Origin of the sequence: Streptomyces sp. A1277 (assembly GCF_004795015.1) — a bacterium.
Lineage (GTDB): Bacteria > Actinomycetota > Actinomycetes > Streptomycetales > Streptomycetaceae > Streptomyces.
Window position 1 is genome coordinate 1 of record NZ_SSBI01000024.1, and the last position, 55,909, is coordinate 55,909.

The 55,909-nt window shown below is 71.5% G+C and carries 55 protein-coding genes (1 of these 55 cut by a window edge); 25 read left to right on the forward strand and 30 right to left on the reverse strand.

Annotation, left to right across the window (positions count from 1 at the left end):
* A partial coding sequence (locus E6R18_RS17635; protein WP_240799771.1) for a tetratricopeptide repeat protein occupies positions 1–2,420 on the forward strand: 2,420 nt, incomplete at its 5' end.
* A 60-nt stretch (positions 2,421–2,480) separates the two neighbouring features.
* On the opposite strand, the gene E6R18_RS17640 is transcribed toward E6R18_RS17635, so the two are convergent.
* On the reverse strand, positions 2,481–4,304 hold the full coding sequence (locus E6R18_RS17640) for an NHL domain-containing thioredoxin family protein (RefSeq protein ID WP_136317856.1): 1,824 nt from the start codon (positions 4,302–4,304) through the stop codon (positions 2,481–2,483).
* 64 nt (positions 4,305–4,368) lie between these two features.
* On the opposite strand from E6R18_RS17640, the gene E6R18_RS17645 reads away from it, so the two are divergent.
* A complete protein-coding gene (locus tag E6R18_RS17645) occupies positions 4,369–4,860 on the forward strand; it encodes an LURP-one-related family protein (protein ID WP_136317857.1) in 492 nt (163 codons plus the stop codon).
* 68 nt (positions 4,861–4,928) lie between these two features.
* Here E6R18_RS17645 and E6R18_RS17650 read toward each other — a convergent pair whose 3' ends face one another.
* Positions 4,929–5,723 (reverse strand): carbon-nitrogen family hydrolase, encoded by a 795-nt coding sequence (locus E6R18_RS17650; RefSeq protein WP_136317858.1) that lies wholly within the window; start codon positions 5,721–5,723, stop codon positions 4,929–4,931.
* A 184-nt stretch (positions 5,724–5,907) separates the two neighbouring features.
* Here E6R18_RS17650 and E6R18_RS17655 point away from each other — a divergent pair, with 184 nt between their 5' ends.
* Positions 5,908–6,732 carry a maleylpyruvate isomerase family mycothiol-dependent enzyme gene (locus E6R18_RS17655; protein WP_136317859.1) on the forward strand — a complete coding sequence of 275 codons (825 nt, stop codon included), beginning with the start codon at positions 5,908–5,910 and terminating at the stop codon, positions 6,730–6,732.
* 84 nt (positions 6,733–6,816) lie between these two features.
* Here the strand turns inward: E6R18_RS17655 and E6R18_RS17660 are convergent, their stop codons facing one another.
* The 3 genes from E6R18_RS17660 to E6R18_RS17670 all read right to left on the reverse strand — a co-directional run bounded on the left by E6R18_RS17660 (position 6,817) and on the right by E6R18_RS17670 (position 9,551).
* Positions 6,817–8,127, reverse strand: a complete 1,311-nt coding sequence (locus E6R18_RS17660) for an MFS transporter (RefSeq protein WP_136317860.1) — start codon at positions 8,125–8,127, stop codon at positions 6,817–6,819.
* A complete protein-coding gene (locus E6R18_RS17665) occupies positions 8,124–8,810 on the reverse strand; it encodes a GntR family transcriptional regulator (protein WP_136317861.1) in 687 nt (228 codons plus the stop codon). Before E6R18_RS17665 ends, E6R18_RS17660 begins: the two co-directional genes overlap by 4 nt.
* A gap of 99 nt (positions 8,811–8,909) precedes the next feature.
* Positions 8,910–9,551, reverse strand: coding sequence for an MBL fold metallo-hydrolase (locus tag E6R18_RS17670; protein WP_168712387.1), 642 nt, complete (start codon positions 9,549–9,551; stop codon positions 8,910–8,912).
* 129 nt (positions 9,552–9,680) lie between these two features.
* Here E6R18_RS17670 and E6R18_RS17675 point away from each other — a divergent pair, with 129 nt between their 5' ends.
* Positions 9,681–10,157, forward strand: a complete 477-nt coding sequence (locus tag E6R18_RS17675) for a helix-turn-helix domain-containing protein (protein WP_136317863.1) — start codon at positions 9,681–9,683, stop codon at positions 10,155–10,157.
* 98 nt (positions 10,158–10,255) lie between these two features.
* On the opposite strand, the gene E6R18_RS17680 is transcribed toward E6R18_RS17675, so the two are convergent.
* Positions 10,256–10,576: a hypothetical protein gene (locus E6R18_RS17680; RefSeq protein ID WP_136317864.1), complete on the reverse strand. Its 321-nt coding sequence runs from the start codon at positions 10,574–10,576 to the stop codon at positions 10,256–10,258.
* 291 nt (positions 10,577–10,867) lie between these two features.
* Here E6R18_RS17680 and E6R18_RS17685 point away from each other — a divergent pair, with 291 nt between their 5' ends.
* Together E6R18_RS17685 and E6R18_RS17690 are read left to right on the forward strand one after the other, a co-directional pair.
* On the forward strand, positions 10,868–11,767 hold the full coding sequence (locus tag E6R18_RS17685; protein WP_206308311.1) for a D-alanyl-D-alanine carboxypeptidase: 900 nt from the start codon (positions 10,868–10,870) through the stop codon (positions 11,765–11,767).
* Between the two features lie 384 nt (positions 11,768–12,151).
* Complete coding sequence (locus E6R18_RS17690) at positions 12,152–12,700, forward strand: DUF1062 domain-containing protein (RefSeq protein WP_136317866.1); 549 nt, start codon at positions 12,152–12,154, stop codon at positions 12,698–12,700.
* A 70-nt stretch (positions 12,701–12,770) separates the two neighbouring features.
* Here the strand turns inward: E6R18_RS17690 and E6R18_RS17695 are convergent, their stop codons facing one another.
* Positions 12,771–13,193, reverse strand: a complete 423-nt coding sequence (locus E6R18_RS17695) for a MarR family transcriptional regulator (protein ID WP_136317867.1) — start codon at positions 13,191–13,193, stop codon at positions 12,771–12,773.
* Positions 13,194–13,390: 197 nt separating this feature from the next.
* On the opposite strand from E6R18_RS17695, the gene eno reads away from it, so the two are divergent.
* Both eno and E6R18_RS17710 read left to right on the forward strand, forming a co-directional pair.
* A complete protein-coding gene (eno, locus tag E6R18_RS17700; RefSeq protein ID WP_136317868.1) occupies positions 13,391–14,671 on the forward strand; it encodes a phosphopyruvate hydratase in 1,281 nt (426 codons plus the stop codon).
* A gap of 357 nt (positions 14,672–15,028) precedes the next feature.
* Entirely contained in the window at positions 15,029–15,919 is an 891-nt protein-coding gene (locus E6R18_RS17710; RefSeq protein ID WP_136317869.1) for a helix-turn-helix domain-containing GNAT family N-acetyltransferase, read from the forward strand.
* Positions 15,920–15,978: 59 nt separating this feature from the next.
* On the opposite strand, the gene E6R18_RS17715 is transcribed toward E6R18_RS17710, so the two are convergent.
* Complete coding sequence (locus tag E6R18_RS17715) at positions 15,979–16,434, reverse strand: VOC family protein (protein ID WP_136317870.1); 456 nt, start codon at positions 16,432–16,434, stop codon at positions 15,979–15,981.
* 153 nt (positions 16,435–16,587) lie between these two features.
* On the reverse strand, positions 16,588–16,983 hold the full coding sequence (locus tag E6R18_RS35390) for a hypothetical protein (protein WP_346764991.1): 396 nt from the start codon (positions 16,981–16,983) through the stop codon (positions 16,588–16,590).
* Between E6R18_RS35390 and E6R18_RS17725 the strand changes: the two genes are divergently transcribed.
* The gene (locus E6R18_RS17725) at positions 16,869–18,599 is read left to right on the forward strand and encodes a hypothetical protein (RefSeq protein ID WP_136317872.1); all 1,731 of its coding nucleotides are present in this window, start codon (positions 16,869–16,871) and stop codon (positions 18,597–18,599) included. The genes E6R18_RS35390 and E6R18_RS17725 overlap by 115 nt on opposite strands.
* Positions 18,600–18,792: 193 nt before the next feature.
* Here E6R18_RS17725 and E6R18_RS17735 read toward each other — a convergent pair whose 3' ends face one another.
* Positions 18,793–19,341 (reverse strand): GNAT family N-acetyltransferase, encoded by a 549-nt coding sequence (locus E6R18_RS17735; RefSeq protein ID WP_136317874.1) that lies wholly within the window; start codon positions 19,339–19,341, stop codon positions 18,793–18,795.
* Positions 19,342–19,396: 55 nt separating this feature from the next.
* On the opposite strand from E6R18_RS17735, the gene E6R18_RS17740 reads away from it, so the two are divergent.
* Complete coding sequence (locus tag E6R18_RS17740; protein ID WP_136317875.1) at positions 19,397–19,945, forward strand: putative immunity protein; 549 nt, start codon at positions 19,397–19,399, stop codon at positions 19,943–19,945.
* A 26-nt stretch (positions 19,946–19,971) separates the two neighbouring features.
* Here E6R18_RS17740 and E6R18_RS17745 read toward each other — a convergent pair whose 3' ends face one another.
* The 4 genes from E6R18_RS17745 to E6R18_RS17760 are packed head-to-tail and all read right to left on the reverse strand — an operon-like array spanning position 19,972 to position 21,445.
* A complete protein-coding gene (locus E6R18_RS17745; protein ID WP_136317876.1) occupies positions 19,972–20,151 on the reverse strand; it encodes a DUF397 domain-containing protein in 180 nt (59 codons plus the stop codon).
* A 10-nt stretch (positions 20,152–20,161) separates the two neighbouring features.
* Complete coding sequence (locus E6R18_RS17750; RefSeq protein ID WP_136317877.1) at positions 20,162–20,362, reverse strand: DUF397 domain-containing protein; 201 nt, start codon at positions 20,360–20,362, stop codon at positions 20,162–20,164.
* A gap of 4 nt (positions 20,363–20,366) precedes the next feature.
* The gene (locus E6R18_RS17755) at positions 20,367–20,558 is read right to left on the reverse strand and encodes a DUF397 domain-containing protein (RefSeq protein WP_136317878.1); all 192 of its coding nucleotides are present in this window, start codon (positions 20,556–20,558) and stop codon (positions 20,367–20,369) included.
* Positions 20,555–21,445 (reverse strand): helix-turn-helix transcriptional regulator, encoded by an 891-nt coding sequence (locus tag E6R18_RS17760; RefSeq protein WP_136317879.1) that lies wholly within the window; start codon positions 21,443–21,445, stop codon positions 20,555–20,557. Before E6R18_RS17760 ends, E6R18_RS17755 begins: the two co-directional genes overlap by 4 nt.
* A gap of 263 nt (positions 21,446–21,708) precedes the next feature.
* Here E6R18_RS17760 and E6R18_RS17765 point away from each other — a divergent pair, with 263 nt between their 5' ends.
* Positions 21,709–22,176 (forward strand): ATP-binding protein, encoded by a 468-nt coding sequence (locus E6R18_RS17765; RefSeq protein WP_136317880.1) that lies wholly within the window; start codon positions 21,709–21,711, stop codon positions 22,174–22,176.
* Positions 22,177–22,184: 8 nt separating this feature from the next.
* On the opposite strand, the gene E6R18_RS17770 is transcribed toward E6R18_RS17765, so the two are convergent.
* The 4 genes from E6R18_RS17770 to pdhA (E6R18_RS17785) all read right to left on the reverse strand — a co-directional run bounded on the left by E6R18_RS17770 (position 22,185) and on the right by pdhA (E6R18_RS17785) (position 26,449).
* Positions 22,185–22,727 (reverse strand): hypothetical protein, encoded by a 543-nt coding sequence (locus E6R18_RS17770; RefSeq protein ID WP_136317881.1) that lies wholly within the window; start codon positions 22,725–22,727, stop codon positions 22,185–22,187.
* Between the two features lie 179 nt (positions 22,728–22,906).
* Positions 22,907–24,301 carry a dihydrolipoamide acetyltransferase family protein gene (locus E6R18_RS17775; protein WP_136317882.1) on the reverse strand — a complete coding sequence of 465 codons (1,395 nt, stop codon included), beginning with the start codon at positions 24,299–24,301 and terminating at the stop codon, positions 22,907–22,909.
* A 10-nt stretch (positions 24,302–24,311) separates the two neighbouring features.
* Positions 24,312–25,292, reverse strand: coding sequence for an alpha-ketoacid dehydrogenase subunit beta (locus E6R18_RS17780; protein ID WP_136202270.1), 981 nt, complete (start codon positions 25,290–25,292; stop codon positions 24,312–24,314).
* Positions 25,293–25,294: 2 nt separating this feature from the next.
* Positions 25,295–26,449 carry a pyruvate dehydrogenase (acetyl-transferring) E1 component subunit alpha gene (pdhA, locus tag E6R18_RS17785; RefSeq protein WP_136317883.1) on the reverse strand — a complete coding sequence of 385 codons (1,155 nt, stop codon included), beginning with the start codon at positions 26,447–26,449 and terminating at the stop codon, positions 25,295–25,297.
* 339 nt (positions 26,450–26,788) lie between these two features.
* On the opposite strand from pdhA (E6R18_RS17785), the gene E6R18_RS17790 reads away from it, so the two are divergent.
* The 3 genes from E6R18_RS17790 to E6R18_RS17800 all read left to right on the forward strand — a co-directional run bounded on the left by E6R18_RS17790 (position 26,789) and on the right by E6R18_RS17800 (position 29,032).
* On the forward strand, positions 26,789–27,448 hold the full coding sequence (locus E6R18_RS17790) for a response regulator transcription factor (RefSeq protein ID WP_136317884.1): 660 nt from the start codon (positions 26,789–26,791) through the stop codon (positions 27,446–27,448).
* Between the two features lie 84 nt (positions 27,449–27,532).
* Positions 27,533–27,961, forward strand: coding sequence for a pyridoxamine 5'-phosphate oxidase family protein (locus tag E6R18_RS17795; RefSeq protein ID WP_136317885.1), 429 nt, complete (start codon positions 27,533–27,535; stop codon positions 27,959–27,961).
* A 63-nt stretch (positions 27,962–28,024) separates the two neighbouring features.
* The gene (locus tag E6R18_RS17800; protein WP_136317942.1) at positions 28,025–29,032 is read left to right on the forward strand and encodes a phosphotransferase; all 1,008 of its coding nucleotides are present in this window, start codon (positions 28,025–28,027) and stop codon (positions 29,030–29,032) included.
* 16 nt (positions 29,033–29,048) lie between these two features.
* On the opposite strand, the gene E6R18_RS17805 is transcribed toward E6R18_RS17800, so the two are convergent.
* The gene (locus tag E6R18_RS17805; protein ID WP_136317886.1) at positions 29,049–30,737 is read right to left on the reverse strand and encodes a protein kinase; all 1,689 of its coding nucleotides are present in this window, start codon (positions 30,735–30,737) and stop codon (positions 29,049–29,051) included.
* A 351-nt stretch (positions 30,738–31,088) separates the two neighbouring features.
* Here E6R18_RS17805 and E6R18_RS17810 point away from each other — a divergent pair, with 351 nt between their 5' ends.
* The 6 genes from E6R18_RS17810 (at position 31,089) to E6R18_RS17835 (ending at position 38,447) form a co-directional block, all read left to right on the forward strand.
* Positions 31,089–32,747, forward strand: coding sequence for a protein kinase (locus E6R18_RS17810; RefSeq protein WP_136317887.1), 1,659 nt, complete (start codon positions 31,089–31,091; stop codon positions 32,745–32,747).
* A 390-nt stretch (positions 32,748–33,137) separates the two neighbouring features.
* Positions 33,138–33,455, forward strand: coding sequence for a hypothetical protein (locus E6R18_RS17815; RefSeq protein ID WP_240799772.1), 318 nt, complete (start codon positions 33,138–33,140; stop codon positions 33,453–33,455).
* 73 nt (positions 33,456–33,528) lie between these two features.
* Positions 33,529–34,146 carry a PadR family transcriptional regulator gene (locus E6R18_RS17820; RefSeq protein ID WP_136317888.1) on the forward strand — a complete coding sequence of 206 codons (618 nt, stop codon included), beginning with the start codon at positions 33,529–33,531 and terminating at the stop codon, positions 34,144–34,146.
* A 41-nt stretch (positions 34,147–34,187) separates the two neighbouring features.
* Positions 34,188–34,955, forward strand: coding sequence for an ABC transporter ATP-binding protein (locus tag E6R18_RS17825; RefSeq protein ID WP_136317889.1), 768 nt, complete (start codon positions 34,188–34,190; stop codon positions 34,953–34,955).
* Positions 34,952–37,804 carry an FtsX-like permease family protein gene (locus E6R18_RS17830; protein ID WP_136317890.1) on the forward strand — a complete coding sequence of 951 codons (2,853 nt, stop codon included), beginning with the start codon at positions 34,952–34,954 and terminating at the stop codon, positions 37,802–37,804. Before E6R18_RS17825 ends, E6R18_RS17830 begins: the two co-directional genes overlap by 4 nt.
* A 94-nt stretch (positions 37,805–37,898) precedes the next feature.
* Positions 37,899–38,447, forward strand: a complete 549-nt coding sequence (locus E6R18_RS17835; protein ID WP_136317891.1) for a bacterial proteasome activator family protein — start codon at positions 37,899–37,901, stop codon at positions 38,445–38,447.
* A gap of 250 nt (positions 38,448–38,697) precedes the next feature.
* On the opposite strand, the gene E6R18_RS17840 is transcribed toward E6R18_RS17835, so the two are convergent.
* From E6R18_RS17840 to pdhA (E6R18_RS17870), 7 genes are all read right to left on the reverse strand, one after another.
* Positions 38,698–39,687: an NAD(P)H-quinone oxidoreductase gene (locus E6R18_RS17840; protein WP_136317892.1), complete on the reverse strand. Its 990-nt coding sequence runs from the start codon at positions 39,685–39,687 to the stop codon at positions 38,698–38,700.
* Between the two features lie 120 nt (positions 39,688–39,807).
* Positions 39,808–40,881 (reverse strand): potassium channel family protein, encoded by a 1,074-nt coding sequence (locus tag E6R18_RS17845; RefSeq protein WP_136317944.1) that lies wholly within the window; start codon positions 40,879–40,881, stop codon positions 39,808–39,810.
* Between the two features lie 20 nt (positions 40,882–40,901).
* Positions 40,902–42,542 (reverse strand): molybdopterin molybdotransferase MoeA, encoded by a 1,641-nt coding sequence (locus tag E6R18_RS17850; RefSeq protein WP_240799777.1) that lies wholly within the window; start codon positions 42,540–42,542, stop codon positions 40,902–40,904.
* A 617-nt stretch (positions 42,543–43,159) separates the two neighbouring features.
* Complete coding sequence (locus E6R18_RS17855) at positions 43,160–44,011, reverse strand: NTP transferase domain-containing protein (protein WP_136317893.1); 852 nt, start codon at positions 44,009–44,011, stop codon at positions 43,160–43,162.
* Between the two features lie 89 nt (positions 44,012–44,100).
* Positions 44,101–45,525: a dihydrolipoamide acetyltransferase family protein gene (locus E6R18_RS17860; protein WP_136317894.1), complete on the reverse strand. Its 1,425-nt coding sequence runs from the start codon at positions 45,523–45,525 to the stop codon at positions 44,101–44,103.
* A complete protein-coding gene (locus E6R18_RS17865; protein ID WP_136317895.1) occupies positions 45,525–46,556 on the reverse strand; it encodes an alpha-ketoacid dehydrogenase subunit beta in 1,032 nt (343 codons plus the stop codon). Before E6R18_RS17865 ends, E6R18_RS17860 begins: the two co-directional genes overlap by 1 nt.
* On the reverse strand, positions 46,553–47,713 hold the full coding sequence (gene pdhA, locus E6R18_RS17870) for a pyruvate dehydrogenase (acetyl-transferring) E1 component subunit alpha (protein ID WP_136317896.1): 1,161 nt from the start codon (positions 47,711–47,713) through the stop codon (positions 46,553–46,555). Before pdhA (E6R18_RS17870) ends, E6R18_RS17865 begins: the two co-directional genes overlap by 4 nt.
* Positions 47,714–47,930: 217 nt before the next feature.
* On the opposite strand from pdhA (E6R18_RS17870), the gene E6R18_RS17875 reads away from it, so the two are divergent.
* A complete protein-coding gene (locus tag E6R18_RS17875; protein ID WP_136317946.1) occupies positions 47,931–48,437 on the forward strand; it encodes an Lrp/AsnC family transcriptional regulator in 507 nt (168 codons plus the stop codon).
* Positions 48,438–48,467: 30 nt separating this feature from the next.
* On the opposite strand, the gene E6R18_RS17880 is transcribed toward E6R18_RS17875, so the two are convergent.
* Positions 48,468–49,070, reverse strand: a complete 603-nt coding sequence (locus tag E6R18_RS17880; RefSeq protein WP_136317897.1) for a TetR/AcrR family transcriptional regulator — start codon at positions 49,068–49,070, stop codon at positions 48,468–48,470.
* A 123-nt stretch (positions 49,071–49,193) separates the two neighbouring features.
* Between E6R18_RS17880 and paaN the strand changes: the two genes are divergently transcribed.
* Positions 49,194–50,894, forward strand: a complete 1,701-nt coding sequence (paaN, locus tag E6R18_RS17885) for a phenylacetic acid degradation protein PaaN (protein ID WP_136317898.1) — start codon at positions 49,194–49,196, stop codon at positions 50,892–50,894.
* Positions 50,895–51,265: 371 nt separating this feature from the next.
* On the opposite strand, the gene E6R18_RS17890 is transcribed toward paaN, so the two are convergent.
* Genes E6R18_RS17890 through E6R18_RS17900 form a run of 3 tightly spaced genes read right to left on the reverse strand, consistent with a single transcriptional unit; the run spans position 51,266 to position 54,089 of the window.
* Positions 51,266–51,964, reverse strand: a complete 699-nt coding sequence (locus tag E6R18_RS17890) for an RNA methyltransferase (RefSeq protein ID WP_136317899.1) — start codon at positions 51,962–51,964, stop codon at positions 51,266–51,268.
* Complete coding sequence (locus E6R18_RS17895) at positions 51,961–53,229, reverse strand: HTTM domain-containing protein (RefSeq protein WP_136317900.1); 1,269 nt, start codon at positions 53,227–53,229, stop codon at positions 51,961–51,963. Before E6R18_RS17895 ends, E6R18_RS17890 begins: the two co-directional genes overlap by 4 nt.
* On the reverse strand, positions 53,226–54,089 hold the full coding sequence (locus E6R18_RS17900; protein WP_136317901.1) for a DUF5819 family protein: 864 nt from the start codon (positions 54,087–54,089) through the stop codon (positions 53,226–53,228). Before E6R18_RS17900 ends, E6R18_RS17895 begins: the two co-directional genes overlap by 4 nt.
* 118 nt (positions 54,090–54,207) lie before the next feature.
* On the opposite strand from E6R18_RS17900, the gene paaA reads away from it, so the two are divergent.
* The 3 genes in view from paaA to paaC are tightly spaced (each overlapping or abutting the next) and all read left to right on the forward strand, a layout consistent with a single transcriptional unit that may run on beyond the window.
* Positions 54,208–55,299, forward strand: a complete 1,092-nt coding sequence (paaA, locus tag E6R18_RS17905; RefSeq protein WP_136317902.1) for a 1,2-phenylacetyl-CoA epoxidase subunit PaaA — start codon at positions 54,208–54,210, stop codon at positions 55,297–55,299.
* Positions 55,296–55,586 (forward strand): 1,2-phenylacetyl-CoA epoxidase subunit PaaB, encoded by a 291-nt coding sequence (gene paaB, locus E6R18_RS17910; RefSeq protein WP_073966613.1) that lies wholly within the window; start codon positions 55,296–55,298, stop codon positions 55,584–55,586. Before paaA ends, paaB begins: the two co-directional genes overlap by 4 nt.
* A protein-coding gene (gene paaC, locus E6R18_RS17915; protein WP_136317903.1) for a 1,2-phenylacetyl-CoA epoxidase subunit PaaC crosses the window boundary here: on the forward strand, positions 55,583–55,909 show its start. It continues 375 nt past the right edge of the window; 327 of the gene's 702 nt are visible here — the first part of the coding sequence; its start codon is at positions 55,583–55,585; its stop codon lies beyond the right edge, outside the window. The genes paaB and paaC overlap by 4 nt, the downstream gene beginning before the upstream one ends.

Here is a 55,909-nt window from a genome sequence, read left to right on the forward strand (position 1 = left end):
GATCTCTGCCCGGCACGGTGGCCGACGCGCCCGGCGCCCCCGCCCCCGGCCGGCCGCGGCCGTCCGCCGACCCCGGCGCACCATCGGCCGACGCCTCCGCAAGGCCGCAGGCCACCGGGACACAGGCCACCGGGCCGCAGATCGCCGGGATGCAGGCCACCGGGCCGCAGATCACCGGGACACAGGCCACCGGGCCGCAGATCACCGGGACACAGGCCACCGGGCCGCAGGCCACCGGGCCGCAGATCACCGGGACACAGGCCACCGGGCCGCAGGCCACCGGGCCGCAGATCACCGGGACACAGGCCACCGGGCCGCAGGCCACCGGGCCGCAGATCGCCGGGACGCAGGCCGCCGGGCCGCAGGCCACCGGGACACAGGCCACCGGGACACAGGCCGTCGCCGCCCCGGCCCGCATCGGCCCTGCCGAGGCGGCGGGCACGCCGCCGCCCGCGCACCGGCCCCCGCACACCCCGCTCTCCGCCTGCCCCGCCGGCGCACCGCACCCCGCCGACCTGCTGCCCCGCGCCCCGCGCGGGTTCCACGGGCGCGGGGCCGAGCTGACCGCGCTCTCCCGGGCGGCGGCCGGTGAGGCCCCCGTCTGCCTGGTCACGGGTCCGGCCGGGGTGGGCAAGACCGCGCTGGCCCTGCACTGGGCGCGCCGGTCCCCCGCGGCCTTCCCGGACGGGCGGCTCTTCGCCGATCTGCGCGGGTTCGGCGACACCGCCGAGCCGACCCCGCTCGAAGTGCTGCGCGAGTTCCTGCTCGCGCTCGGCGTCGCGCCCCGCCGGGTGCCGGAGACCGTGGCCGGGGCGGCCGCCCTGTTCCGCTCGCTGACCGACCGGCTGAGCCTCCTCGTCATCCTCGACAACGCCCGCGACTCCGCCCAGGTCAGGCCGCTGCTGCCGGGCGGCGCGGACTGCGTCACGCTGATCACCAGCAGGCACCGGCTCGGAGGGCTCATCGCATCGGACGCCGCCGTCCCGGTCCCGGTGGACATACTGGAACCGCCGGACGGCACCGCGCTGCTGGCCGGGGTGCTCGGCGAGGAACGGGTCCTCGCCGAACCGGTGGCGGCCCGGCGGCTCGCCGAGCTCTGCGGCGGACTGCCGCTCGCCCTGCGGGTCACGGCGGCCCGGCTCGCGGGCCGCCCGCAGTGGACGCTGGCCGGGATGGCCGGCGAACTCGCCGACGAGCGCAGCCGGCTCTCCTACCTGGACGTGGAGGACACCGGGGTATCCGCCGCCCTGCGGCTCACCGTGCAGCAGCTCCCGCCGGACGCCGTCCACCACTTCACCCGGCTCGGCCATCACCCGGGCAGCCACTTCGACCCGTACACCGCCGCCGCGCTCGCCGGCAGCGACCCGGTCACCGCGGGGGCCGCGCTGGAACGGCTCGCCGCCGCCCACCTGGTCACGGAGACGGGCCCCGGGCGCTGGGTGCTGCACGACCTGGTGCGGCTGTACGCGCGCGGGCTGGACCCGGCGGCCGGGCCGGACGCGCTCCTCGGCGTGCTCGACCACTACATCGCCACCGCGCTCGCCGCCGCCGACACGGCCGAACCGGGCGGCGAGCCCTGCTTTGTACTGCCCGAGGACTACCGGAAACCGGCCGCGACGCGGGACTTCACCGACCGGGCCGCGGCCATGAGCTGGCTGGCGGCCGAGCGCGAGGACCTGGCCCTGGCCGCCGCGGCCGCCCGCGCCGCCGGTTTCGACGACCGGGCGTGGCGGATCATCCTGCTCCAGTGGCCGCACGTGGTGTGGCGGGCGCGGGACGGCTGGGCGCCGATGCTGGAACTGGCCCTCGCGGCGGCCGTCGCCCGCGAGGACCCGTACGCCGAGTCCCGGGTCCGCAACCTGCTGGGCTGGGTGCTGTCGGAGGAGGGCCGGACCAACGAGGCCATCGCCCTGCTGGAGCCGTCGCCCGGGCTCGCCCGGCAGGCGGGGGACCGGCTCGGCGAGGCGACCGCGCTGATCAACCTGGCCATCGTGCACGCCGAGCAGGGCGGCCTCGACCTGGCGATGGAGGGCTGCGCACAGGCCCTGGACCTGGCCCGCGAGGAGGCCGACGCCCACACCGAGATGCTCGCCCTCCAGCACCTGGCCCGGATGCAGCTCGCGGCCGGCCGCCCGCAGGACGCCCTGGACTCCGCCCGCACCGCCTTCGACCTCGGCCCCGAGCACGAGGAGGCGGCGCGCCGGGTGCTGCTGCTGACGGTCAGCGGCGAGGCCCGCCTCGCCCTCGGCGCGGAGGACGAGGGCATACGGCTCCTGGACCGGGCGGCCACCGAGGCGGAGCAGGCCGGATACGACGAGGGCGCGGTGCGGGCCCTGGAGGCACTGCTGCGGGTGACGGCGGCCACGGACTACGTACGGCGCCGCGAGGCGGCGGTCCGCCGCCTCGCCGACGACGGCTGAGGCGGGCGGGGCGGGGGCGGGAAGCCCGCCGGCCGCTCTTCGCCCGCGCCTGGCGGCCTCTCAGCCCTGCGTGTCCGCGTCCTCGTCCATGCCTGCGAGGACCAGCGGCAGCCGGGTGGCCCCGCCGGGTGCGACGCGGACGGGGACGCCCCAGTCCTGCTGGTGGACGTGGCAGGCCGGGTACTCGTTGGCCGGGTCGTCGTCGCAGGACGCGGCCATCGCGGAGACGTGCAGGACGCCCTCGGTGACGCCGTCGGCGAGGACCAGGTCGCGGAAGAGGTCGGTGCCCGCCCCTTCGCCCTCGGCCAGCAGCTCGGGCGGGGTCGAGGAGACCAGCAGCCGGGTCGAGGGCCCGTAGCGGGTGTCCAGCTTCTGACCGGCCGGTGCCTGGAAGACGACGTCGAGCCGGAGGGCGCCGGGCGCGACCTCGGTGGCCGCCCGCTGGGTGCGGTGGGCCTGCTCGGCGACGCGCACCGCCTCCTCGGGCAGCCGCAGCCGGGTCAGCCGGTGCCGTGCGGACTCCACGACCACGAGGTCGCCGTCCACCAGCACGGCGTCGCTGGGCTCGCGCAGGTCCGTGGCCAGGGTGCTGACCTCGCCGCTCGCGGGGTCGTAGCGGCGCAGGGCGTGGTTGTAGGTGTCGCAGACGGCGACCGACCCGTCGGGCAGCGCGGTGACGCCCAGCGGGTGCTGGAGCAGGGCCTGCGCGGCGGCCCCGTCGCGGTGGCCGAAGTCGAAGAGCCCGCTGCCGACGGCGGTGTGCACGGCGCCCTCGCGGTCGACATAGCGCAGGGCGGACGTCTCCGAGTCGGCGACCCACAGCCGCTCATCGGTCGCCGCCAGCCCGGACGGCTGGGCGAACCACGCCTCCGCGCCCGGCCCGTCGACCAGGCCCTCGTTGGTGGTCCCGGCCGCGACCCGGACGGTGCCGTCCTCGGGGTCGTACGTCCACAGCTGGTGGACGCCGGCCATGGCGATCCAGAGCCGGCCGTCGAACCAGGCGACGTCCCACGGCGAGGAGAGGTCCACCTCACGGGCCGGGCCGCTGGCGGGTGCCCCCTGCCACCACTGGCGGCCGGTGCCGGCGAGGGTGGTGGTCGCCCCGGTCGTCAGGTCGAGCGCGCGGATGGCGTGGTTGACGGTGTCGGCGACGGCGATCCGCCCGTCGGGCAGCGGCGCGAGCCCCTGCGGTTCGCTGAACGCGGCCTCGTCGGGCCCGCCGTCCGCGAACCCGCGCTCGCCGGTTCCGAAGTGCCGGCGCACGCTCTCGCCGTCCGCGTCCAGCTCGACCAGCCGGTGCCGGGTGGTGTCGGAGACCAGGAAGCCGCCGTCCGCGAGGAGCAGGGCCTTGCCGGGGAACCGCAGATGCGTGGCCACCGGCTCCGGCGCCACGTACGGCCCGTCCCCGCGCCGCAGGGTGCCCTTGCCCGCGTGCTCCGCCTCCAGCTCCTCGACCAGCTTCTCGATGGCGTGGGCGTGCCCCTCACCGGCGTGCTGGGCGACGACATAGCCCTCGGGGTCGATGACGACGAGCGTGGGCCAGGCGCGTACGGCGTACTGCTTCCAGGTGGCGAGCTCCGGGTCGTCGAGCACCGGGTGGTGGACCCCGTACCGCTCGACGGCGTCCACGACGGCCTGGTGCTCCGCCTCGTGGACGAACTTCGGCGAGTGCACGCCGATGATCACGACGGTGTCGCGGTGCTTCTCCTCCAGCTCGCGCAGCTCGTCCAGGACATGCAGGCAGTTCACACAGCAGAAGGTCCAGAAGTCCAGGATCACGATGCGGCCTCGCAGGTCAGCGAGGGTGTACTGCCGGTCGCCTGTATTGAGCCAGCCGCCCTTGCCGATGAGTTCGGGGGCCCTGACGCGCGCACGTGTTGCCATGGGAACAGTCAACATCACCGTGGCGTCCCCGCATTCCACAGGTCCCTCGGGGAACCTGTGGGACATGAGACTTCTCGTGCGTGAGCGGATTTTCGGCATCGGCGACGACTACTGGATCGAGGACGCGGACGGCCGCAAGGTCTTCCTGGTCGACGGCAAGGCCATGCGGGTGCGCGACACCTTCGAGCTGAAGGACGCACAGGGCCGGGTCGTCGTGGAGATCCGGCAGAAGCTGATCAGCCTGCGCGACACGATGCTGATCGAGCGGGACGGTGAGCAGCTCGCCAAGGTCAAGCGGAAGCGGCTGTCGCTGCTGCGCAACCACTACCGAGTGACCCTGGCGGACGGCACCGAGCTGGACGTCAGCGGCAAGATCCTGGACCGCGAGTTCGCGGTGGACTACGAGGGGGAGCTGCTGGCGCAGATCTCCCGCCGCTGGCTGACCGTCCGCGACACCTACGGGATCGACATCGTGCGGGAGGACGCCGATCCGTCGCTCCTGATCGCGGTGGCGGTGTGCGTGATCGTGCTGGCGGAGAAGGAGCACGAGGACTGAGCGCGCGGGGCACGCCCGAAGGGTCTCTGTTTCACGTGAAACAGAGACCCTTCGCGTCGAGGTCCTTCTCAGATCTTCGGCGCGGCCAGCCCCAGCCGCCGGTCCTTGAGGGCCGGGAACTGCTCCCGGGTCGCGGCGGCCTTGGCCGGGTCGAACTCCACGGTCAGCACCTCCTCGTCCGCGCCCGCCTCGGCGAGCACCTCGCCCCAGGGGTCCACGACGACGCTGTGCCCGGCCTGTTGCATACCGGCGTGGGTGCCGGCGGAGCCGACGGCCAGGACGTACGCCTGGTTCTCGACGGCCCGGGCGCGGGCGAGCAGGCTCCAGTGGGCGCGCCGGCGCTCCGGCCAGCCGGCCGCGACGACCAGCGTCTCGGCCCCCGCGTCGACCAGGCCCCGGAACAGCTCAGGGAAGCGGAGGTCGTAGCAGGTGGCGAGGCCGAGGGTGGTCTGCGGGAGGGTGACGGTCACCAGTTCCTCACCGGCACCCATCATGACCGCCTCGCCCCGGTCGAAGCCGAAGCGGTGGATCTTCCGGTAGGCGGCGGCCCGTTCGCCCTCGGGCGTGAAGACGAGCGTGGTGTTGTAGAGGGTGCCGTCACCGGCCCGTTCCACGAAGGAGCCGGCGTGCAGCCAGACTCCGGCATCGGCGGCGGCCTCGGCCATGACCGCGTGCGTCGGGCCCGTCAGGGGTTCGGCCTCGTCCTCGAACGACTTGTACGCGAAGGCGCCGACCGGCCACAGCTCGGGGAGCACCACCAGATCCGCGCCCCGCTGCGCCACGACCAGGGAAGCGGCGCGTTCCCTGCGGGAATCGACGGGTTCGTCCGGGTCTACTGCGATCTGGATGAGGGAGGCGCGCACACTACCACCGTCCTGGCATTCAAGCCGTCAACACGGGCCTACGATCGTCACACGAAAGCACTGCCGGGGTGCCTGCTCGCAGCGTAACTTAGCCATCGAAGCCCATCGCCGCTCACAGCCCGCAGCCCGACCGTCCGCGCCCAGTTCTCCAGCCCATGCACCGCAGAACCGCACGAGGGGTCCCGTGACCGTCCATCCCAGCCTCCAGACCTACGCCGATGCCTGGACCCACTCCATCGAGTCGATAGCCGAGCTGGTGAGCCCGCTCACCGAGGGCGAGTGGAACGGCCGTACACCCTGCCCCAACTGGTCGGTGCGCGACATCGTCTCGCACATCATCGGCATGGAGTGCGAACAGCTCGGCGACCCGCGCCCGATCCACACGCTGCCGCGCGATCTCTTCCATGTGCAGAGCGACTTCGCCCGCTACATGGAGATGCAGGTCGACGTCAGGCGCCACCACACCGGACCGGAGATGACCTCCGAGCTGGAGTACACGATCATCCGCAGGTCCCGTCAGCTGCGCAACGAGACGCGTGACCCGGAGACCATGACGCGGGCCCCGCTGGGTGCCGAACAGACCCTGGAGACGGCGCTGCGGTTGCGCGCATTCGACGTCTGGGTCCACGAGCAGGACCTGCGTACGGCGCTGGGCAAGCCCGGCAACCTGGACTCCCCCGGCGCCGTGGTCGCCCGGGACAGCCTGCTGCTGGGGCTGCCGAAGGTGGTGGCCAAGAGTGCGGGCGCCCCGCCCAACTCGGCGGTGGTGGTGGATGTGCACGGCCCGGTGGAGTTCCTGCGCACGGTACGGGTGGACGCCGAGGGCCGCGGTTCGGTGGACGGCTCTCCGTCGCTCGGCCCGGCCGCGACGCTGTCGATGGACTGGGAGACGTACGTCCGGCTGGCCTGCGGGCGGGTGCGGCCGGGTGCGGTCGCGGACCGGGTCAAGACCGAGGGCGACCAGGACCTGGCGGCCGCCATCCTCCAGCACTTCGCGGTCACCCCGTAGAACGGAGCCGTACGCGGCAACAGCGGCGCCCGCCCCCGCGGAGGGGGACGGGCGCGCCGCCGTTTCGGGGGTGATCCGGGCGGGTCAGGCAGGGACGTGCACGGCCTCCACGCGGCTGATCACGTGGTGTTCCCGCTCCCGGTGCGCGGCCTTCGCGCGCAGCCGCAGGATCTGGGCGACCCCCAGCGCCTCCAGGACGAAGACGGAGGCGAACGCGACGCGGTAGTTGTCGCCGGTCGCGTCCAGCAGCACACCGACGGCCAGCAGCGTGGTCATCGAGGCGATGAAGCCGCCCATGTTGACGATGCCGGACGCGGTGCCCTGGCGCTCGGGCGGGTTGGCCGGGCGGGAGAAGTCGAAGCCGATCATCGAGGCGGGCCCGCAGGCGCCGAGCACCACGCACAGGACGATCAGCAGCCACATCGGCGCGTGGTCCCCGGGGTGGAAGATGGCCGACGCCCACAGCGCGGCCGTCATGCCGACCGTGCCCAGTGCGAGGGGGACGCGGGCCGCGTGGTGGCGGGCGATGACCTGCCCGTAGACGAGCCCGACCGCCATGTTGGAGAGCACCACCAGGGTCAGCAACTCTCCGGCGGTGCCCCGGCTCAGCCCTTGGTCCTCGACCAGGAACGGCATGCCCCACAGCAGCAGGAACACCATGGCCGGGAACTGCGTCGTGAAGTGCACCCACATCCCGAGCCGGGTGCCGGGCTCCCGCCAGGCGGCCGCGATCTGCTTGCGTACGTACGCCCCGCCGGCGTGCTGGGCGGGCGGCGGCTCGTGGCCCTCGGGGTGGTCCTTCAGGAAGAGCAGGAGCAGCACCAGCACCACGACCCCGGCCAGCGAGCTGCCGACGAACGTGGTGGTCCAGCCGAAGCCGTGCAGGGCGCGGGCGATGACCAGCGTCGAGACGAGGTTGCCCGCCATGCCGAAGAGGGCGGCGACCTGCCCGATGAGCGGGCCGCGCCGGGCGGGGAACCAGCGCGTGCCCAGCCGCAGCACGCTGATGAACGTCATCGCGTCGCCGCAGCCCAGCAGCGCGCGGGAGGCGAGCGCGGTGCCGTACGAGGGGGAGAGCGCGAAGCCGAGCTGGCCGAGGGTGAACAGGACGGCCCCGAGGGCGAGGACCTTCTTGGTGCCGAGCCGGTCGACCATCAGGCCGACGGGTATCTGCATGCCCGCGTAGACCAGGAGCTGGAGGATGGAGAAGGTGGAGAGCGCCGAGGCGTTGACGTCGAACCGGTCGGCGGCGTCGAGTCCGGCGACGCCGAGGCTGGTGCGGAAGATGATGGCGACGAAGTAGACGGCGACGCCGATGCCCCAGACCCGGGCGGCACGCCGGCCGCCGGGCGGGTCACCGGGCAGGGGCAGGGTGGGTGCGGCGGCGGAACTCACCGGTCCTCACCCCGGACCAGCACCTTGACCCGGCTGACGTGGCGGCGCACGACCTGCGCGGCGCCTTCCGCGTCACCGGCTCTGATCGCCTCCAGCAGCTCGCTGTGCTCCGCGATGTTGGCGGCGATCCTGCCGGGGTGCGCCTCCATGACGGCGACCCCCATCCGCAACTGGCGGTCGCGCAGCTGGTCGTAGAGCCGGGACAGGATCTCGTTGCCCGCGTGGCGGACGATCTCGGCGTGGAAGCAGCGGTCCTTCACGGAGACGGCGGCCAGATCGCCCGCCTCGGAGCACTGCCGCTGCTCCTCCAGGAGCCCTTCGAGACGGCTGATGAGCTGCGGGGAGGCGGGCACGGCCTTGCGCGCGGCGAACTCCTCGACCAGCAGCCGGGTCTCCACCACGTCCGCGATCTCCTGGGCGGAGACGGCGAGGACCAGGGCGCCCTTCTTGGGGTAGAGCTTGATCAGCCCTTCGACCTCAAGCCGCAGCAGCGCCTCGCGCACCGGCGTGCGCGAGACCCCCACGGCCTCCGCGAGGCCGCCTTCGGTCAGCAGCGTGCCGCCTTCGTAACGGCGGTCGAGGACCGCGTCCTTGACGTGGGCGTAGACGCGCTCGGCGGCCGGGGGCCGCTTCACGGGCGGGTGTGCGGGGGCGGGGGACGCGGAGGGAGCGGGGGCAGGCATGCACACAGCATAGATACAACATGCACGCAAGCGTCCACCCGTCCACGATGTGGGCCGGTACGGGGCCGCCCGAGCCTTCGTCGGGGCGGAGTCCGGCCCTCAGCCGATCCGGACGCTCGCGCCCGGGGTCAGCCGGTGATAGCGGGCCGGGACGCCGGGACCCCGCTCGCCGAGGAAGCCTTCGACCATCGTGGCGCCGATGTCGTTGAGGGCGCCGTCGTGCACGGCGTAGGCATCCCGCGGGGCGACCTCGCGCACATAGTCGATCAGATCGCCGACGGTGGACCACGGGGCGTGCACGGGCAGCAGCAACGTGTCGACGGGACCGTCGGGGACGGTCAGGGCGTCGCCGGGGTGGAAGAGGGCGTCGTCCACCAGGAAACCGATGTTGGGTATGCGCGGAACATCGGGGTGGATGACCGCATGCCAGGCGCCGTGCACGCGAACGTCGAAGCCGGCGACGGTGAAGGCATCCCCGTCCCCCGTAGCGGTGACCTGCGTGCCAAGGCCGTCCAGTCGCTTGGCGACCGCGGGGTTGGTCCAGATGCGCAGCCCCGGGCGCGCCGCGGCCGCCCGGCGCAGCGTCTCCTCCGAGAAATGGTCGAAGTGCTCGTGCGTGACGAGCACCGCGTCGGCGCCTTCCAGCGCCGCCGGGTCACTCAGACCACCCGGGTCGATGACCAGGCGGCGCCCGTCCTTCTCAAGCCGCACACACGCATGACCGAACTTGGTGAGCTCCACGACCGGCACGTCCTTCCGTCTCCGCTGACACTCATTTGTTTAGCCGAACTGTACAACCAAACTGTACAATCCAAACTGTATAATCCAAACTGTACAACTAGATTTTGCGACTCCGGATAAGATGCCCCCATGGACGAAGACGCGCTGGCCGAGGAGCTGCGGCAGTCGCTCGGTGAGCTGGTCCGGGCGGTACGAGCCGTGGACGCCATGCCTCCCGGCGAGGCCGCCATCCTCGGTTACCTCGACCGCGACGGCCCGTTGACCACGGCCGACCTCGCTCGCCTGCGCCGCGTCACACACCAGTCGGCCGCCAAGTCGGTCAAAGATCTCTCCGCGGCCGGCCTGGTCCGCGGCGAGCGGCACCCCGACGACGGCCGCAAGCTCCTGCTGCACCTCACCGGCGCCGGCCTCTCCCGCCTCCGGCGTGAACGCACGCGCCGTACCGGCGCCCTGGGCGCCGCCGTCCGCGAGACCTTCACCCCCGAGGAACAGCTGCGACTGAGCGAGTCCGTCGCCCTGCTGTCCCGCCTGACGGCCCACCTCACCGGAGACCGCCCGCCCCGCGGAGCACCGTCGCCGATCGAGCCCCAGCCGCGGAAGAGGTGACGCCGCGGGCGCGGTGACAGGCCGGCGAACCGGTCCCGGTCAGTACGCCTGGAGCGAGTCCCGCCCGACCGAGTCAACAACCCTGCGGGTCAATACACCTACGCCGGCGAGGTGTCGTCCCCCACCAGCCGCAGCACGGGGCGCTGGGGTGCGAACTCGCCCAGGCCGAGCGCGGCCTCGCGCCAGTGCGCGGCCAGTTCGAGCAGGCGCTCGTCGTCCTGCCGGTAGGCGGGCGGCGGCACGTCCGGCACGGTCCGCCACAGGATCGTCGCGGCGAACCTGACCGCGTGCAGGGCTGCCGTCGTATGCGCCTCGACCCCGTCCTCGCCCAACTGCCGCAGCACCTCCAGGCGCTCGGCGAGGGCGAGAAGCTCGCCGTACGCCCTGACGGACTCCTGCGCACGCACGACATCGTCCACGGTTACCTCCGGCCTCTGGGGCGCTCGGCGCACCTGTCGCTGCGGTACGTCGGGCCGGCTCGCCGATCCCCGTGCCGGACCTCCCGCACAGGGCCTCGGATGTGACGCCGATGGTAGCCCCTGGCCACCGCGCCCGATCGCCGCGCGCACGCCGCGACCCCGCCCCCGGCGCCCGGATGTCGTAAAAAATCACCCCCTCGTGGACCACAACCAACGGGCGGGGTCATGCGTCTTATCAGCGCAGCGGCACCCTCATGTGGCCGCATTCCAGGGGCATTTGGAGCGTTTAAGTTGAAACTCGGCATTAAGGGCATAAGGCGCGCTTCCGCAACCGCCACGGTGGCCCTCACGACGGGCGCCCTCCTCGCGGGTGGCGCGTTCGCCTCCACGGCGCAGGCCGCCGCGCCGAAGGCGCCCTCGATCGTCGCCAAGGGCGGCTTCGTGATGAACAACGGCACCGGAAAGACGCTGTTCACCAAGGCCGCGGACACCCGCCGCTCCACCGGTTCCACCACGAAGATCATGACCGCCCGGGTGGTGCTGGCCCAGAAGGGTCTGAACCTGGACTCCAAGGTCACGATCCAGAAGGCGTACAGCGACTACATCGTCTCCAAGGGCGCTTCCTCGGCCCGCCTGATCGTCGGTGACAAGGTCACCGTCCGGCAGCTCCTGTACGGCCTGATGCTGCCCTCGGGCTGCGACGCCGCGTACGCGCTGGCCGACAAGTTCGGCTCCGGCTCGACGCGCGCGGCGCGGGTGAAGTCGTTCATCGGCAAGATGAACAGCACCGCCAAGACGCTCGGCCTGAAGAACACGCACTTCGACTCGTTCGACGGCATAGGGAACGGGTCCAACTACTCGACCCCGCGCGACCTGACGAAGCTCGCGAGCAGCGCGATGAAGTACTCCACGTTCCGCACGGTCGTGAAGGCGAAGTCGACGAAGCAGAAGGTCACGACGAAGACCGGCGGCTACCGCTACATGTCGTGGACCAACACCAACAAGCTGCTCGGCACGTACAGCGGCGCGATCGGTGTGAAGACGGGCTCCGGCCCGGCGGCCAAGTACTGCCTGGTCTTCGCCGCGACCCGCAAGGGCAAGACGGTGATCGGTACGGTCCTGACGTCCACCTCGGAGGCGACCCGCACGGCGGACGCCAAGAAGCTGATGGACTACGGCTTCAAGAAGTAACCCGTCGGCCGGTCCGGTTGTACGAAGAGGGGGCCCCGCACGCCACGGCGTGCGGGGCCCCCTCTGCTCTGGGAACCTGCCCTTCCGACCCATCGTTCCGCTCCCCCTGACCCCAGCCCTCTTCGCAGTCTTTGCGATCACAACGACCTCATCGGCTGGGCTCCTTGAGGGGCAGAGAAAACCGGTGGAACCGCACCACGCCCCCGGCTACCTTGCTGCCGGGCCATGCCGTCCGTGCACGCCCGCCGCCTCTGCCGTCCGGGAAAGGGCGTTCCGTTGTACATCGCGTGAGACCTCCCCACTGCTGATCTGTCGCGCGTCGCGCCCGCTGTGCGCCGCGCTGCTTCCTGCTGCGGATTTCTCACACGAAACCGGTGTACTTCAGTGCTCTTCCATTGGGCCGTCATGCCCACACGCCTGCCCGTCGTCCTTCGCCGCTGCCACACGTGCGCGTCCGGAAGCTTCCGTGCGAACGGCAAATTCCGGGTCAACGCGAACCACAAGCTGCTCGACGCCTGGCTCCTCGCGCTCTGCACGGGGTGCGGCGACACCACCCGGCTCACGATCCTGGAGCGGGTGCACGTGCGCTCCGTACGACCTGAGCTGCTGGACCGCATGCACGACAACGACTCCGTCCTGGCGGCGGAGTTGCTCCAGGACGGAGTCGTGCAGCGGCGCAACCGCGTCGCCCTCGACTGGACCGGCGCCTGGCGCCTGGACACCGGCGGCCAGGACCATCTGGGCCGCGAGGTGGTCGACGTATCGGTCACCTTCGGGGCCCGGATTCCGGTACGGCCGCTGCACCTGATCGCGGACGGCTGCGGACTGTCGCGGGCCGAGACAAAACGCCTGCTGTCGGAGGGCAAACTCGTCTCCCCCGCCCGCCTGACCGGCAGACTCACGGGCGACTTCGGCTTCCTGCTGAAGCGCTGAGGAGGGGCCGGGGGCCGGGGGCCGGGGTACGAAAAGCGCGCCCCGGCCTCCCGGCCGGCTCACACGTCATTCAGTGCGCGGCGACCCGCTCGACGAGCCCGATCGCGGCCGCCAGCAACTCCCGTTCGCCGTCGCTCAGTTCCGCGTCGATGGCCCGGGCGAGCCAGTCCGCCCGGCGCTCCCGCTCCTCCTCCAGGAGCGCGCGCCCGGCGTCCGACAGTTCGACCAGGCTCTTGCGGCCGTCGGTCGGGTGAGCACGGCGGGTGATGAGCCCCTGTTCCATGAGCAGCCCGACGGCCCGCGCCATGGACTGCGGACGCACCCGCTGACCGGTGGCGAGCTCGCTGGTGGTCATGGCGCCGTTGCGGTCCAGCTCACCGAGGACGGCGACCTGGCCGAGCGGCATCTGGTCCTCTAGCTTCACGCGCCGGGTGAGCTTTCCCATCGCTGTGCGCAGCTCGGCGGCGATGGCGGCGGATTCCGGGAGGGGCATACCGAACTTTAACGCGGGAGCACAATGCCCAGCTGACCTGCACAGCAAGCCTGCTCAGCGCACCTGCACAGCGCACCTGCACAGCTAAGCTAAACAGCACAGCTGCACAGCATTGCTGTAGGGTGTGGCTCGCCCGGTCCAGCGCCACCGTCGTCGCAGCCGGACCGCGGCACGCGACAACGGGAAGGACCACTCCCATGACCGCCATCACCACCGTCACCGGCCGCCGCGTCCTGGACAGCCGGGGCAACCCCACCGTCGAGGTGGACGTGGAACTGTCGGACGGCTCGCTCGGCCGGGCCGCGGTCCCCTCCGGCGCCTCCACCGGCGCCCGCGAGGCCGTCGAACTGCGCGACGGTGACCCGGCCCGCTGGCACGGCAAGGGCGTCGACCAGGCCGTGCGCCACGTCAACACGGAGCTCACCGAGGCCGTCGTCGGCCGGGACGCGGAGGACCAGGCCGGGCTGGACGCGGCGCTCGTCGCGGCGGACGGCACCGCCACCAAGGCCCGGCTCGGCGCCAACGCGATCCTGGGCGTCTCCCTGGCGACCGCCAAGGCCGCGGCGGCCGCGCACCGCCTGCCGCTGTACCGGTACCTGGGCGGGTCGGACGCCCGGCTGCTGCCCGTACCGATGATGAACATCGTCAACGGGGGCGCCCACGCGGACAATCCGTTGGACTTCCAGGAGTTCATGATCGCCCCGACCGGCGCAGGGACGTTCGCCGAGGCCGTCCGGATGGGCTCGGAGATCTTCCACACCCTGCGCCGCGACCTGCTCGCCGCCGGCCACTCCACCGGCGTCGGCGACGAGGGCGGCTTCGCGCCCTCCCTGCGTACCGCCGAGGAAGCCCTCGACTTCGTCGTGGCGGCCATCGAACGCACGGGGTACCGGCCGGGCAGGGACATCGGCCTGGTCATGGACCCCGCGACGTCGGAGTTCTTCCGCGACGGCGTGTACGACTACGCCGGCGAAGGGGTACGCCGCACCCCGGCCGAGCACGCCGACTACCTGGTCAAGCTGATCGACGCCTACCCGGTCGTGTCGATCGAGGACGCGATGGCCGAAGACGACCTCGACGGCTGGCGCGAGCTCACGGCCCGGGTCGGCGACCGCTGCCAGCTCACCGGGGACGACGTGTTCTGCACGAACGACACCCTGCTGCGCGAGGGCATCGCCTCCGGGGTCGCCAACTCCGTTCTCGTGAAGGTCAACCAGATCGGCACCCTGACGGAGGCCCTGACCACGGTCGGCACCGCACACCGGGCGGGCTACACCGTCGTCATGTCCCACCGCTCGGGCGAGACGGAGGACACCACGATCGCGGACCTGGCGGTGGCCACGGGCTGCGGCCAGATCAAGACGGGCTCCCTCTCCCGCTCCGACCGCACGGCCAAGTACAACCAGCTGATCCGCATCGAGGAGGAGTTGGGCGCCGGCGCCCGGTACGCGGGGGCCCAGGCACTGCGTCGCCGGTAGCCCTCGCCCGGCCCACTGAGCGCCTGCACCGCCTCGCGCTCGGCGGGCGCGAGACCGCAAAGGACGGCACCGGCGTCAGCGAGATCCGCCGCGCTGCCCGCCGTCCCGGCACGGAGGCCGTGGCCGGTACGTACGCAGGTGGCCGCTGTCGATGGCCTCCCCGCACTCGGCGGGGAGGCCCCGGTACAGGTTCCGGGTCGGCTCGAACGGCTTGACCCGGCCGCCGGGGAACGGGAACCCCATGGCCTTGCTGTCCCGGCAGATGAGGGACAACCCGGCTGCTACAGGGCGGGGGCAAGCGGCTCATCCCGTCGCGAAGCGTTGCCTCCGCCATAATTACCTGACTAAGGTCAGAGAATGGCAGCGGACCAGATCAAGCAAGTGCGACGCTTCAACCGGACGGTCGCGGAGCGCGTAGGCGTACTACAGGATCACTACCTGGACGGCACGCGCCCCTACGGGCAGGCGCGGCTGCTCTGGCAGATCGGGGACGGCGAGACGCATGACGTCCGGAGCGTACGGGCCCGGCTCGGGCTCGACTCCGGCTACGCGAGCCGGCTCCTGCGCGCCCTGGAACGCGACGGCCTCGTCACCGTAGAGACCCACGCCGAGGACCGGCGCGCACGTACGGTGCGGCTGACCGAGGCCGGATGGCGGGAGCGGGCCCAGCTCGACGCCCGTAGCGACGCGCTCGCCGCGTCCCTGCTGGACCCGCTCGACGCCAAGCAGCGGGACAGGCTCCTCGCGGCGATGGAGGAGGTCGAGCGGCTGCTGACCGCCTCCACGGTCTCCCTGGACATCCTCGACCCGGACCACCCGGACGCGGTCCACTGCCTGCGCGGCTTCGCCGACGAACTGGGCGCCCTCTTCGGCTTCGACCCCGCGAACAGCCTGCTCCCCGACCCGGGCGAACTCCGCACGCCACGCGGCCTCTTCCTCGTTGCCCGCCTGCACGGCGAACCGGTCGGCGCCGCGGGGCTCAAGCTGCCGACCGACGCCCCGGCGGAGATCAAGCGCCTGTGGGTCTCGCCCCGCGCCCGGGGTCTCGGCCTGGCCAAGCGGATCCTGACCACCCTCGAACAGCAGGCCGTCAGCCACGGCCGGGACCTGGTCCGGCTCGACACCAACAAGGCCCTGGCAGCCGCCATCCACCTCTACCGCACCAACGGCTACACCGAGATCCCGGCCTTCAACGACGAGCCGTACGCCCACCACTGGTTCGAGAAACGGCTGACCGACGCGGCGTAAGGGGCAACGCCCCCGAGGCGGCGGGCGCGACCGCCAGTACGGCACCGCCTCGACGCCCCTCACACGACGTCGAACTCGTTGCCCTCGGGGTCCTGCATGGCGGCGGCGTAGAGCCCCGTGGCCGGCTCGTCCTTGATGCGCAGCACGGTCGCACCCGCCGTCACCAGCCGTTCCACCGCACCGTCGACCCGCTGCGTGCGGACGTCCAGCGGAACGTCACGGCCCCCGCCGACCTTCAGGTCGAAGTGCCACCGGTTCTTAGCGGCCTTCTGCTCCGGAACCTGCTGGAACCACACCTTCGGCCCACGCCCCGCCGGATCGATGATCGATTCCGGTACGTCCCCGGCCCCGGCCGGCAACTCCTCGTCGGGCACCCCCATCGCCGCCCAGTAGGCCCGCCACGTGGCATACCCGTCCGGCGCGGGCTCGGGCACATAGCCCAGGGCCTTGGCCCAGAAGGCCACCATCCGCTGCGGGTCGGCGCAGTCGATCGTCAGCTGCACAGTCATCTCCATGCGTGGAGCATTTCAGCCGAATCTGACACATGCGCCCTCCGCGGCAGGGCCCTGGGCGGGTCGCTGACTCGGGGCGCTCCGGCGCGGCGGAAGTGTCCCGGTAAAGATGACATTGCTGGCCACGGAATGCGCGATGCGCCCGACGTCCTGCCACTACGAGTGGATCTCACGCGTCGCCGGGTCGGTGAAGACCATGCGTACATAGTTGCGCTCGGCCGGGGGCACGGCTCCGAAGGCGAACAGCAGCGTCGCCGCCGGCGGGCTCCACGCCAAGTGTCGGCCCAGCGCCTCCACCCATACCCATGCCGGGGGGAACGGGCAACCCCGGTCAAGCTGACGGGTTTCGGACGGATCCAACACACGCTGACCATAGAATTCAGCGGCGGGCGCCACCGTTGCCTGGTCGTTTGCGCACCTCTCGCGGAGGAGATCACATGCAGGACGCATCGGATTCGTTGAAGATCTCCGACTCTGAAGGGAACCGACGGAACAATGCCGCCGACTCACCTGTTGCGTGCGCACCGATACCCGATTCGGACAGCGGGTCATCCCCGCCGTCGACCGTCCTGGCGGAGGTACTCCCAGGGATTGCCGTCGTCTACGGTGAGGTACCAGGGGAACTGAAGCCTGGTCTGCTGGACTTCGGGCTGGTGTCGGCCACCGATCGCAGGCAGATCTCCGCAGCCCTCGCCTCGATCGGCAACGCGGCGACCGTGGCCGGAAACCTCGGAGCCGCGCTCTTTAACGCTCAGGGGCTCTACAGAATCAGCAGCGCGACACAGTCACTGCTGAATGCCGGTGGAACGCTCGCCATCAAGGATGGCGCGAACCTCGGAGCAGTGATGTATCGGGGCCGCGTCCTTGCTCAGTCCCGCTTCATTCCCGTTAACGCGGTGAGCGCCGCACAAACCGCCGCCTCGATCGGGCCGGCACTGGCCATGGTTGCCCTGCAGATGCAGCTGAGCGAGGTGACCAGCCTTGTCAGGACCGGCATCGCGCTGACAAGCCAGGTGCTGGCGTCCATTCGCAAGGAGCAACGGGCCGAGCTCACGGCCTTGGTCGCCACGGTGGACCGCGCGATCGGGCAGGCACGAGAGGTCGAATCGGTGCCAACCTCTCTATGGCTCAGCCTCGCGGGGAGTGAAACGGCGCTGCGTAAGCAGCTTGAGCTGTACCGGCAGAACGTCAACGACCACGTTCGCCAGATCAACCGGCCCGAAGCGCAGAGTCACCGCGAGTACCTTCAGACGAACGCCGAGTCCATCGTCTTCGACGCCTTCGCACTTCTGGACTCGCTCAAGGCTTGGGTCGGATACAAGACTCTCCAGGCGGGTAGGGCCAGAGACGCAGGCCGTGAAGACGCGGGTGAGACGAAGTTCGTTGACGTCATCGTGCGCGACACCCGGACCGAGTTCGTCTCCGCCCTCGCCGAGACGACGAGACTCGTCGGCTCGTTGACTCGTGAACTGCGCATCATCGCAGAGCTCCCTGGGCGGGACACGTTGGCGCTGCCGGGGAGGCGCAGGGATGCAAGGGCGGCCCGGGAGATCTCTTCCCGGCTTCTCGAAGCGGTGGAGCCGCTTTCCGACGCCCTCCGTCCGCCGCCCCCCGCACTTGAGGCTCCGGACGTCGTCTGCGCCCCCAAGCCGCTGGACCTCGCGCCCTACCTCAACATCCTGCGCTGGTTCCTGGAGGACGGCGAGATCCTGCGGGTTCTCGGGTTTCCTGAGCAGCTCGACGCCCTCGGCCCGATCTCTACGATCCTGGGCGGAGCAAAGGACAAGGTCGCCGCAGCGCGGGACAGAACCGCAGTGAAGACGATGGTCCTTGTCACGGATCGCCGCATCATCACGGCCAAGGCGAGCTCGTTCCTTGAGCAGGCTGAGATTCGCCAGGATATCCCGACCGACCACGTGCGGTACGTCCGATCAACCATCACCCCCGACAAGAACGCGCGCATGGCGATCGACCTCATCACACGCGACGAGAACAACCGATGGCTTTTCCACGCCGATATCGACAGCGCTCAAGTGGGTGCCCTCGCCGCGGTGCTCAGCGAATCGATGTCGATCCCGGACGTGGAACGAAATGAGCTTCAACGTCGACGGCCGACCTCCATCGAAGGGGGCACCCAGGCTGTATCCTCCGGATCTAATTCGGAATAGTCCATACACCTCCTGGACGCGCGTATATCGTGCTCAAAGATCGCGGGCCAGGCAGCACGCCAGACATCTGCGACGGCTTCAGGAGCGTCAGCAGCGCCAAGGGGATTGAGCACTAGCCTTCGAATCACCTGATCGTTCGTCGGGCGTGTGGTTGGCTGGCGCCCGGTGGGCACGCATCGGGCCGAGAACGTCTTCACCATCCTGAAGGAGCACCCTGGCGCGGTGTCCGAAGCACCCGCTGGTAGCGGAGCTCCGTGAGCGTGGTCCCGTCGTAGTCGTCGTCCTGAACGGCACCGTCAGGCTGATAGCCGGCCCGCTCGTAGAAGCGCTGAGCGCGTTGGTTGTCACCCAGGACCCACAGGGCTGATACCCCGAAGCCCTGGCCTTTCATCCGAGCGTGAGCCTCACCCAGGAGGGCCCGACCGATACCGCGGCCGATCAGGTCCGGCGAGACGTACAGGGCGTAGACCTCACCGACCCGTCCCGTATCGGGCACGTCGCTTCGACACGGCCCGAAGCAGATCCACCCCACCGGGCCACGGTCACCGAGTGCCACGAGGTCCCGTGCCTGTCGTCCGGGCTGAGAGAACCACTGCCTCCGTTGCTCGGCATCCCCCTCCACCGTCATGGCGTCCAGATACGTCTGCGGAACGATGCCGTCGTACGCCGCTTGCCAGCCTCGGACCCGAATCGCGGAAACCGCCTCGATGTCGCCCGCGTCCATCTCTCGTACGTGCACCATCGCACCACCGTAAGGGCCCAGGCACCCAGGACGCAGCGCCATGGAAAATGAAACGATGACGGGTGAAGCGAGCGCGATCGTTCTGAGCAAGCAGGACCTACGCGAGGTCACCGCGTTCGCCGCGATGTGCGCCGAAGCGGCGCTGGGGACGTTCGAGGCGGATCAGCCGGACGATTCACGGCCTCGCGACGCCGTCGAAGCCGCGTGGGCGTTCGCCCGGGGCGGCGAACGAGGAAAGGCCCTGCGCGATACGGCGTCGGCGGCCCTCAAGGCGGCGAAGGGTACGAACACCACGGCTGCCCGTGAGGCGGCTTGGGCGGCGATGTCGGCGGCAGCCGCCGCGTACCTGCACCCGTTGGCCAAGGCCACCCAGGTCAAGCACATCCTCGGAGCCGGCGCGCATGCGGCCCGAGCGGCGGAACTCGTCGCCGACGACGATCGAAGCGTGGGCTCCCGGCACCTTGAGCACGTGGTGCGACGCGCGACGCCGACCGCCGTCGACGTACTCAAGCGCTTCCCGGCGGCGCCGACCGGCGGCGGGCGCGTCGGCGAGCTGGTCCGCGCACTGGACACGGACCTGCGTGCGCTGACCTTTACGAGGTGACCCGTGCAGGGGGGCGGTAACCGCCCCTACGGCTGGAGCAGGATCACCTGGAACGCGTCCCACGCGCTGGGGGCGAGGACGATGACGGGCCCGCCCGCCTGCTTGGAGTCGCGGACGGCTACGGCCCCGGGGACGTTACGGGAGACCTCTACGCAGTCCTTCTCCAGGGTGCTGTAACTGGACTTGATGAACTGGAACTCACTCATACAACCCCCCTCAGCCGTCGGCTCCTACGCCGGACGGCCTACTCAGCTCACGCTGAAAAGCGTCCCACGAGGCAGGGGCGACCACCAGTACACCACCGGTTGCCCGCTTGGAGTCCCGCACGGCGATCGCTCCGGGGACGTTGCGCGCAACTTCGACGCACTCCCCGTTTCCACTGCTGTAGCTGGACTTCTGGAAGCAAAGGCTCTTCATGCGCTCAGCCTTGAATCCTGGTGCCTGCGAGAGCGCTTTGAAACGCCGCCCACGCGGTGGGGGCGAGGACGATGACAGGGCCGTCCATCTGCTTGGAGTCGCGGACGGCGACGGCGTCAGGGACGTTACAGGCGACCTCGACGCACTCGCGTTCTGGGGTGCTGTAGCTGGACTTGGCAAACTGGAACACTGTCATTCCTTCACTTCCTTGGCGACGTCTTGCATGAACAGGGCCGAGTCGTGGGGCGACAAGCTCACCTTGACCAGGTGATTGAACACCGTAGCGAACTCAGCGCTCTCCTCCGCGTTCTCGACCCAGATCGTCGACCGAGGGGCGTCCATGTGCACGACGTCCACCGCCTCATCCTCCCCAAAGGACAGGACGGTGAAAGGGCCACCGATCCCTGCGTTCGCGCCCACCCGGAAGGGCAGGACCTGGATGTGGACATTGGGCCGCTCGGCCAAGTGGCACAGATGCGCCAACTGACGCGCTATGACTCCGGGACCGCCGACCATTTGGCGCAGTGCGGCCTCCCAGATCACCGCGTGGATACGCAGAGGCGTGTCGTCGTAGAGCCGCTGTTGGCGCTTGGCACGCCCCGTAACTACGTCTTCGATCCAGTCGAGATCCTCGCCTGCCAGGCTGGCGATGCCCAGTGCCCGCGTGTACTCAGGAGTCTGGAACAGACCGGGGACGAGGGCGACTTGCCACTGCCTGATCCTGACCGCAGCATCTTCCATGGCGATGTACTCCACCTGCGTGGCAAGCGTCGGGGTGTCGTTCCACCAACCCTTCACCCTGCGCCGTTCACGATCCGTTTTGGCAAGTGCCAGCAGGCCCGCCAGGGCTTTGTCGTCCGCCACGCCGTACAAGTCACACAAGGCTCGAATATCCGGGTCGCGCATGGGAACCCATCCGCTCTCCATCTTCACGACCTTCGTCTGGGTGGCACTCAGGACCCCGGCCGCTTCGCGCTGCGTCTTGCCTGCCGCTACCCGCAGGCGCTGGAGCTCTCCGCCCAGGCGCCGACCGAGCACGGTCGAGACCCGGTTGCCGTTCGCTCTCCTGCCAGATTCCTGCATACAGACCTCCCAGTGAACGACACCAGTGTTGCAGCTAGTTGGCCCTCGCTCACACACATGTAACCCGTACGGGGAATATATGTCCCGCACTCTTGAGTCCTCGGCGTCCGAGCCGCTACGTTCAGCATCGCCCCGGTCACCCACCGGCACCGCCCGGCGGAAGCGCACCGCCCTGCCCAACCGCAACCGCAACCGCGCGCAGGCCCGGCACTGCCACCGCCGCCCACCACCCACCGCACCCGACCCCAGAAAGGCGCGCGACCATGACCGCAGCCCCCGAAGAGACGCCCGTCCCCGAGCCCCCGCTCCACGAGGACCGCCTCGACTACACGCCCACCGCCCGCAGCGTCTCCCTCGCCCGCCGGCGCGCCGCGCGACTCGTCACCGCCTGGGGGCACCCACAGCGCGCCGGAGAAGTAGCCCTCCTGGTCAGCGAGTTGGCCACCAACGCCCTGCTGCACGGCAGCCTCCGCGGCCGTCTCTTCCGGGTGCATCTCACCCTCACCGCCGACGCGCTCCGTGTCGAGGTCACCGACCCCCGGGGCGAGCGTCTGCCCGGCATTCGCTCGGCCGACAGCGACGAGTGCTACGGGCGCGGGCTCCTCATCGTGGACGCGATCGCCGACCGGTGGGGGGTTGAACCGCTCACCGTCGGGAAGACCGTGTTCGCCGAACTCGCTCTTCGTCACCCGGCCCTGCTGATGGTGCGCTCCACACCGCACGCGGGGTGAGGTCCGCGTCAGTCCTCGTCCGCGTCCGCACGGTTCAGGGCATCGGCGATCATGCGGACGGCGAACTCACGGTCGTCGGCGATGCGGTTGATCTGCTCCGCGAGCAGGAACGCGGTGGCCTCCAGAGGCGTCATCTCCGCGATCGTCCAGTCTCCGTACTGCTTGCGCCACAGGTTGGGGCTCAGACCGGTGCCCGCGGCGACGACCAGGGCGGTCATGGTGGGAATGACCTCCCGGGGAACGCTCCTCGGCATCCTGCGCATCGAGGTCACGAAGCCGGGCACCACGTACTCGATGACGTCCTTGTCGTGCTCTTCGTGAGCCTTCCGCAGCCAGGTCATGAACATGTAGATGATCGTGCACGTGCCGTCGAGTACGTCATCGATTCCGCCGGGGCCCAGGGAAGCGGTGAACTGCTCGATCAGCACCTTGTGTTCGGGATCGGACGCGGTGCCGCCCTCGTAGACGCTCTTGAGCCGGGAGTCGATCATCAGGAGCGCCGCGTCCACGTCGCCGGCGGGAGCGTGCTTGGGGTCGCAAGTCGAAGTCACGGCATTTCTCCCTCGGTTGACTGCGTTCAGTAGCGCGCCGCGTCCTTACAGTAGTCGTCGTACGAGGCGGCGGTGCGGGTCCGCGAAAGTTGTATCCGGACCACCTCACACGCCCCGGGCATGGCAGAGGGCCCGCGCAGACTTCACGCGGGCCCCTCACACACGTACCGCGAAGGCGCCTACGCCCAGGTGATCAGCCGCTTCGGCTGCTCCAGGATCGCGGCGATGTCCGCCAGGAACTTGGAGCCCAGCTCGCCGTCGATCAGACGGTGGTCGAACGACAGGGCCAGCGTCGTCACCTGACGCGGCTTCACCTTGCCCTTGTGGACCCAGGGCTGGAGCTTGATCGCGCCGACCGCGAGGATCGCGGACTCGCCCGGGTTGAGGATCGGCGTACCGGTGTCGACGCCGAAGACGCCCACGTTGGTGATGGTCACCGTGCCGCCCGCCATCGCGGCCGGAGACGTCTTGCCTTCGCGGGCCGTGGCGACCAGCTCGCCCAGGGACGCGGCCAGCTGCGGGAGCGTCCGGTCGTGGGCGTCCTTGATGTTCGGGACGATCAGGCCGCGCGGAGTGGCGGCGGCGATGCCCAGGTTCACGTAGTGCTTCTGGACGATCTCCTGGTTCGCCTCGTCCCAGACCGCGTTGACCCCGGGGTTCCGCTTGATCGCGACCAGGAGGGCCTTGGCGATGATGAGGAGCGGGTTGACCCGCACCCCCGCCATGTCCTTGTCCTCCTTCAGCTCCGCCACCAGTTTCATCGTGCGCGTCACATCGACGGTCACGAACTCGGTGACGTGCGGAGCCGTGAACGCGCTGCCGACCATCGCCTGCGCGATCGCCTTGCGCACGCCCTTGACCGGGATACGGGTCTCCCGGGCGCCGGCCGGGACAGGAGCCTCGACGGGCACCGTGGGCTCGACGGACGGCTCCGGAACCGAAGGCGCCACCGGCGTCGCCGCCGCGTGCACGTCCTCGCGGGTGATGACGCCGCCCGCGCCGGTCGGGGTGACCGTCGCCAGGTCGATGCCCAGGTCCTTCGCGAGCTTGCGCACCGGCGGCTTGGCCAGCGGGCGGGCCTCCGGGATCGCGGCGGTGCCCTGGCCGTTCAGCTCGGCCTGGACCGCGGCGGGCGCGGCAGCCGGGGGTGCGGTCTCGGCGCCCTTGCGGGCCCGCCGCTTCGTGGAGGACTCGGCCACGCCGTAACCCACCAGGACCGGCTGGCGGCCCTTCGGCGCCTCTTCGGCCTCGGGAGCCGCAGGCGCAACAGGCTCAGCAGCCGGCTCCGCGTCACCCGAACCCGGCGCCACGTCCACCGCGATGATCACCTGGCCGACGTCGACGGTGGTGCCCTCGGGGAAGCGCAGTTCGTGGACGACCCCGTCGAACGGGATCGGGAGCTCCACGGCGGCCTTCGCCGTCTCGACCTCGCAGACGACCTGGCCGTCGGTGACGGTGTCGCCGGGCTGGACGAACCACTTGAGGATCTCGGCCTCGGTCAGTCCCTCGCCCACGTCGGGCATCTTGAACTCACGGAAGCGAGCAGCGTTGGAAGTGTCGGTCATCGTAGTCACGCCCCTGTCCTCAGTACGCCAGCGAGCGGTCGACGGCGTCGAGCACGCGGTCGAGGCCCGGCAGGTACTCGTCCTCCAGCCGCGCCGGCGGGTACGGGACGTGGTAGCCGCCGACCCTCAGCACGGGCGCCTCCAGGTGGTAGAAGCACCGCTCCGTGATGCGGGCGGCGATCTCGGCCCCGGAGCCGTAGAAGACCGGCGCCTCGTGGACCACGACCAGGCGGCGGGTCTTCTCGACGGATGCCTGGATGGTGTCGAAGTCGATCGGGGACATCGAGCGCAGGTCCACGACCTCGATCGACTTGCCCTCCTCCTGGGCGGCCGCGGCGGCCTCCAGGCAGACCTTCACCATCGGGCCGTACGCGGCGAGCGTGAGGTCCGTGCCGGTGCGGGCGACGGACGCGGCGTGCAGCGCGCCGGGGATGGAGTCGGTGTCGACCTCGCCCTTGTCCCAGTAGCGGCGCTTCGGCTCGAAGAAGATGACCGGGTCGTCGCTCTGGACGGCCTGCTGCATCATCCAGTACGCGTCCGACGCGTTGGACGGGGAGACCACCTTCAGGCCCGCGACGTGCGCGAACAGCGCCTCGGGCGACTCGCTGTGGTGCTCGACGGCTCCGATGCCGCCGCCGTAGGGAATCCGCACGACGACCGGGAGCTTGATCTTGCCGAGCGCGCGGGCGTGCATCTTCGCGAGCTGCGTGACGATCTGGTCGTACGCGGGGAAGACGAAGCCGTCGAACTGGATCTCCACGACGGGCCGGTAGCCGCGCAGGGCCAGGCCGATCGCCGTACCGACGATGCCGGACTCGGCGAGCGGGGTGTCGATGACCCGGTCCTCGCCGAAGTCCTTCTGGAGGCCGTCGGTGATCCGGAAGACCCCGCCCAGCTTGCCGACGTCCTCGCCCATGATGAGGACCTTGGGGTCGGTGTCGAGGGCCTTGCGCAGCGACTCGTTGAGCGCCTTCGCGATGGACATCTTTTCCACGGCCATGGCTACTTGCCCTCCTCGGCGAACGATGCCTGGTAGGCGGCGAACTCGGCGCGCTCCTCGTCCACGAGGGGGCTGCCGTCGGCGTAGGCGTGGTCGAACAGCGCCATCCGGTCCGGGTCGGGCATGGCCCGTACCGCCTCGCGGACCCGCTTGCCCAGGGTCTCGCTCTCCTCTTCGAGGGCGGTGAAGAACGCCTCGTCGGCCGCGCCCTGCTTCTCCAGGTACGCGCGCAGGCGCAGGATCGGGTCCTTCGCCTCCCAGGAGGCGCGCTCCTCGTCGGCCCGGTACTTCGTCGGGTCGTCGGAGGTGGTGTGCGCGCCCATGCGGTACGTGAACGCCTCGACCAGGGTCGGGCCCTCGCCGCGCCGGGCCCGCTCCAGGGCGGAACGGGTGACGGCCAGGCAGGCCAGGACGTCGTTGCCGTCGACCCGGACGCCGGGGAAGCCGAAGCCCTGGGCGCGCTGGTAGAGCGGGACGCGGGTCTGCTTCTCGGTGGGCTCGGAGATCGCCCACTGGTTGTTCTGGCAGAAGAAGACGACCGGGGCGTTGTACACCGCGGAGAAGGTGAACGCCTCCGCGACGTCGCCCTGGCTGGAGGCGCCGTCACCGAAGTACGCGATCACGGCCGAGTCCGCGCCGTCCTTGGCCACGCCCATGGCGTAACCGGTGGCGTGCAGGGTCTGCGAGCCGATGACGATCGTGTACAGGTGGAAGTTGTTGGTGTTCGGGTCCCAGCCGCCGTGGTTCACACCGCGGAACATCCCGAGCAGGTTGGTCGGGTCGACGCCCCGGCACCAGGCCACACCGTGCTCGCGGTAGGTCGGGAAGACGTAGTCGTCGTCGCGCAGGGCCCGGCCGGAGCCGATCTGGGCGGCCTCCTGGCCCAGCAGGGAGGCCCACAGGCCCAGCTCGCCCTGACGCTGGAGGGCGGTGGCCTCGGCGTCGAAGCGGCGGGTGAGGACCATGTCCCGGTACAGGCCGCGCAGCTCTTCCGCGGTCAGGTCGATCGAGTAGTCCGGGTGCTCGACGCGCTCGCCCTCGGGCGTCAGCAACTGGACGAGTTCGGGTGCGGAACCCTTCGCGGGCGTTTTCGCGGCGCTGGTCCGCTTGCTGCTGCGTCGCGGTTTGCGCGCGGCAGCAGTGCTCTCCACGGTCACGTGCGTGCTCCTCCGTCGGTCCGGCCCCCGGGGTCTGCCGGGAGACCAGTGCGGCTCGCCTGTGTCCGTACCCGTGCACGGGGTGGGTGCCGCTCGGTCCGGGAACAGGCGTGACAGGTGCCCCGGCGAGCGCCCTGTCCAAGGCACGTTACCCAGTGGGTCCCGTAACTGCGAAACCCTTCCTGACCTGCGATTTTGCTTGGATATCCAAGTAAATCGAGGAATTCGGGAAGGCTCGCTGGTCACAGCACTGATCACAGCCTCGCAGGCCGCCGGAACAACGGCACGTTATCCCGCCCGGCACCGGCAGGGAAGGGGGGAGTGTGTGAGACTGCGATTGTGAGCGAAGAAGGAAAAATCACCGTTTTTCTGCTCGACGACCACGAAGTGGTCCGCCGCGGAGTCCATGAGCTGCTCTCGATGGAGGACGACATCGAGGTGGTCGGTGAGGCCGGTACGGCGGCCGACGCGCTGGTGCGGATTCCGGCGGTCCGCCCCGATGTGGCCGTGCTCGACGTACGGCTGCCGGACGGCAGCGGGGTGGAGGTCTGCCGCGAGATCCGCTCCCAGGACGACTCCGTCAACTGCCTGATGCTCACCTCGTTCGCCGACGACGAGGCACTGTTCGACGCGATCATGGCGGGCGCCTCCGGTTACGTGCTCAAGGCGATCCGCGGCAACGAGCTGCTGACGGCCGTACGGGACGTGGCGGCCGGGAAGTCGCTGCTGGACCCGGTCGCCACCGCGCGCGTCCTGGAGCGGCTGCGCGACGGCAAGAAGGGGCAGGGCGACGAGAAGCTCGCGACCCTCACCGAGCAGGAGCGCAAGATCCTCGACCTGATCGGCGAGGGCCTGACCAACCGGGTGATCGGCGAGCGGCTGCACCTCGCCGAGAAGACGATCAAGAACTACGTCTCCAGCCTGCTGTCCAAGCTGGGCATGGAGCGCCGCTCGCAGGCCGCCGCGTACGTCGCACGGCTCCAGGCCGAGAAGCGCTGAGGACGGACCGAGGGACTTTGGTCCCGGCGGACCCGGGGCCCCGGCCTCTTATCGCGCCCACACGCAGGGCCGACAGTGGAGGGCATGTCCCTTGAGGAACTCCACGCGATCGACCTGCTCGGCCGGGTCCCCTACGGCCGGCTGGCGACCAGCATGCGGGCCCTCCCGTTCCTGACGGTGGCCCGGCACATCGTCATCGACGGCCGCGTCGTGCTGCGCCTGCACAGCGGCCTCGGCTGCCACGACGCCTGCGACGGCACGGTCGTGGCCTACGGCGCGGACAACTTCAACGCGGCCGCGTCCGCCGGCGGCGACGACCTGTGGTCCGTGCAGTTCACCGGCCCCGCGCGCATCATCGAGCCCACCTGCGCGCAGCGCGAGCGCTTCGGCCCCCTCCCCGTCGAGGTCAACGGCGAGCCGTTCGTACCGTCGTATCTGCGGCTCGAACCGCACTTCGTCACCGTGCACACTCTGGGCTTCGACGCAAGTCAGCAGATCCGCAACGCAGCGTGATCTAACATCTGACGCGTGTCGCGCTCATCTGTCGCCCTGCCGCCTGTTCCCCCGGTCGGTGAGGTGCTTCGCCGTTACCCGCACGCCGGTGAGCCGCTCACCTGCACCCCGCTCTCCCAGGGCCTGCTCAACCACGGTTACCGGGTGTCCACCACCCGGGGCTCGTACTTCCTCAAGCACCACCTGGACGACGCCACCCGCGACCGCGCCACCATCATCCGCCAGCACCGTGCCACCCGGCGCCTCCAGTCACTCGGAGTGCCCGTCGCCCCGCCCATCGAGGCCGGCGACGGCGAGACGGTCACCGAGATCGCCGGCCGCTGCTACGCCCTGCATCCCTGGGTCGACGGCCTGCACCGGGGCGGCGCCGAGCTCACCCTCGCCCAGTCGACGCGTCTCGGGACGCTCCTCGGAGCCGTACACACGGGTCTTGAGCAGGTGATGGGGGGCGAAAGGAGTACGGATACGGGTGGGGCCGGCGGGAATCCGGCCGGGTACGCGAGTCCGGAGGCGGCCGACACCTTCGCGCTGATCGGCGACCTGCTGGCCGCCGCACGCGGGCGCGGGACCCGGGACTCCTTCGACGAGCTGGCCGAGCACCGGCTGCGGGAGCGGCGCGTCCTGCTGGAACGGCACGCGGACCGCCGCCCGCCCGACCCCGGGGTTCCGGCGACCGGCTGGGTGCACGGCGACTTCCACCCACTGAACGTCCTGTACCGGGGCGCCGATCCGGTGGCGATCCTCGACTGGGACCGGCTCGCGGTCCAGCCGCGCGCGGAGGAGGCGGTCCGGGCGGCGGCGATCTTCTTCGTCCAGCCGGCCGGCGCCCTGGACCTGGCGAAGGTACGGGTCTACGCCCGGGCCTACCGGCGGGCCGCCGGGGCCGACGCCGCCGAACTGGCCGCGGCGGTGCACCGGGTGTGGTGGGAGCGGCTCAACGACTTCTGGATACTGCGCTGGCGCTACTGCCTGAACGACCGGAGGGCCGACCCGCAGTTCCCCGCGGTGTCGGCCCTGGCGGTCTGGTGGACCCGTGAGTACGAGGCGGTGCGCGCGGCCTTCACGGGGTGACGGCCGCGCGGCGCGCTCAGTTGCCCGTGGCCGAACCGGCGGCTCCGGCCGGGGTCCCGGCGGAGGCACCTGTCGCGGCGCCGCCGGGGGCGCCTTCCGAACCCTCGGACGCGCCTTCGCTGGTGTCGGAGCCCCCGTCGCTGGTACCGGTGTCGCCGCCGTCGGTCCCCGTACTGCCGTTGCCGGAACCGTTGCCGCTGCTGCTGCCGGTCCCGTTGCTGCCGTTGCTGGAACCGCCGCTGCCGCCGTTCGTCGCCGAACCGCCGCTGCTGGTGTCCGTGCCGCCGTCCTCCGTGCCGCCCGTGTCCGGCTCGGCCGGGGGCGACGAGGGCGGGTCGGCCGTCTCGCTCGGCGTGTACGAGGGCCGGCGCGTGTTGTCCCACGTGTTGCCGGTGCTGGTACCCGGCAGCTCGGTGTCCTCGGTCTGTTCCGGGGTCGGCGTGGGGGACTCCTCCGTCGGGCTCGGCGAACTGGAGGTCTTGGTGGGCTTCTTCTCGTGCTTGTCGCCGCCGCTGTTCGCCGCGTTCAGCGCGATGGCCACGCCCGCGCCGATCGCGATCAGGGCGAGCACGACGAACAGCAGCACCTTGCCGCGCCCGCCGCCGCCCTGCCGGGTGCTGCCGCCGTCGTAACCGCCGTCGTCCGGGTTCATCGGCGGCAGGATCGGGGCCTGCGAGGTGTCCCCGTGCTGCGGGTAGCCGCCCATGGGGCGGGTGGCGCCGGTCATGCCGCGGGGCGGGGTGCCCGCGCCCTCGTTGAGGGCGACCGGGCCGGTGTTCCACGTGCCGGTGTGGCCGCCCTGCACCTGGAGCATCTGCAGGCCGTACTGGACGAGTCCGCGCATCTCCTCGGCGCTCTGGAACCGGTCGTCCGGGTCCTTCGCCAGCGAGCGCATCACGAGCCCGTCGAGCTCCGGCGGCACCACGTCGGAGATCTGCGACGGCGGGACCGGGGTGTCCTGGACGTGCTGGTACACCACGGAGAGCGGCGTCTCACCCGTGAACGGGGGCCGCAGCGCGAGCAGTTCGTACAGCAGACAACCGGTGGCGTACAGGTCGGAGCGGTGGTCGACGGCCTTGCCGAGCGCCTGCTCGGGGGAGAGGTACTGCGGCGTGCCCATGACCATGCCGGTCTGCGTCATCGTGGACTGCGCGCCGTGCAGCGCGCGGGCGATGCCGAAGTCCATCACCTTGACCGCGCCGGAGTGAGTGATGATCACGTTGGCCGGCTTGATGTCGCGGTGCACGATCCCGTGCTGGTGCGAGTAGGCGAGCGCCTCCAGCACCCCGGAGACGATGATCAGCGCCTGCTCCGGAGGCGGGGCCTCGGCGTTGAGCAGCAGATCGCGGATCGTGCGGCCCTCGACCAGCTCCATCACGATGTACGGGACGGTCTGGCCGTTGACCGTGTCCTCGCCGGAGTCGTACACCGCCACGACCGCATGGTGGTTGAGCCCGGCGACCGACTGCGCCTCGCGCGTGAACCGCGCCTTGGAGACCGGGTCCTCGGCGAGGTCGGAGCGCAGCAGCTTCACCGCGACCGTACGTCCGAGCCGGACGTCCTCCGCCGCGAACACCTCGGCCATGCCGCCCCGGCCGAGCCGGTGGGTCAGCCGGTAGCGCCCGTCGCCGACGACCCCTCCGATGCCCCAGGATTCGGTGCCATCCGGAACTCCGCCGCCGTTTGCTTCGGGTTCGGGTGCCATCAGTCCTCGCCGTCGTATCTGTCCGCGTCCGTCCGCGCGTCCGCGGGGTCTCACGGTGCCTTGCTGCGTTGCCGGCTGCGCTGCCGGCCGCATTGCCCCGTCACGCTACAGCCTCCGTCGGACACGCCGATTCCGAGCCGGACCGGCCATCCAATCGGCTGGCGCGCCGCCGACGCAAATTCCATGCGGTTCCTGTAACGCTTCCGAGACGCTTCTTGTGCGTACGGTCACGGAACGGGCACCCGGCTTGACGTGTCGTACCCCTCGGGCAGACTTGGCCAGTAATACGGATCATCGCGTGAGTCGCGCGCCGAGTTCGCGTCAGTCGCGCGCCGAGGGGGAAGTCAAGTCATGAGCCAGGACGGCGCACACGGTTCGCAGGGTCGCTACGCGGGCGGTTCGGTGGCCGGCGGTCGCTACCAGCTCCGCGATCTGCTCGGCGAAGGCGGAATGGCGTCCGTATACCTGGCGTACGACTCCGCGCTCGACCGGCAGGTCGCGATCAAGACCCTCCACACGGAACTGGGCCGCGAGCAGTCCTTCCGTGAGCGCTTCCGCCGCGAGGCCCAGGCCGTCGCCAAGCTCCAGCACACCAACATCGTCTCGGTGTTCGACACCGGCGAGGACGAGCTCGGCGGCGCGCTGATGCCGTACATCGTCATGGAGTACGTCGAGGGCCGGCCGCTCGGCTCGGTCCTGGCGGAGGACATCCGCGCCCAGGGCGCGATGCCGGCCGACAAGGCGCTCAAGGTCACCTCGGACGTGCTGGCGGCGCTGGACACCAGCCACGAAATGGGCCTGGTCCACCGCGACATCAAGCCGGGCAACGTGATGGTGACCAAGCGCGGTGTCGTGAAGGTCATGGACTTCGGCATCGCCCGCGCCATGCAGTCGGGCGTCACGTCGATGACGCAGACCGGCATGGTCGTCGGCACCCCGCAGTACCTCTCCCCCGAACAGGCCCTGGGCCGCGGGGTGGACGCCCGCTCCGACCTCTACTCGGTCGGCATCATGCTCTTCCAGCTGCTGACCGGCCGCCTCCCCTTCGACGCGGACTCCCCGCTCGCCATCGCGTACGCGCATGTGCAGGAGGTGCCCGTCGCCCCGTCCTCGGTCAACCGCTCGCTGACCCCGGCGATGGACGCCCTCGTCGCCCGCGCGCTCAAGAAGAACCCGAACGAGCGCTTCCCTAGCGCGGCGGCCATGCAGGACGAGATCGCGCGTGTGCTGGGCGCGGGCGTGCAGACCACCGCCCCGGTGATCGTCGGGGACGGCAGCGTCCCGGCGAACAGCGGCTCGGGCGTCGGCTCGGCGGTCTTCCCGCCGGTCGACCAGTCCGCGCCCGCCCCGCAGAGCGTCCAGACGCCGTACCAGCCGGGCCCGTACCAGTCCCAGCAGCAGCCCGGCCCGTACGGTCCCGCGACGCCGGCCCCCGCCACGAACCCGTCGTACGGCTACCCGCAGACGGCGGCGCCCGCCTACCAGGGCGCGCCCATGGCGCCGATGCAGCACCACCAGACGCCCCCGCCGTACACGATCTCCCCGCAGACGACGGCCACCGGCGCGGCCGGCGGCGGCTCCAGGCGGAACATGCCGGTGATCGTCGGCTCGATCGTCGTCGCGCTGGTCGCCATCGGCGGCCTGATCACCGTCATCGCCCTCAACGGCGACGACGACAAGGGCACCACCTCGGCATCGGCGAGCGAGTCCCCGTCCGGCGAGCACCGCGATCCGGAACGCAACCGGACGATCAAGACCGAGAAGTGCACGGCAGCCTTGGAGGACACGGACGACCCGAACAAGGTCGACGCGCCGAGCTTCCTCTACAAGGACATCCTCTCGGTGCGTGCCTGCGCGGACGCGGCGGGCTGGACGATCAAGCAGATCAAGGTCCCGGGCAACGCGTACGCGGAGGACCAGGTCATCGACCAGTTCCCGACGCCCGGGACGGCGGTGTCGGAGACGGGCGCCCACTTCGAGCTGCGCATAGCCACGGGCGACCCGGCGTAGGGCCTCTCGGGCGGATCGGGCCCGGGGGTCATCCGTACGTATCACCTGGGGTGCCGGTCGTGGCGGCGCGTGTGACGGTCATCCGTACGTATCACCTGGGGTGCCGGTCGTGGCGGCGCGTGTGACGGTGGCCGCATGGCTTCGGGACAGCTCTCCGCGCGCTCCTCGCGGGGCGTGGCCTGCCTGGCGTTGACGGCGGCCGCGACCCTGGGGGGCGTGACGCCGTCTTCTGCGTCTTCTCCCTCGCCTTCCCCCTCTTCCTCGGCTTCGCCTTCGCCTTCCCCCTCCTCCTCGGCTTCGCCTTCACTCCCTTCCTCGGCTTCGCCTTCCCCCTCTTCCTCGGCTTCGCCTTCACCCTCGCCCAGCGCCCGGCCGGCGCGCCCCGACGAGATGCAGTCGCCGCTCGCCGGGTGGCCGGCCGGGGCGGGGCGGCAGCGGCCCGGGCGGTCGCCCGCCGAGCTGGCCCGGCAGGACGCGCTCGACGATCAGCGGGCCGAGCGCGACGAGCAGTCCGCGGCGACGCCACCCTCCGCCGTGCCGGCCTTCACACCGGACCCGCGCGACTTCCCCGACGACGAACCGGCGGGGCGCAGGGCCCTCGACGGGACGACCGTCCATCACGTGCGGCAGGTGTCGCTCGGGGCGGGAATCGCCCTGGTGGGGCTGGGTATCGGCTTCCTCGCCCTCCGTATGCGCCGCACCCGCTGAGGGCCGGAGCGTCCCCTGCCGGCGCCACCGGAGAGACTTGCGTTGGTCAACATACTCGGTATACATACTCAGTATGTCGATCCGTCACGGGCTTCTCGCCCTCCTGGAGCGGGGGCCGCGCTACGGCTCCCAGCTCCGCACCGAGTTCGAATCGCGCACCGGCTCCACCTGGCCGCTCAACGTCGGGCAGGTGTACACGACGCTGAGCCGGCTGGAGCGCGACGGCCTGGTCGTCCAGGACGGCGAGGACGACCAGGGCCACGCCCTCTACTCGATCAGCGACGCCGGGCGCACCGAGCTGCGCTCCTGGTTCGAGACGCCGGTCGACCGCAGCAGCCCGCCCCGTGACGAGCTGGCCATCAAGCTCGCCATGGCGGTCGGCGCGCCCGGCGTCGACATCAGGGCCGTCATCCAGGCCCAGCGCCACCACACGGTGAAGGCCATGCAGGACTACACCCGCCTCAAGGCGCAGTCCCTCGCCCAGGCCCCCACCAACCGCGACGAGGTCGCCTGGCTGCTCGTCGTGGAACAGCTGATCTTCCAGGCCGAGGCCGAGGCCCGCTGGCTGGACCACTGCGAGGCCCGGCTCGTCCGCCTCGCCGAGGCCGCCGCCACGGAGCCGGAGCAGAACCCGGCCCCTGCCTCCCGCCCCACCGCCCGGCCCGCCGGCCGGACCCGCGCGCGCCGCTGAGCCCGCCGCACACAGACCCGTTCCAAGGGGGAACCACCCGCATGTCCCTGCACGTTCCGTCGCCCGCCACACCACCCCTGACGGTGGACACACCGGTGCTCGAACTCCGCGCCCTCACCCGCACGCACGGCACCGGCATCGCCGAGGTGCACGCGCTGCGCGGCATCAGCCTGTCGGTGCACGCCGGTGAACTCGTCGCCGTGATGGGCCCGTCCGGCTCCGGCAAGTCCACCCTGCTGACCCTCGCCGGCGGTCTCGACACCGCGAGCGCCGGCCAGGTGATCATCGAGGGCCAGGACATATCCACGCTCGGCCGCAAGGGCATCGCGGCCCTGCGCCGCCGCAGCGTCGGCTACGTCTTCCAGGACTACAACCTGATCCCCGCCCTGACCGCCGCCGAGAACATCGCCCTGCCGCGCGAACTCGACGGGGTCTCCGTGCGCAAGGCCCGCAAGGAGGCCCGCGCCGCGCTGGAGGAGATGAACCTCCTGGAGATCGCGGACCGCTTCCCGGACGAGATGTCCGGCGGCCAGCAGCAGCGCGTCGCCATCGCCCGCGCGCTGGTGGGGGACCGGCGCCTGGTCCTCGCCGACGAGCCGACCGGCGCCCTCGACTCCGAGACCGGCGAGACCGTCCTCGCCCTCCTGCGCAACCGCTGCGACCAGGGCGCGGCCGGTGTGATGGTCACGCACGAACCGCGCTACGCGGCCTGGGCCGACCGGGTCGTCTTCCTCCGGGACGGTTCGATCGTCGACCAGACGCTGACGGCCGGGGCCGACTCGCTGCTGGCCGCCGGGGGAGCCGAGTGAGCGTCTTCACGGGGTGGCGCGCCGCCCTCCGGATAGCCCGCCGCGACGCCCTGCGGGCCAAGGGCCGCAGCGCCCTGGTGGTCGCGATGATCGCGCTGCCGGTCCTCGGGGTGACGGCCGCCGACATCACGTACCGCAGTGCGGAGCTGACCCCGGCCGAGCAGCTGACGGCGCAGATCGGCTCGGCCGACGCGCTGTACAGCGACGCGGGCATGGGGCCGATCCAGCAGATGCCCGACGGCGACATGTACCGCAGCGAGAACGAGGGCGAGATCGAGGAGGACGTGCCGCCGATCGACATGCACGCCGTGTTCCCCAAGGGCGCTCGGGCGATCAGCGAGCAGTCCGTGCCCGGGAGCGTCAGGACCGCGTACGGGCTGGCCAGCACCGAGATCGTTGAGTTGAAGACCTCGGACCCGATGGTCCGGGGGAGGATCGACCTCGTCGAGGGCGCGTTCCCGCGCGGCTCGGGCGAGATGGCGGCCACCGAGCCGTTTTTGAAGTCGGCGGGGCTGCACGTCGGCTCCGAGATCACGGTGACGACCTCCGGCAAGAAGTACACGATCACCGGCGCGGTCGAACTGCCCACCGATCTCGAGGCGCGGCAGCTGTACGCCGACCCGGGCGCGGTGATCGCCCCCTGGCAGGCCATGGCCGACCGCGACAAGAAGGTTCCGGCGCCCCATCCGGGTTCCACGCAGTGGATGGTCGAAGGGGCGGGGCAGGCCGGGATCGTCTGGAAAAACGTGCTGGCGGCCAACAAGGCCGGTGCTGTCGTCACCTCGCGCCAGGTCTTCGAGAACCCGCCGCCGGACTCCGAGATCCCGCTGCTGCGGTCGTACCCGGACTACAACTCCGGCAACGCCGGCTCCGGCGAGACCAGCGCCGCCCTCATCACCGTCGTCGCGATGGCGATCCTGGAGATCGTGCTGCTGGCCGGACCTGCGTTCGCCGTCGGCGCGCGCCGCTCCCGGCGCCAGCTCGGCCTGCTCGGCACCTGCGGCGGCGACCGCAGCCAGGTCCGTGCGGTCGTCCTCGGCGGCGGTCTCGTCCTCGGCGGTGTCGGAGCGGTCGCCGGTGTCGCGGTCGGGCTGGTGCTGACGGTGGCGTTCCGGCCGGTGATCGAGAACTGGGCCGGGCACCGCTTCGGCTCCCTGTCGATGCGGCCCACCGATCTCCTGGTCATCGCCGTGCTCGGCCTGGTGACCGGCCTGCTGGCGGCGTTCGCCCCGGCGATCGTGGCCGGCCGGCAGTCCGTACTGGAATCGCTCACCGGCCGGCGCGGGGTGCGCCGCAGCTCGCGCGTGCTGCCGATCACGGGCGCCTGCGTGCTCGCGCTCGGCATCGTCATCGCCGTCTACGGGGGCACCAGCGGCAGCTCCGCCCTGGTCGCCGGCGGCTCGGTCGTCGCCGAACTGGGCCTGCTGGCCTGCATCCCGGTGATCGTCGGCCTGCTGGGCCGGCTCGGCCGCAGGCTGCCGCTCTCGCCCCGGATGGCGATGCGCGACGCGGCCCGCAACCGCGGCCGCACCGCTCCGGCGGTCGCCGCAGTGATGGCGGCCGTCGCGGGCTCGGTGGCCATCGCCACCTACATGTCCAGCACCCTGGCCGAGTCCGACTACGACTACATGCCCATGCTGACCGAGGGCACGATCGTCCTCTCGTCCTACGACGACGAGTCCGCCGCACGGCTGCCCGTCGCCCGGGCCGCCGTCGAGCAGAACATGGCGGTGACCGGTGGCCGCGCCGACATCTCCCGGGTCTGGGCGGGCAGCGACTGCAACGTCTACTACGACGACGACGGGGCCGGCTGCGGCACCATGCAACTGGTCAAGCCCACCGGCGAGGGTCACACCTGCCCGCTCAACACCAAGGGCGCCAAAAAGCTCGCCGCACGGCTCTCCGCCGAGGAGCACCGCACGATGATGCGGTCCCCCGCCTGCGTGGACGAGCACATCTCCACGGGATCCTTCAGCTCGGACTCCAACAACATCATCGTGGGCGACGCGGCCCTGCTCGCCACGTACGTGAAGCTCGACGACCCGGCCGCCGCCGCTGCCCTGAAGGCCGGCACGCCCGTCCTGCTCAACCAGGCGTACGCGCAGAACGGCGAGGTCACCCTCAAGGCCGTCCACACCTACAACGACAAGGACAAGAAGAACCGCAAGCTGCACCCGGGCCCGGCCCGAAAAACCACGGACCGGCTGAAGGTGTACGTGGCGAAGGCCGAGTACGCCGCCACCCCCGGCATCCGCATGATCCTCCCGCAGCCGACCGCCGAACGCCTCGGCCTGCACACCCAGCCGCAGGGCAGTGTCTACGCCGTCAGCCACCAACCCACGGACGTCGAGGACCAGCGGGTCTCGGCCGCCATCGACCAGGCCGGCGGCGGAGTCTGGGTGCAGACCAACTCCGGTCCCAACGACCGGGACAGCACCATCCTGCTGATCCTCACCCTGTTCGCCGGGGTGGTGACCGTGGGCGCGGCCGCGATCACGACCGGCCTGGCCAAGGCCGACGCGGAGGCCGACCTCACCACGCTCAGCGCGGTGGGCGCGCCCCCTCGGGTGCGCCGGACCCTCTCCGGCTTCCAGTGCCTGGTGGTGGCGCTGACCGGGGTCCTGCTCGGGACGGCCGCGGGGCTGGTGCCTGCCGTGGCGCTGCGCCTGGTCGACCTGCGCCGGGCAATGGAGCAGATGCGGCTCCAGCCCATGGAGTCGGCCTACACGCCGATCGTGCTGCCCTGGGCGACCATCGGGCTGCTGGCCGTGGCGGTCCCGCTGCTGGCGGGCATCCTCGCGGCGGTGTTCACCCGCTCGCGGCTGACCCTGGCGCGGCGGGCCGGCTGAGCCACTGGGCTGTTCGGTGCCCCCGGGAGCGGTGGATCATCCGTTCCCGGGGGCACCACAGTGGTGAACGCCGTGTGTGCGCGACAATGGCGGTATGGAGATGCCGAGGAATGAACGGTCGCAGGAACACCCCCAGGTCCTCGTGGTGGGCCAGGACGGCATGGCGATCGGCGGCGGTGGCACTGACGACGAGTCGCGGGAGGTCCCGGTGACGGAGATGGTCGAGCAGCCCGCGAAGGTCATGCGCATCGGCAGCATGATCAAGCAGCTCCTGGAGGAGGTCAGGGCGGCTCCTCTCGACGAGGCGAGCCGGGTGCGCCTCAAGGAGATCCACGCCGGCTCGGTCAAGGAGCTGGAGGACGGCCTCGCGCCGGAACTGGTGGAGGAGCTGGAACGGCTCTCCCTGCCGTTCACCGAGGACTCGGTCCCCTCCGAGGCGGAGCTGCGGATCGCGCAGGCCCAGCTGGTGGGCTGGCTGGAGGGCCTGTTCCACGGCATCCAGACCGCCCTGTTCGCCCAGCAGATGGCGGCCCGCGCCCAGCTGGAGCAGATGCGCCGCGCTCTGCCGCCGGGCAGCGGGAACGACGACGAGGACGGCGGGACCGACCCGCACGGCCCGGTCCGCTCGGGGCCGTACCTGTAGCCCGGACTGCCCGATCGACTACGCCCGAGGGGCCCGGCACACAACGGTGTGCCGGGCCCCTCTGTACGTCGGGGTGGACTGCGCTCAGGCGGTCTGTCCGCCCGGGGGTGTGCTGGCTCAGGCGGCCTGTCCGGCCGGGCTGTCCTGGCTCAGGCGGCGGTGGGCGGCCGGGGGTGCGCTGGCTCAGGCGGCGGTGGGCGGCCGGGGGTGTGCTGGCTCAGGCGGCGGTGGGCGGCCGGGATGTCCTCGCTCAGGCGGCGGTGGGCGGCTGGAGCAGCACCTTGCCGATGTGGGCGCTGGACTCCATGACCCGGTGCCCCTCCGCCGCGTCCCGCATCGGCACCGTACGGTCGACCACCGGCTTCACGACGCCGTCCGCGATGAGCGGCCAGACGTGCTCGCGCACGGCCGCGACGATCGCCGCCTTCTCGGCGAGCGGGCGCCCGCGCAGCGAGGTCGCCGTGACGGCCGCCCGCTTGGTCAGCAGCGTGCCGAGGTTCAGTTCGCCCTTGGCGCCGCCCTGGAGCCCGATGATCGCCAGCCTGCCGTTGTCGGCGAGCGCCTGCACGTTCCGGTCGAGGTACTTCGCGCCGATGATGTCGAGGATGACGTCCGCGCCCGCCCCGTCCGTGGCCTTGCGGATCTCCTCGACGAAGTCCTGCTCGCGGTAGTCGATCAGGATGTCCGCGCCGAGCTCCGCGCAGCGCGCCAGCTTGTCGGGCCCGCCGGCCGTCACCGCGACCCGTGCGCCGACGGCCTTGGCGAGCTGGATCGCCATCGTGCCGATGCCGCTGGAGCCGCCGTGCACCAACAGGGTCTCGCCGGGCCGCAGATGGGCCACCATGAACACGTTGGACCAGACCGTCGCCGTCACCTCGGGCAGCGCCGCCGCCGCGGTGAGGTCCAGCCCCGCCGGTACGGGGAGCAGCTGCCCGGCAGGGACGGCGACCTTCTCCGCGTAACCGCCCCCCGCCAGGAGCGCGCACACCTCGTCACCGACGGCCCAGCCGGTGACGCCGGGCCCGAGGGCAGAGACGCGCCCGGAGCACTCCAGGCCCGGGTAGGGGGACGCCCCGGGCGGCGGGTTGTAGAAGCCCTGCCGCTGGAGCACGTCCGCCCGGTTCACCGCGCTGGACACGACATCGACGAGGACTTCGCCCTCACCGGGAACGGGATCGGGCACCTCGGCCCACACGAGCGCCTCGGGGCCACCGGGTTCAGGGATCGTGATCGCATGCATGGCCGCGAGGCTACTCCGTGGGGCGCCGCGCACGACGGTGCGCGCGCGCCCGGGGTGGCGCGACGGGCTTAGGGCGTGCGTGCCAGACACCGCCCGGCAGGCGGGCCTTCGCAACACGCCCTAAGGCCGGGGGACGCTCTGGGGCACCGGGCTGGGGGGCGGCTCGTTCGACGCGCGGACGATGGTGATCAGCCGGTCCGTCAACTGCAGCGGACTGGCCGCCGGATCGTCGTAACCGAGCAGCCGGTGCCCCCGCAGCACGTTGACCACGAGGTCGTCGGTCTCCCGCACGTTCTTGCCGACCTCGGACTTTATGACCGGGCGCTCCACGAGGTCGAGCCCGCTGCCCTGCTGGATGAGGTCCTCCATCACCGTGCCCGCACTGGGGCTGAGCACCGAGAGACCGAGCAGCCGTCCGGCCGCACTGGCACTGGTGATCACGGCGTCCGCACCGGACTGCCTCAGCAGCGGCGCGTTCTCCTCCTCGCGCACCGCGGCCACGATCTTCGCGCCGCGGTTGAGCTGGCGGGCGGTCAGCGCGACCAGGACGGCGGTGTCGTCGCGCTGGGTGGCGATGATGATCTGACGGGCCTTCTGCAGCTCGGCGCGCCGCAGCACATCGCTGCGCGTGGCGTCCCCGAGGACGCCGGTGAACCCCTCGGCGTTGGCGATCTCTATCACCTTGGACGCCGGGTCGACGATGACGATCTGTTCCTTGCTCAGCCCGGTGGCGCACAGGGTCTGGATGGCCGAGCGGCCCTTCGTGCCGAAGCCGACGACGACGGTGTGGTCACGCAAGTTGGTTCTCCAACGCTTCAGCCGGAAGTCTTCCCGGGTCCGCTCCGTGAGGACCTCAAGGGTGGTGCCGACCAGGATGATGAGGAAGAGCACGCGCAGCGGTGTCACGAGCACCACATTGGTGAGCCGGGCACCGTCGCTGTACGGGGTGATGTCGCCGTACCCGGTGGTGGAGAGGGTGACCGTGGCGTAGTACACCGCGTCCAGCAGATCGACCTTGCCGTCGGCGGCGTCGTGGTAGCCGCCGCGGTCGACCCAGACGATGAAGACGGTGACGGCGAGCACCACCAGAGCCATCATCAGCCGCTTGGCTACCTGGCGCGCCGGCCCGTCCACGACCCGGCGCGGCAGCATCACCCGGGTGGGGACGACTTGTTCGTCGGCCCGCCTGGCCATCGCGTCATGGCCGGGAAGTTTCACGTGAAACACCCTTCAGTCCACGGCGTCGCCGAGGCCCACGGTAGATCGAGGATCTCCACCTCGGTGCCGGACCGTACCCCGCCCGGCTCCACGACGGCCAACCCGTCCGCAGCGGCGATCCCGCGCAGCATGGCGGGACCGTTGTAATGCAGTGGTACGACGTACTCCCGCCCGCCTGCGGTTCCGGGTTCTCCGGCCGCCCGATGGCACACGGGCACCAGCCGCGTGTCGTGCGGATGCCCGTGCACATCGTCGCGCACGGCCACCCGGTAGGGCTCGTCGGGGGTGCGGCCGGCCAGTCCGGTGAGGAGCGGCCCGGCGAGCGTGAGCAGCCCGGAGACGGCGGCCAGGGGGTTGCCGGGCAACCCGACGAGGCAGGGCCCGCCGGCGGCGAGCCGGGCCAGCAGCATGGGGTGGCCGGGGCGCACGGCGACCCCGTCGACCAGCAGCTCGGCACCGATCCGCGCGAGGACGCGGTGGACGTGGTCGACGGGCCCGGCAGCGGTGCCGCCGGTGGTGATGATCAGGTCCGCGTCGGAGCCGGTGAGCGCCTGCCACAGGGCCTCCGCGTCGTCGCCGAGGCGGCGCGGTGCGGAGACCTCGGCCCCCAGCGCGCGCACCCAGGGGCCGATCATGGGCCCGAGCGCATCACGGATGAGCCCGTCATGGGGGAGCCCTTCGCCCAGCAGTTCATCGCCGAGCACGAGGACGTCGACGCGCGGCCGGGGGTGGACGGGCAGCTCGTCGTACCCGGCGGCCGCGGCCAGCCCGAGGACGGCCGGGGTCACCACCGTCCCGGCGGGCAGCAGGTGCTCCCCCGACCGGCACTCCTGGCCGCGCGGCCGGATGTCCTGTCCTTGGCTCACGGCACGCTGCGCGTACAGCAGCCCCTTTGCCTCGTCGGCGTGCGCGTGCTCGCTGCGGACGACGGCGGTCACCTCCGCCGGGATACGCGCACCCGTGGCGATGCGCACGGCGTCACCGTCCGGCAGCGGTGCGGGCGCGGCGTGCCCGGCGAGGATGCCGTCCTCCTCCCGGATGTTCCACGGCCCCGGCCCGGCGACGGCCCACCCGTCCATGGCCGAGGTATCGAACGACGGCAAATCGGTGAGCGCCACCAGCGGCTCGGCAAGCACATGCCCGAGAGCCCGATCGAGAACCAGCCGCCCCACGCGCGGCCGGACCCCCCGCCCGACCCGCCCCGCAACACCCCGCGCCTCATCCCAGGAGACCTCCTGGGGGCGGGGGGTGGCGCGCGGAGCGTGCTGGGGGGAGTGACTGTCGGAGATGACGTCCCGCGCGGAGGCAACGGGCCGACGGCTCGACCGGCCGGTGGACGAGTCGACGTGCTGGGCGGTGAAGGAGTCGACGGGCCGGCCGGTGGACGACTCGGCCGGCCGGCCGGTGGGCTGGGCAGTGGACGACTCGTCCGACCGGCCGGTGGGCCGGTTGGTGGCCGGCTCGTCCGACCGGCCGGTGGGCCGGTTGGTGGCCGGCTCGTCCGACCGGCCGGTGGGCCCGTCGCCGGAACGACTGCCGGGCGGGTCGGAGAGCGGGTCGGTAGGCCCGTCAGCAGACCGGCTGCTGGGGCGCCCGGAGGACGCGCCGGTCGGCCGATCGATCGGCCGGTCGCTCATCGAGGCGGCAGCCCCGTCGCTGGGCTTGCCGCCGAACTGCCCGGTGGGCCGATCCCGCGACTGCTCGGCGGCCCGATCACCTGGCAGGCCGGCAGCCGAGGAGTCCGACAGGCCGGAGGCCCGATCGCTCGGCTGCCCGGCGGGCAGGTCGCCCGGCCAGTCCCTCTGCAAGCCGGTAAGCCAGTCGTCCGGCCCGTCAACAGGCCGGTTGCCGGATTGCCCGGAGGACGCGTCGGCCGGCCGGTCGGTCCGCCGGTCGCTCACCGCGACGGCGAGTCCGTCATCGGACGAGCCGCCCGGGCGTCCAACGAGCCGGTCGGGGCGCGCGACGGACTCCGCCTCGTCCTCCCGAGGCACCCGAGGCGCCTGCCGGCCCACGAGGGCCAGAGCCTGGGCAACAGCCCGCTCCTCGTCGGCCCGCGCCTCGGCCTCGGCGGCGGCACGCCTCTCCGCAGCGGCGCGCCGCTCGTCGGCGGCACCACGCCCGTCGGCGGCAGGCTCGCCCCCAGCAGCCCCGGGGCCTCCGGAACCGGCAGGGCTCCCGGCACCACCGGGGCCCCCGGCCACCCCGGCGCCTCCGGCGCCATACGCGCTGCCCGTCCCGCCGCTGCGGCCCGTCACGGCGACTCGTCCTCGTCCGCCCACCGCAGGGCGAGCGCCGCCGCCTTGCGGGCGGCCTCCGCGACCGCCTCGGGGCCGCCGCCGTCGCCGCTCGCCTTCGCCGCCGCGTATCCGACGAGGAAGGTCGTCAGGGGCGCGGCGGGGCGGGCGACGCCATGCGCGGCGTCACGGGCGAGGTCGAGCAGGAGCCCGGTGTCGACGTCGAGGTCGATGCCGAGTTCATCCTTGACTGCGGTGATCCATTCATCCAGCACGGTCCCATGTTCTCTGATCCGGGCCCGGGCCGAAGCAATGTCCTCCCAGGTGTCGCAGTCGAACGAGGCGAGCGGCCCCGCGGACACCCGGCGAAGCGTCAGCTCGTGCGTGAGCAACCGCAGCGGCAGCCCGCCCAGACCTCCGTGCTCGGCGGCGAGCAGCGCCAGTTCGCGGCGCAACGGCTCCGCCCGGTAGACGGCGACCAGCGGCTGGTCGCGCCCGTCCTCGTCGGTGCAGAGGGCGCCGTCGACCCCGGCCCCCGGGCCGGAGGCGTCCCGCAGCGCGCGTACCGTATCGGCGCCCAGGAACGGCAGATCGGCGGAGAGCACGAGCACCTGCTCCGCCGACGTGTGCCGCACCCCGGCACCGAGCGCCGCCAACGGCCCGCCGCCGTGCGGTTCTTCGCGCGCCCAGGTCACCGCGCGCACCGTGGGCCGCCGGTCGCCCACCACCACGGTGGTCCCGGCGTCGGCGCAGGCGGCGAGCACGCGGTCGAGCAGCGCCCGGCCACCGACCCGCAGCCCGGGCTTGTCGGCACCGCCCAGCCGCTTGGCGGCTCCTCCGGCGAGAACGATGGCGTCGTAGGCGGTCATGCCCCGAGTATGCGGGGCCCGCCGCGCCGCAGCCCCGGCAGGTGCCGGAACCACGGTCTCACCGCACGAACCGCCCCGCCGGCCCGCGTCTACAGACTCCGCAGGAGCAACGCGGGCTGCTCCACGCAGTCGGCCACGTAGCGCAGGAAGCCTCCGGCGGTGCCGCCGTCGCAGACCCGGTGGTCGAAGGTCAGGGACAGCTGGACGACCTGACGCACCGCGAGCTGTCCCTCGTACACCCACGGTTTGGGCACGATGCGGCCGACGCCCAGCATCGCCGCCTCCGGGTGGTTGATGATCGGTGTCGATCCGTCGACGCCGAACACTCCGTAGTTGTTGAGCGTGAACGTGCCACCGGTCAGCTCAGCCGGCTTCAGCGTCCCCGTCCTGGCCGCCTCGGTCAGCCGGGCGATCTCCGCGCCGATCGACTCGGTGTTGCGCGCCTGGGCGTCCCGTACGACCGGGACGACCAGGCCCCGCTCGGTCTGGGCGGCGAACCCGAGGTGCACATGCGGCAGCCGTACGATCTCGCGCGCTTCCTGGTCCACCGTGGAGTTGAGCTCGGGGTAGCGGGCCAGGGCGGCCGCGCAGATCCGGGCGAGCAGGGCGAGGACCGACACCTTGGGGCCGGCGCCGGGCCCGCCCGTGCTGTTCATCGCTGCCCTCGCGGCCATCAGCTCGGTCGCATCGGCGTCGACCCAGCAAGTGGCGTCGGGGATCTCCCGCCGGCTGCGGCTCAGTTTGTCGGCGACCGCGCCGCGTACCCCGCGCAGCGGGGTCCGCTCACCGTCCGGTGAAGGTACGGACGACGCATCAGGCACTGCGGGCGCCACGGCCGGTGCCTCGGCAGCGGACCGGATGGCGGACTCGACGTCGGCCCGCAGGATCAGCCCGTCAGGACCCGATCCGGCGAGTCGGCGCAGATCCAGATCGTGCTGCCGCGCAAGCCTGCGCACCAACGGCGATACGACCGCGACCGGCCCCGATTCCCGGTCGGTCCGGGCGGGCGAGGCACCGGAAGACACACCGGACACGGCACCGGACGACGCACCGGACGACGCACCGGAAGAGGTATCCGCAGGAGCCGCCGGAGCCGCGACGGCTGCCTTCAGCCCCTTCAGCCCCTCAGGCCGCACCCGCCGCCGACGCACCGGCGGCGCCCCGGTCCCGTAACCCACGAGCACGTTCCCGGACCCGGAATCCGCCGCAGCCGGCTCCGCGTCGGCCGCCCCGGACCCGGAATCGCTCCTTCCGGGGGCCTCGCCGGACGACCCGACGGCCACCGTCAACAGCGGCGCCCCGACCGGAAGCTCCGTACCCTCGTCGCCGAACCGGGCGGTCACCACACCCCCGTAAGGGCAGGGCACCTCCACCATCGCCTTGGCCGTCTCGACCTCGACCACGGGCTGGTCGATGGAGACGACGTCCCCGACCTCCACCAGCCAGCGGACGATCTCGGCCTCGGTCAGCCCCTCGCCGAGGTCCGGCAGTTTGAACTCGAGCACCTGAGCCATCAGTTCTCCGCCTCCCACTGCAGCCGTGCGACGGCGTCGAGCACCCGGTCCACACCGGGGAGGTGGTGCCGCTCCTGCATCGGCGGCGGATACGGGATGTCGAATCCGGCGACTCGCAGCACCGGAGCCTCCAGGTGGTGGAAGCACCGCTCGGTGATCCGGGCCGCGATCTCGCCGCCGGGGCCCCCGAAGCCGGTGGATTCGTGGACGACGACCGCGCGCCCGGTGCGGCGCACCGAGGCGGCGACGGTCTCGTCGTCGAACGGCACCAGCGAGCGAAGGTCGACGACTTCGAGGTCCCAGCCCTCCTCGACGGCGGCCTCGGCGGCCTCCATGCAGACCGGCAGGGACGGCCCGTACGTGATCAGCGTGGCGCTGCGGCCGGGGCGGCGCACGACGGCCCGCCCGATGGGCTCCACGGCGGCGGGCTCCTGCGGCGACCAGTCCGCCTTGGACCAGTACAGCCGCTTCGGCTCCAGGAAGACCACCGGGTCGTCCGAGGCGATCGAGGCGCGCAGCAGCCCGTACGCGTCCTCGACGGTGGCCGGCGTGACGACGTGGAGACCGGGCGTCGCCATGTAGTACGCCTCCGAGGAGTCGCTGTGGTGCTCGACGCCCCCGATGCCGCCGCCGTAGGGCACCCGGACGGTGATCGGCAGCGGCATCGCGCCCCCGGTCCGGTTCCGCATCTTGGCGACATGGCTGATGAGCTGCTCGAACGCCGGATAGGCGAAGGCGTCGAACTGCATCTCGACCACGGGCCGCAGCCCGTACATCGCCATGCCGACCGCCGCCCCGAGGATGCCCGCCTCGGCCAGCGGGGTGTCCGTGCATCGTTCGTCGCCGAATTCCTTCGCCAGGCCGTCGGTGATCCGGAAGACCCCGCCGAGCGTCCCGACGTCCTCACCGAGGACGTGCACCGAGGGGTCATCGGCCATCGAGTCGCGCAGCGCGCGCCCCAGGGCCTGCGCCATCGTGGCGGGCTTGGCCTTCGCGGTCCGCTCCCCGGCCGTCGCCGCTGCCGTGGTCATCGGGCTGCTCCCCCATCCGTGCCGTGCTGGTCGTGCTCCGCGTCCAGCTCACCGCGCAGGCGGTCCGCCTGCTCGCGCAACTGCGCCGTCTGCTCCGCGTACACATGGGTGAAGAGGTCCATCGGGTCGAGCACCGGGTCCGCGTTCATCCGCTCGCGCAGCTCCGCCGCCATCCGCTCCGCGGCCACCCGCGCCTCCTCGATGCCGTCGCCGTCGAGCAGCCCGCGCCCGGTCAGCTCGCGCTCCAGCAGCTGCACCGGATCGTGGGCCCGCCACGTCTCGACCTCGCTGTCACCGCGGTAGCGGGTCGCGTCGTCGGCGTTCGTATGGGCGTCCATGCGGTACGTCACCGCCTCGACCAGCGTGGGCCCGCCGCCGCTCCTGGCCCGCTCGACCGCCTCGGAGAGCACCTGGTGCACCGCCGCCGCGTCGTTGCCGTCGACCAGCCGGCCGGGCATGCCGTATCCCACGGCCTTGTGCGCCAGCGACGGGGCCGCGGTCTGCTTGGCCAGGGGGACGGAGATGGCGAAGCCGTTGTTCTGCACGAGGAAGACGACCGGGGCCCGCCAGACGGCCGCGAAATTCAGCGCCTCGTGGAAATCGCCCTCGCTGGTGCCGCCGTCACCGACCATGGCGAGCGCGACCACGTCGTCGCCCTTGAGCCGCGCCGCGTGGGCCAGGCCCACCGCGTGCGGCAACTGGGTGGCGAGCGGGGTGCAGAGGGGGGCGACGCGGTGCTCGCGCGGGTCGTAGCCGGTGTGCCGGTCGCCCCGCAGCAGCGTCAGCGCCTCGACCGGGTCCAGGCCCCGCGCCACGGCCGCGAGCGTGTCGCGGTAGCTGGGGAAGAGCCAGTCCCGCTCCTCCAGCACCAGGGCCGCCGCGATCTCGCACGCCTCCTGGCCCGTGCTCGACGGATAGACCGCCAGCCTGCCCTGCTTGGTGAGGGCCGTGGCCTGGACGTTGTACCGCCGGCCGCGCACGAGCTCGGCGTAGAGCCGCCGCAGCAGCTCGGGGTCCGCGTCGGCCGCGGCGTCCGTACCCAGCACCCGGTACGGCTCGGGGTCCGGGAGCAGCGGCGCGGGATCGGTGAGCGGCTTCCAGGCCGGGGGCGGCGTGGGCCGGTAGGCGGCCGCGCCGGGCAGCTCTTGGACCGTCATGACAGGCACCTCCGAGCATCGAGGGGTGTCGAAAATATGGCGATATATCGAAAACGACACAAGGCGCGAGTGTGGCGCGCCTCACCTACCGATTGTTCGGTCGTGAGCGCATTTTGGCTACAGGCGCCGTCAGCCTGTGGACAAACGGTTCTCCACAGCCTGGGATGGGGACAGGTCGTCCAGGACGGGGAGGCAAGCGAACATGGCAGCTGAACAAATGGCCGAGGGCGGCGGGGAGCCGAGCCGGATTCCCCCGGCCCGCCCCCTCGACTCCGTCGACCACGCCATCCTGCGACTGCTCCAGACGGACGGCCGCGCCTCGATACGGTCGGTGGCCGACCGCGTCCACGTCTCGCGCGCCAACGCCTACGCGCGGATCAACCGGCTCGTGGAAAACGGCGTGATCCGGGGGTTCAGCGCGCGGGTGAACCATGAGCGGGCGGGGCAGGGCGCTTCCGCGTACATCACGCTCAAGATCGTCCAGAACTCCTGGCGCACCGTCCGCGAACAGCTCCAGGCACTGCCGGGAGCCACGCACATCGCGCTCGTCAGCGGCGATTTCGACGTCCTGCTCCTGGTGCACACACCGGACAACCGGACGCTGCGCGAGCTGGTGCTGACCCGGATTCAAGCCATTCCGGAAGTGCTGTCCACCCGCACGCTGCTGGTGTTCGAGGAAACGGACCTGGCGCCCGGCCCGGACCGCCCCACAGAACTCACCTGAGCGGACACGCGCAGGGGAACAGGCAGGTGCTCAATGGCCGGCCGACCCGGACTTCATGCCGTCGAAGGCCAGCTGAACCACGGTGTCCGCGAGCCGTTCCCCTTCCGCACCCCCGTCGGGCAGCGGCCGGTACCACTCCACCAGGGAGTTGACCATGCCGAACAGGAGCCGCGTCGCGAGCCGTATGTCCACGTCGGAGCGGAGGTCGCCGTCCGCGACGGCCGCCTTGAGCAGTTCGGCGACCCGCTGGTCGAACTCGCGCCGCCGCTCCAGGGCCCACCGCTCGGTCTTCGTGTTGCCCCGCACCCGCAGCAGCAGCGTGACGTAGGGCAGTTCGGCTATCAGCACCTCGACGGTACGACGAGTGACGTACTCGACCCGCTCGATCGCGCGGCCCCGCGTCGCGCCGGACTCGTCAAGGATCTCGAACAGCCCGTCGAGAGCGCGGCTGACCGCCCGCCGCAGCAGCTCTTCCTTGCCCGCGACGTGGTGGTAGATGGACGACTTGGAGATGCCGGCCGCCTTCGACAGGTGCTCCATGGACGTGCCGTCGTAACCGCGCTCGTTGAAGACACGGACGGCGACGGTCAGCAGAGTCTCCGGTGTGTACGTGTCCCGCTTGGCCGTGGTCATGTCCGCGATCCTCCCCTACGAGTTGTCCACAGGTTTCGCGGGCCCCCTTGTCCCGACCGATCGTTCGGTTACTCTAACTCTGTCCGCCCGTCCCTGCCCAGCTCGATGAGGAGTTGGTCCGCCATGGCCGCCGAGCTCTCCCCGCACCTGCTGTCCGAGAAGCACCGCCACACGCTGGACCGGGCCCTCGAAGCGATCCGCACCCGCGACTACTGGTCCCCGCATCCCGAGCATCCGAAGGCGTACGGGGAGGGCGGCGCCCCCGGCAGCCTCGGTGCCGCCGAGGGCAAGGCCGCTTTCGACGCCGTGCTGCACACCCGTATCGACCTCGGCCAGCCGGGCACCGACGGATGGACGGGCGGTGAGGTCTCTCCGTACGGCCCCGAGCTCGCCGTCGAGTATCCGCACGCGGACCTGGACGTCCTGCTCCCGGCGATGCGCGCGGGCATGCCCGCCTGGCGTGAGGCCGGCCCCGAGACCAGGGCCCTGGTCTGCCTGGAGATCCTGGCGCGGATCAGCGCACGCACCCATGAGTTCGCCCACGCCGTGATGCACACGAGCGGCCAGGCATTCATGATGGCGTTCCAGGCCGGCGGCCCGCACGCCCAGGACCGCGGCCTGGAAGCCGTCGCGTACGCGTACGAGGAGCAGCTCCGCGCCCCCCGCACCGCCGACTGGTCCAAGCCGCAGGGCAAGCGCGACCCGCTCGCGCTGCACAAGACGTTCACCCCGGCGGGCCGCGGCATCTCACTGCTGATCGGGTGCAACACCTTCCCCACCTGGAACGGCTACCCGGGCCTCTTCGCCTCCCTCGCCACGGGCAACCCGGTCCTCGTCAAGCCCCACCCCCGCGCGGTCCTCCCGCTCGCCCTCACCGTGCAGCTGGCACGCGAAGTGCTCACCGAGGCGGGCTTCGACCCCAACCTCGTCGCCCTGGCCGCCGAGCGCCCGGGCGAGGGCATCGCCAAGACCCTGGCGGTCCGCCCCGAGATCAAGATCATCGACTACACGGGGTCCACGGAATTCGGCGACTGGCTGGAGGCCAACGCCCGCCAGGCCCAGGTCTACACGGAGAAGGCCGGCGTCAACACGGTCCTCGTGGACTCCACCGACGACTACCGCGGCATGCTCGCCAACCTCGCCTTCTCGTTCTCCCTGTACAGCGGCCAGATGTGCACCACCCCACAGAATCTGCTCATCCCCCGGGCCGGCATCACCACGGACGCCGGCGACAAGACGTACGAGGACGTCGTCGGCGACATCGCGGCCGCGGTCACCGGCCTCCTGGGCGACGACGCCCGCGCGAACGGCCTGCTCGGCGCCCTGGTCAACCCGGACGTGAAGGCCCGCCTCGACGCCGCGGCCCAGCTGGGCGAAGTCGCGCTTCCCTCCCGCGAGGTGACCAACCCCGACTTCCCGGACGCCACCGTCCGCACCCCCGTGATCGTCAAGCTCGACGCCGCCAAGACGGACGACGAGCCTCCCTACCTCTCGGAGTGCTTCGGTCCGGTCTCCTTCGCCGTCGCGGTCGACTCGACGACGGACGCCCTGGAGCTCCTGCGCCGCACGATCCGCGAGAAGGGCGCGATGACAGTCGGCGCGTACACCACGTCCGAGGAGGTGGAACGCGCGGTGGAGGACGTCTGCCTGGACGAGTCCGCCCAGCTCTCCCTGAACCTCACCGGCGGCGTCTACGTCAACCAGACAGCAGCCTTCTCCGACTACCACGGCTCAGGCGGCAACCCCGCAGCCAACGCCGCCCTCTGCGACGGCGCCTTCGTCTCCAACCGCTTCCGCACCCTGGAAGTCCGCCGCCAACGCTAGAACACGGGCCCGCCGGCAATTCCAGCCCGTCCGGCAATTCCAGCCCGTCCGGCGCTTGAGGACCGGGGGCTCGGGGGCCCGGGGGCCCGGGGGCGGAGCCCGCCCGCCCCACCCAGCCCGTCCGGCGCTTGAGGACCGGGAGTCCGGGGGCAGAGCCCGCCCACCCCACCCAGCCCGTCCGGCGCTTGAGGACCGGGGGCCCGGGGGCGGAGCCCCCGGTTACGGGAAGGGGCGGGTAGGGGAACAGCCCGCCGCAGGCGCCCGCCCCCGCCCAGCCCCGCCCCCGCCGAGCGCCGGACGAGCCCCGGCACCCCCACCACCCACCACCCACCACCCACCACAGGAACGCCCAACCACGGACACCCCACCCCTCACCCCCCAGAAATCACCGCATACCGCCCCACCCACGCGTGCATCGCAATCGCCGCAGCCGCCCCCGCATTGATCGACCGCGTAGACCCGAACTGCGCGATCGAGCACACCATCGCCGCATGCCGACGCGCCTCCTCCGTCAGCCCGGGCCCCTCCTGCCCGAACAGGAGCACACACCGCCGAGGCAACACCGTCCGCTCCAGCGGCACCGCCCCGGGCAGATTGTCGATCCCGATGATCGGCAGCCCCTCGGCCTCCGCCCAGGCGGTCAGGCTCGCGGTGTCGGGGTGGTAGCGGACGTGCTGGTAGCGGTCGGTGACCATGGCCCCGCGCCGGTTCCAGCGCCGGCGCCCCACGATGTGCACTTCCTTGGCGAGGAAGGCGTTGGCCGTACGGACCACGGACCCGATGTTGAAGTCGTGGCCCCAGTTCTCCACGGCGACGTGGAAGTCGTGCCGGCGCAGGTCGAGGTCGGCGACGATCGCTTCCCGGGTCCAGTAGCGGTACTGGTCGCCGACGTTGCGCCGGTCGCCCTGGGCCAGCAGCTCGGGATCGTACCGCTCGTCCTCGGGCCAGGGCAGCGGATGCGGCCCGACGCCGACCTGCGTACCGAACCCCTCGTCGTACTGCGCGGGCTCGGCGCCCACGAGCCCTCCGCTGCCACTCGTCTCACCGGTGCTGCCGGTCTCACTGCTCACCCGACGAGGGTATGGCTCCCGCCGACCCCGCCCGGCGGGGCCTCCAGATCGTCGGCGGCGCCCCGCTGGGCCGGGACCTTCCCACGCCGCCGGAACAGCAGCCGCCGCCCCAGGGCGACCCGGCCGCCCAGCCACACGAGGAAGACGGTCGGCAGGAAGACGGCATCGGCGGCGATCATCGCCATCGAGAAGAACGGCAGCCCCAGCAGGAGCGCGATCCCGGCATGTTCACAGATCATCGCGCAGAGCAGCACGTTCTTGACCCGCCGGTTGAACAGGGTGAACGGGAAGGCCACCTGCACGATGACGGTGGCGTACGACAGCACCATCACCATGACGCCGCTGGAGGCGAGGAGGTCCGACAGAGCGGGCCACGGCGTGAAGTAGTCCAGCTTGAGCGGGTAGTACAGCGCGGTGCCGTCCTGCCAGCGCGAGCCCTGGATCTTGTACCAGCCGGCCGTCGCGTAGATCAGACAGACCTCGGCCATGATCACGAAGAGCGTGGCGTTGTGGGCGAGGTTGGCGATGACGTCGAGCAGGGTACGCAGCTCGCTGCGCGGCGCCTTCCGGTTCACGGCCCACCAGGCGCCCTGGCCGATCCACAGGGCCCACAGGAGGACCGGCAGCCATACGGTTCCGCCCAGGCCGCCCGCCACCGTCGCCCCGAGCAGTGCGGCCCCGAGCGCCACCCACAGCAGTATCCCGGCCGGCTCCCCGGGCACCCGCCGGCCCCCGGCGCCCTCCTCGACCGTCACGCCGGCCTCCGCCCGGCGCGCCCGGCGCGCCCGCCGCGCGCGGCGGGCGTCGAGCGACCAGACCTGCCCGCACCGGGTCAGCACGAGGTAGATGACCATCAGATGGATGACGTTGTCGCCGCCGTCGCCCATGAAGATGCTGCGGTTCTGCAGCGAGAGGACTCCGGCCATGAAGAGGACGGAGGTGGCCCGGGTGTGCCAGCCGACCATCAGCAGCGCGGCCGAGAGCAGCGTCAGCACGTAGACGATCTCGAACCAGAGGGCGCTGTCCGACCACATGAGCGCGGTGAATGCCTGGTTCCCCGATATCAGCTGCTGCGCCAGGTCCCAGCGCCAGGGCGCGTCGGGCCCGTACATCTCGTGCCGGTGGGGGATCTCCCGGAGCAGGAACAGCAAGTAGGTGGCGGAGAAACCGATCCGGATGACGGCGCTCTGGTACGGCCCGAGGGCCGAGGCGGTGACGCGCTGGATACCGCGGGCGAGCCCGCTGCCGGGGCGGGGCGTGCTCACTGGTCCGCCTCCTCGTAGCCGGCCGTGCCCTTGGGTACGTCAGCCGCATTGACCTTCCACCAGGGCAGGACGCGGTAGGACGGATTGGTACTGATCTTCTCGTCGCTCCACTCGGGCGCCGCGACGGCCCGCACCTCGGACCTGACCTGGATGCGCAGGATGGTCTCGCCGCCGTTGTGCTCGGTGAGACGAAGCATCACGAGACGGCGGACGTACTGCTCGGAGAGAGTGCCGCGCAGGCCGTTGGCCCGGTTCCGGTCGTCGTGCGAGCCGACGTAGAAGTCCCAGGCGCGGCGGAGTTCGTTCTGCTGGACGTGGCTGGGCAGCAGGTTGCCGCGTATGGCCCGCCCGTCCTCGGCGGAGAGATCCGTCCAGGAGGTGGTGCGGGGGCCGTCGGGGCCGGCTGTCTCCGTGCGTACCTGCACGGCGACGTTCTGCTGCAACGGGTTGGGGGCGAAGAGCTTCCAGTTCTGCTCGAACTCGGGGTAGACCCACTCGTCGACGGCCGCGCCGTGCTGCTTGGTCAGCGTGTTGGAGGGTGCGACGTGCAGAAAGACCATGGCCAGCTGGACACAGGCGACCACCCCGAAGACCGCGAGCGCGACAGCGGCGGCGACCTGGTACGGAAACGAGAGCCCGGCCATCCCACCGACCGCCACGGGAGACCCGGCAACCGGAACCTCAGCAGCAGGAACTCCAGGAACGGGAACTCCAGGAACAGGGCCTCCGGCAGCAGGAGCTCCGGCAGGGTGAGCTCGGGCAGCGGGAATTTCGGCAGCGGAATCCGCAGCAGCGGACGCCTCGACAGCGGGGGCCGTCCCGCCCGTACCGCCGGCGCCCCGGTCGTCGTCCGAATCCATCCCGCCCCGATCCTCACCGATCTTGGTCAGTCGGTTATCCACAGGGTTGACACCCTACGGGCCGCAGACTCACCATTGAAGACGTTGAACCGAACGATCGGTCGGTAGGGAGTCCGGGATGGCGGCAGTGACTGCGGGCCAGACAACGCAGGCGACAGAGGGCAGTGCGAAAGGGGCGGACGCGGCCTTGCAGGCGGCTTTCGACGCCGCGGTGGCGGCCGACGAGCGCATCGAGCCGCGCGACTGGATGCCCGACGCCTATCGCGCCTCGCTGGTCAGGCAAATGGCCCAGCACGCCCACTCCGAGATCATCGGCATGCAGCCCGAGGCCAATTGGATCACCCGGGCCCCCTCGCTGCGCCGCAAGGCCATCCTCATGGCCAAGGTGCAGGACGAGGCGGGCCACGGCCTGTATCTGTACAGCGCCGCCGAAACCCTGGGCACCGGGCGCGAGGAACTGCTCGACAGGCTCCACGCAGGCCGGCAGCGGTATTCCTCGATCTTCAACTACCCCACGCTGACCTGGGCGGACGTCGGCGCCATCGGCTGGCTCGTGGACGGCGCCGCGATCACCAACCAGGTGCCGCTGTGCCGCTGCTCCTACGGTCCCTACGCCCGCGCGATGGTCCGCATCTGCAAGGAGGAGTCGTTCCACCAGCGCCAGGGCTACGAGCTGCTCCTCGCACTGAGCAGCGGCACCCCCGCACAGCACGAGATGGCCCAGGACGCGGTGAACCGGTGGTGGTGGCCGTCCCTGATGATGTTCGGCCCCCCGGACGACGCCTCGGCGCATTCGGCGCAGTCGATGACCTGGAAGATCAAGCGGCATTCCAACGACGAGCTGCGACAGCGCTTCGTCGACATCTGCGTCCCCCAGGCCGAGGCCCTCGGCCTCATCCTCCCCGACCCGGACATCCGGTGGAACGAGGAGCGCGGTCAGCACGACTTCGGGGCAATCGACTGGACGGAGTTCCAGGAGGTCCTCAAGGGCAACGGCCCGTGCAACGAGCAGCGCCTCGGTCGGCGCCGCCGGGCCCACGAGGAAGGTGCCTGGGTCCGCGAGGCCGCCGCCGCCCACGCGCGCAAACACGCGACCGGCCCCGGCAGCGCTCCTCCTGCTCCCACCGCACCGGGCGCACCCGGTGCGCCCGGTGCGCCCGGCACACCCGGTGAAGACACGGTCGTACCGAACGGAAAGGCGACAGCATGAGCAGCTCGACGGACTGGCCGCTGTGGGAGGTGTTCGTCCGCTCGCGGCGCGGGCTCTCCCACACCCACGCCGGCAGCCTGCACGCGCCGGACGCCGAGATGGCCCTGCGCAACGCACGCGACCTCTACACCCGCCGGTCCGAGGGGGTCTCGCTGTGGGTGGTGCCCTCCTCCCAGATCACGGCGTCCTCGCCGGACGAGAAGGACTCGTTCTTCGAGCCGGCCGGTGACAAGCCGTACCGGCACCCGACGTTCTACGAGATCCCGGACGGGGTGAAGCACCTGTGACCGCGGCCCTCGCCCTGGGCGACGACGCGCTGGTGCTGTCGCACCGGCTGGGGGAGTGGGCGGGCGACGCCCCGGTGCTGGAGGAGGAAGTGGCCCTCGCCAACATCGCCCTGGACCTGCTGGGCCAGGCCCGACTGCTGCTCTCACTCGCGGGCGACGAGGACGAGCTTGCCTACCTCCGGGAGGAGCGCGCCTTCCGCAACGTCCAGCTGGTCGAGCAGCCCAACGGCGACTTCGCCCACACGATCGCCCGGCAGCTCTACTTCTCCGTCCACCAGCAGGGGCTGTACGAGCAGCTGGCCGCAGGCGACGGCGCGTTCGCG

Coding starts and splice junctions, on each gene's coding strand:
- E6R18_RS17640 (WP_136317856.1), bottom strand. CDS start 4,304: ATGGCAACACGTGCGCGCGTCAGGGCCCCCGAACTCATCGGCAAGGGC.
- E6R18_RS17645 (WP_136317857.1), top strand. CDS start 4,369: ATGAGACTTCTCGTGCGTGAGCGGATTTTCGGCATCGGCGACGACTAC.
- E6R18_RS17665 (WP_136317861.1), bottom strand. CDS start 8,810: ATGCCTGCCCCCGCTCCCTCCGCGTCCCCCGCCCCCGCACACCCGCCC.
- E6R18_RS17675 (WP_136317863.1), top strand. CDS start 9,681: ATGGACGAAGACGCGCTGGCCGAGGAGCTGCGGCAGTCGCTCGGTGAG.
- E6R18_RS17695 (WP_136317867.1), bottom strand. CDS start 13,193: ATGCCCCTCCCGGAATCCGCCGCCATCGCCGCCGAGCTGCGCACAGCG.
- eno (WP_136317868.1), top strand. CDS start 13,391: ATGACCGCCATCACCACCGTCACCGGCCGCCGCGTCCTGGACAGCCGG.
- E6R18_RS17710 (WP_136317869.1), top strand. CDS start 15,029: ATGGCAGCGGACCAGATCAAGCAAGTGCGACGCTTCAACCGGACGGTC.
- E6R18_RS17715 (WP_136317870.1), bottom strand. CDS start 16,434: ATGGAGATGACTGTGCAGCTGACGATCGACTGCGCCGACCCGCAGCGG.
- E6R18_RS17725 (WP_136317872.1), top strand. CDS start 16,869: ATGCAGGACGCATCGGATTCGTTGAAGATCTCCGACTCTGAAGGGAAC.
- E6R18_RS35390 (WP_346764991.1), bottom strand. CDS start 16,983: ATGACCCGCTGTCCGAATCGGGTATCGGTGCGCACGCAACAGGTGAGT.
- E6R18_RS17735 (WP_136317874.1), bottom strand. CDS start 19,341: ATGGTGCACGTACGAGAGATGGACGCGGGCGACATCGAGGCGGTTTCC.
- E6R18_RS17740 (WP_136317875.1), top strand. CDS start 19,397: ATGACGGGTGAAGCGAGCGCGATCGTTCTGAGCAAGCAGGACCTACGC.
- E6R18_RS17745 (WP_136317876.1), bottom strand. CDS start 20,151: ATGAGTGAGTTCCAGTTCATCAAGTCCAGTTACAGCACCCTGGAGAAG.
- E6R18_RS17750 (WP_136317877.1), bottom strand. CDS start 20,362: ATGAAGAGCCTTTGCTTCCAGAAGTCCAGCTACAGCAGTGGAAACGGG.
- E6R18_RS17755 (WP_136317878.1), bottom strand. CDS start 20,558: ATGACAGTGTTCCAGTTTGCCAAGTCCAGCTACAGCACCCCAGAACGC.
- E6R18_RS17760 (WP_136317879.1), bottom strand. CDS start 21,445: ATGCAGGAATCTGGCAGGAGAGCGAACGGCAACCGGGTCTCGACCGTG.
- E6R18_RS17765 (WP_136317880.1), top strand. CDS start 21,709: ATGACCGCAGCCCCCGAAGAGACGCCCGTCCCCGAGCCCCCGCTCCAC.
- E6R18_RS17780 (WP_136202270.1), bottom strand. CDS start 25,292: ATGGCCGTGGAAAAGATGTCCATCGCGAAGGCGCTCAACGAGTCGCTG.
- E6R18_RS17795 (WP_136317885.1), top strand. CDS start 27,533: ATGTCCCTTGAGGAACTCCACGCGATCGACCTGCTCGGCCGGGTCCCC.
- E6R18_RS17805 (WP_136317886.1), bottom strand. CDS start 30,737: ATGGCACCCGAACCCGAAGCAAACGGCGGCGGAGTTCCGGATGGCACC.
- E6R18_RS17810 (WP_136317887.1), top strand. CDS start 31,089: ATGAGCCAGGACGGCGCACACGGTTCGCAGGGTCGCTACGCGGGCGGT.
- E6R18_RS17815 (WP_240799772.1), top strand. CDS start 33,138: ATGCAGTCGCCGCTCGCCGGGTGGCCGGCCGGGGCGGGGCGGCAGCGG.
- E6R18_RS17820 (WP_136317888.1), top strand. CDS start 33,529: ATGTCGATCCGTCACGGGCTTCTCGCCCTCCTGGAGCGGGGGCCGCGC.
- E6R18_RS17825 (WP_136317889.1), top strand. CDS start 34,188: ATGTCCCTGCACGTTCCGTCGCCCGCCACACCACCCCTGACGGTGGAC.
- E6R18_RS17835 (WP_136317891.1), top strand. CDS start 37,899: ATGGAGATGCCGAGGAATGAACGGTCGCAGGAACACCCCCAGGTCCTC.
- E6R18_RS17840 (WP_136317892.1), bottom strand. CDS start 39,687: ATGCATGCGATCACGATCCCTGAACCCGGTGGCCCCGAGGCGCTCGTG.
- E6R18_RS17845 (WP_136317944.1), bottom strand. CDS start 40,881: ATGGCCAGGCGGGCCGACGAACAAGTCGTCCCCACCCGGGTGATGCTG.
- E6R18_RS17850 (WP_240799777.1), bottom strand. CDS start 42,542: ATGAGCGACCGGCCGATCGATCGGCCGACCGGCGCGTCCTCCGGGCGC.
- E6R18_RS17855 (WP_136317893.1), bottom strand. CDS start 44,011: ATGACCGCCTACGACGCCATCGTTCTCGCCGGAGGAGCCGCCAAGCGG.
- E6R18_RS17860 (WP_136317894.1), bottom strand. CDS start 45,525: ATGGCTCAGGTGCTCGAGTTCAAACTGCCGGACCTCGGCGAGGGGCTG.
- E6R18_RS17865 (WP_136317895.1), bottom strand. CDS start 46,556: ATGACCACGGCAGCGGCGACGGCCGGGGAGCGGACCGCGAAGGCCAAG.
- pdhA (WP_136317896.1), bottom strand. CDS start 47,713: ATGACGGTCCAAGAGCTGCCCGGCGCGGCCGCCTACCGGCCCACGCCG.
- E6R18_RS17875 (WP_136317946.1), top strand. CDS start 47,931: ATGGCCGAGGGCGGCGGGGAGCCGAGCCGGATTCCCCCGGCCCGCCCC.
- E6R18_RS17880 (WP_136317897.1), bottom strand. CDS start 49,070: ATGACCACGGCCAAGCGGGACACGTACACACCGGAGACTCTGCTGACC.
- paaN (WP_136317898.1), top strand. CDS start 49,194: ATGGCCGCCGAGCTCTCCCCGCACCTGCTGTCCGAGAAGCACCGCCAC.
- E6R18_RS17900 (WP_136317901.1), bottom strand. CDS start 54,089: ATGGATTCGGACGACGACCGGGGCGCCGGCGGTACGGGCGGGACGGCC.
- paaA (WP_136317902.1), top strand. CDS start 54,208: ATGGCGGCAGTGACTGCGGGCCAGACAACGCAGGCGACAGAGGGCAGT.
- paaB (WP_073966613.1), top strand. CDS start 55,296: ATGAGCAGCTCGACGGACTGGCCGCTGTGGGAGGTGTTCGTCCGCTCG.